This is a genomic window from Sedimentitalea nanhaiensis DSM 24252 (assembly GCF_000473225.1).
GTDB classification, from domain to species: Bacteria; Pseudomonadota; Alphaproteobacteria; order Rhodobacterales; family Rhodobacteraceae; genus Sedimentitalea; species Sedimentitalea nanhaiensis.
In genome coordinates this window covers 1,714,483-1,770,397 of the sequence record NZ_KI421509.1, presented here as the reverse complement: position 1 = coordinate 1,770,397, position 55,915 = coordinate 1,714,483, and the positions used below count along the sequence as shown (strand labels likewise).

Annotated in this window: 56 protein-coding genes and 4 pseudogenes (1 of these 60 cut by a window edge); 40 read left to right on the top strand and 20 right to left on the bottom strand. The window is 62.0% G+C overall.

Annotation, left to right across the window (positions count from 1 at the left end; genetic code table 11):
* Positions 1-222, top strand: partial view of a LysR family transcriptional regulator gene (locus tag NANH_RS25965; protein ID WP_074920825.1) — the 3' portion only. Its footprint begins 648 nt before the window's first position; the window shows 222 of its 870 coding nt (coding positions 649-870); its start codon lies off the left edge, out of view; the stop codon is at positions 220-222.
* On the opposite strand, the gene NANH_RS25960 is transcribed toward NANH_RS25965, so the two are convergent.
* From NANH_RS25960 to NANH_RS29270, 5 genes and pseudogenes are all read right to left on the bottom strand, one after another.
* Positions 219-674 (bottom strand): tyrosine-type recombinase/integrase, encoded by a 456-nt coding sequence (locus tag NANH_RS25960; RefSeq protein WP_051372344.1) that lies wholly within the window; start codon positions 672-674, stop codon positions 219-221. The two genes, NANH_RS25965 and NANH_RS25960, sit on opposite strands and share 4 nt — an antisense overlap.
* 215 nt (positions 675-889) lie before the next feature.
* Positions 890-1,416: pseudogene (locus NANH_RS25955) on the bottom strand (transposase); the annotation flags it as partial.
* A pseudogene (locus NANH_RS27890) lies at positions 1,382-1,696 on the bottom strand (integrase core domain-containing protein); the annotation flags it as partial. The pseudogenes NANH_RS25955 and NANH_RS27890, both read right to left, overlap by 35 nt.
* A 240-nt stretch (positions 1,697-1,936) precedes the next feature.
* Positions 1,937-2,899, bottom strand: a complete 963-nt coding sequence (locus NANH_RS25950; RefSeq protein ID WP_245601437.1) for a site-specific integrase — start codon at positions 2,897-2,899, stop codon at positions 1,937-1,939.
* Positions 2,896-3,099 (bottom strand): hypothetical protein, encoded by a 204-nt coding sequence (locus tag NANH_RS29270; RefSeq protein WP_245601436.1) that lies wholly within the window; start codon positions 3,097-3,099, stop codon positions 2,896-2,898. Before NANH_RS29270 ends, NANH_RS25950 begins: the two co-directional genes overlap by 4 nt.
* A gap of 108 nt (positions 3,100-3,207) precedes the next feature.
* On the opposite strand from NANH_RS29270, the gene dusA reads away from it, so the two are divergent.
* Positions 3,208-4,236, top strand: coding sequence for a tRNA dihydrouridine(20/20a) synthase DusA (gene dusA / locus NANH_RS0110365; protein WP_036049679.1), 1,029 nt, complete (start codon positions 3,208-3,210; stop codon positions 4,234-4,236).
* Positions 4,237-4,243: 7 nt separating this feature from the next.
* Positions 4,244-5,050, top strand: coding sequence for a phytanoyl-CoA dioxygenase family protein (locus NANH_RS0110360; protein WP_051372340.1), 807 nt, complete (start codon positions 4,244-4,246; stop codon positions 5,048-5,050).
* A 7-nt stretch (positions 5,051-5,057) separates the two neighbouring features.
* Here the strand turns inward: NANH_RS0110360 and NANH_RS0110355 are convergent, their stop codons facing one another.
* Genes NANH_RS0110355 through ccmI form a run of 3 tightly spaced genes read right to left on the bottom strand, consistent with a single transcriptional unit; the run spans position 5,058 to position 6,990 of the window.
* The gene (locus NANH_RS0110355; RefSeq protein ID WP_027261981.1) at positions 5,058-5,288 is read right to left on the bottom strand and encodes a DUF1289 domain-containing protein; all 231 of its coding nucleotides are present in this window, start codon (positions 5,286-5,288) and stop codon (positions 5,058-5,060) included.
* A complete protein-coding gene (ruvX, locus tag NANH_RS0110350; RefSeq protein WP_027261980.1) occupies positions 5,285-5,767 on the bottom strand; it encodes a Holliday junction resolvase RuvX in 483 nt (160 codons plus the stop codon). Before ruvX ends, NANH_RS0110355 begins: the two co-directional genes overlap by 4 nt.
* Entirely contained in the window at positions 5,764-6,990 is a 1,227-nt protein-coding gene (gene ccmI, locus NANH_RS0110345; protein ID WP_027261979.1) for a c-type cytochrome biogenesis protein CcmI, read from the bottom strand. The genes ruvX and ccmI overlap by 4 nt, the downstream gene beginning before the upstream one ends.
* Before the next feature lie 221 nt (positions 6,991-7,211).
* Between ccmI and NANH_RS0110335 the strand changes: the two genes are divergently transcribed.
* The 6 genes from NANH_RS0110335 (at position 7,212) to NANH_RS0110310 (ending at position 13,543) form a co-directional block, all read left to right on the top strand.
* Positions 7,212-8,456 (top strand): sarcosine oxidase subunit beta family protein, encoded by a 1,245-nt coding sequence (locus NANH_RS0110335; protein WP_027261978.1) that lies wholly within the window; start codon positions 7,212-7,214, stop codon positions 8,454-8,456.
* Between the two features lie 214 nt (positions 8,457-8,670).
* The gene (locus NANH_RS25945) at positions 8,671-8,943 is read left to right on the top strand and encodes a hypothetical protein (RefSeq protein WP_074920728.1); all 273 of its coding nucleotides are present in this window, start codon (positions 8,671-8,673) and stop codon (positions 8,941-8,943) included.
* Between the two features lie 168 nt (positions 8,944-9,111).
* Positions 9,112-9,441: a sarcosine oxidase subunit delta gene (locus NANH_RS0110325; protein WP_027261977.1), complete on the top strand. Its 330-nt coding sequence runs from the start codon at positions 9,112-9,114 to the stop codon at positions 9,439-9,441.
* Between the two features lie 52 nt (positions 9,442-9,493).
* Complete coding sequence (locus NANH_RS0110320; protein ID WP_027261976.1) at positions 9,494-12,505, top strand: sarcosine oxidase subunit alpha family protein; 3,012 nt, start codon at positions 9,494-9,496, stop codon at positions 12,503-12,505.
* Positions 12,498-13,064: a sarcosine oxidase subunit gamma gene (locus tag NANH_RS0110315; RefSeq protein ID WP_027261975.1), complete on the top strand. Its 567-nt coding sequence runs from the start codon at positions 12,498-12,500 to the stop codon at positions 13,062-13,064. Before NANH_RS0110320 ends, NANH_RS0110315 begins: the two co-directional genes overlap by 8 nt.
* A gap of 200 nt (positions 13,065-13,264) precedes the next feature.
* Positions 13,265-13,543: a hypothetical protein gene (locus NANH_RS0110310; RefSeq protein ID WP_139236561.1), complete on the top strand. Its 279-nt coding sequence runs from the start codon at positions 13,265-13,267 to the stop codon at positions 13,541-13,543.
* A gap of 61 nt (positions 13,544-13,604) precedes the next feature.
* On the opposite strand, the gene NANH_RS0110305 is transcribed toward NANH_RS0110310, so the two are convergent.
* Complete coding sequence (locus NANH_RS0110305; RefSeq protein ID WP_027261973.1) at positions 13,605-14,366, bottom strand: FkbM family methyltransferase; 762 nt, start codon at positions 14,364-14,366, stop codon at positions 13,605-13,607.
* A 103-nt stretch (positions 14,367-14,469) separates the two neighbouring features.
* On the opposite strand from NANH_RS0110305, the gene NANH_RS0110300 reads away from it, so the two are divergent.
* Both NANH_RS0110300 and rarD read left to right on the top strand, forming a co-directional pair.
* Positions 14,470-15,069, top strand: coding sequence for a superoxide dismutase (locus NANH_RS0110300; RefSeq protein ID WP_027261972.1), 600 nt, complete (start codon positions 14,470-14,472; stop codon positions 15,067-15,069).
* Between the two features lie 126 nt (positions 15,070-15,195).
* On the top strand, positions 15,196-16,146 hold the full coding sequence (rarD, locus tag NANH_RS0110295) for an EamA family transporter RarD (RefSeq protein ID WP_027261971.1): 951 nt from the start codon (positions 15,196-15,198) through the stop codon (positions 16,144-16,146).
* On the opposite strand, the gene NANH_RS0110290 is transcribed toward rarD, so the two are convergent.
* Complete coding sequence (locus tag NANH_RS0110290) at positions 16,053-16,604, bottom strand: LOG family protein (protein ID WP_027261970.1); 552 nt, start codon at positions 16,602-16,604, stop codon at positions 16,053-16,055. The genes rarD and NANH_RS0110290 overlap by 94 nt on opposite strands.
* 117 nt (positions 16,605-16,721) lie before the next feature.
* Between NANH_RS0110290 and NANH_RS0110285 the strand changes: the two genes are divergently transcribed.
* Entirely contained in the window at positions 16,722-18,134 is a 1,413-nt protein-coding gene (locus tag NANH_RS0110285) for a LysM peptidoglycan-binding domain-containing protein (protein WP_051372337.1), read from the top strand.
* Positions 18,135-18,197: 63 nt separating this feature from the next.
* Positions 18,198-20,006 (top strand): ABCB family ABC transporter ATP-binding protein/permease, encoded by a 1,809-nt coding sequence (locus NANH_RS0110280; protein ID WP_027261968.1) that lies wholly within the window; start codon positions 18,198-18,200, stop codon positions 20,004-20,006.
* Here the strand turns inward: NANH_RS0110280 and NANH_RS0110275 are convergent.
* The 3 genes from NANH_RS0110275 to NANH_RS0110265 all read right to left on the bottom strand — a co-directional run bounded on the left by NANH_RS0110275 (position 19,991) and on the right by NANH_RS0110265 (position 25,666).
* Entirely contained in the window at positions 19,991-20,545 is a 555-nt protein-coding gene (locus NANH_RS0110275; protein WP_027261967.1) for a hypothetical protein, read from the bottom strand. The genes NANH_RS0110280 and NANH_RS0110275 overlap by 16 nt on opposite strands.
* A gap of 67 nt (positions 20,546-20,612) precedes the next feature.
* The gene (locus NANH_RS0110270) at positions 20,613-24,437 is read right to left on the bottom strand and encodes an efflux RND transporter permease subunit (protein WP_027261966.1); all 3,825 of its coding nucleotides are present in this window, start codon (positions 24,435-24,437) and stop codon (positions 20,613-20,615) included.
* Entirely contained in the window at positions 24,434-25,666 is a 1,233-nt protein-coding gene (locus NANH_RS0110265) for an efflux RND transporter periplasmic adaptor subunit (protein ID WP_027261965.1), read from the bottom strand. The genes NANH_RS0110270 and NANH_RS0110265 overlap by 4 nt, the downstream gene beginning before the upstream one ends.
* Positions 25,667-25,953: 287 nt before the next feature.
* Between NANH_RS0110265 and NANH_RS0110260 the strand changes: the two genes are divergently transcribed.
* From NANH_RS0110260 to NANH_RS0110235, 6 genes are all read left to right on the top strand, one after another.
* Positions 25,954-26,628, top strand: a complete 675-nt coding sequence (locus tag NANH_RS0110260; RefSeq protein WP_027261964.1) for a hypothetical protein — start codon at positions 25,954-25,956, stop codon at positions 26,626-26,628.
* 62 nt (positions 26,629-26,690) lie between these two features.
* Positions 26,691-28,025: a PQQ-like beta-propeller repeat protein gene (locus NANH_RS0110255; protein WP_051372336.1), complete on the top strand. Its 1,335-nt coding sequence runs from the start codon at positions 26,691-26,693 to the stop codon at positions 28,023-28,025.
* A 50-nt stretch (positions 28,026-28,075) separates the two neighbouring features.
* Positions 28,076-29,551 carry a ribosome biogenesis GTPase Der gene (gene der, locus NANH_RS0110250; RefSeq protein WP_027261962.1) on the top strand — a complete coding sequence of 492 codons (1,476 nt, stop codon included), beginning with the start codon at positions 28,076-28,078 and terminating at the stop codon, positions 29,549-29,551.
* Between the two features lie 37 nt (positions 29,552-29,588).
* Positions 29,589-30,227, top strand: a complete 639-nt coding sequence (locus NANH_RS0110245) for a MarC family protein (RefSeq protein WP_027261961.1) — start codon at positions 29,589-29,591, stop codon at positions 30,225-30,227.
* 136 nt (positions 30,228-30,363) lie between these two features.
* Complete coding sequence (locus NANH_RS0110240) at positions 30,364-31,488, top strand: DUF2235 domain-containing protein (RefSeq protein ID WP_027261960.1); 1,125 nt, start codon at positions 30,364-30,366, stop codon at positions 31,486-31,488.
* Positions 31,489-31,622: 134 nt separating this feature from the next.
* Positions 31,623-32,612, top strand: a complete 990-nt coding sequence (locus NANH_RS0110235) for a fatty acid desaturase (RefSeq protein ID WP_027261959.1) — start codon at positions 31,623-31,625, stop codon at positions 32,610-32,612.
* A 112-nt stretch (positions 32,613-32,724) separates the two neighbouring features.
* On the opposite strand, the gene serS is transcribed toward NANH_RS0110235, so the two are convergent.
* Positions 32,725-34,017, bottom strand: coding sequence for a serine--tRNA ligase (gene serS, locus NANH_RS0110230; protein WP_027261958.1), 1,293 nt, complete (start codon positions 34,015-34,017; stop codon positions 32,725-32,727).
* A 151-nt stretch (positions 34,018-34,168) separates the two neighbouring features.
* Entirely contained in the window at positions 34,169-35,299 is a 1,131-nt protein-coding gene (locus NANH_RS27430; protein WP_161631367.1) for a pentapeptide repeat-containing protein, read from the bottom strand.
* A 246-nt stretch (positions 35,300-35,545) separates the two neighbouring features.
* Here NANH_RS27430 and yajC point away from each other — a divergent pair, with 246 nt between their 5' ends.
* From yajC to NANH_RS0110125, 19 genes and pseudogenes are all read left to right on the top strand, one after another.
* Positions 35,546-35,830 (top strand): preprotein translocase subunit YajC, encoded by a 285-nt coding sequence (gene yajC / locus NANH_RS0110220; protein WP_027261956.1) that lies wholly within the window; start codon positions 35,546-35,548, stop codon positions 35,828-35,830.
* A gap of 32 nt (positions 35,831-35,862) precedes the next feature.
* Positions 35,863-37,524, top strand: a complete 1,662-nt coding sequence (secD, locus tag NANH_RS0110215; RefSeq protein WP_027261955.1) for a protein translocase subunit SecD — start codon at positions 35,863-35,865, stop codon at positions 37,522-37,524.
* A 1-nt stretch (position 37,525) separates the two neighbouring features.
* The gene (secF, locus tag NANH_RS0110210; protein ID WP_027261954.1) at positions 37,526-38,494 is read left to right on the top strand and encodes a protein translocase subunit SecF; all 969 of its coding nucleotides are present in this window, start codon (positions 37,526-37,528) and stop codon (positions 38,492-38,494) included.
* Positions 38,487-39,239: a sulfite exporter TauE/SafE family protein gene (locus NANH_RS0110205; RefSeq protein WP_027261953.1), complete on the top strand. Its 753-nt coding sequence runs from the start codon at positions 38,487-38,489 to the stop codon at positions 39,237-39,239. The genes secF and NANH_RS0110205 overlap by 8 nt, the downstream gene beginning before the upstream one ends.
* Positions 39,240-39,252: 13 nt before the next feature.
* Positions 39,253-39,606 carry an Mth938-like domain-containing protein gene (locus NANH_RS0110200; RefSeq protein WP_027261952.1) on the top strand — a complete coding sequence of 118 codons (354 nt, stop codon included), beginning with the start codon at positions 39,253-39,255 and terminating at the stop codon, positions 39,604-39,606.
* A gap of 47 nt (positions 39,607-39,653) precedes the next feature.
* Positions 39,654-40,268, top strand: a complete 615-nt coding sequence (ccmA, locus tag NANH_RS0110195; protein ID WP_027261951.1) for a heme ABC exporter ATP-binding protein CcmA — start codon at positions 39,654-39,656, stop codon at positions 40,266-40,268.
* Complete coding sequence (gene ccmB / locus NANH_RS0110190) at positions 40,265-40,921, top strand: heme exporter protein CcmB (protein ID WP_027261950.1); 657 nt, start codon at positions 40,265-40,267, stop codon at positions 40,919-40,921. Before ccmA ends, ccmB begins: the two co-directional genes overlap by 4 nt.
* A gap of 45 nt (positions 40,922-40,966) precedes the next feature.
* Positions 40,967-41,740 carry a heme ABC transporter permease gene (locus NANH_RS0110185; protein ID WP_027261949.1) on the top strand — a complete coding sequence of 258 codons (774 nt, stop codon included), beginning with the start codon at positions 40,967-40,969 and terminating at the stop codon, positions 41,738-41,740.
* The gene (gene ccmD, locus NANH_RS0110180) at positions 41,737-41,895 is read left to right on the top strand and encodes a heme exporter protein CcmD (protein ID WP_027261948.1); all 159 of its coding nucleotides are present in this window, start codon (positions 41,737-41,739) and stop codon (positions 41,893-41,895) included. The genes NANH_RS0110185 and ccmD overlap by 4 nt, the downstream gene beginning before the upstream one ends.
* The gene (locus tag NANH_RS0110175) at positions 41,888-42,439 is read left to right on the top strand and encodes a DsbE family thiol:disulfide interchange protein (protein WP_027261947.1); all 552 of its coding nucleotides are present in this window, start codon (positions 41,888-41,890) and stop codon (positions 42,437-42,439) included. The genes ccmD and NANH_RS0110175 overlap by 8 nt, the downstream gene beginning before the upstream one ends.
* 227 nt (positions 42,440-42,666) lie before the next feature.
* Positions 42,667-42,870 (top strand): annotated as a pseudogene (locus tag NANH_RS25935) (ArsR family transcriptional regulator); the annotation flags it as partial.
* Between the two features lie 103 nt (positions 42,871-42,973).
* Positions 42,974-43,480 carry a hypothetical protein gene (locus NANH_RS29070; protein WP_175543433.1) on the top strand — a complete coding sequence of 169 codons (507 nt, stop codon included), beginning with the start codon at positions 42,974-42,976 and terminating at the stop codon, positions 43,478-43,480.
* Positions 43,481-43,538: 58 nt separating this feature from the next.
* Positions 43,539-44,153, top strand: a complete 615-nt coding sequence (locus tag NANH_RS0110160; protein ID WP_027261945.1) for a TetR/AcrR family transcriptional regulator — start codon at positions 43,539-43,541, stop codon at positions 44,151-44,153.
* Complete coding sequence (locus NANH_RS25930) at positions 44,150-45,304, top strand: efflux RND transporter periplasmic adaptor subunit (protein WP_036049668.1); 1,155 nt, start codon at positions 44,150-44,152, stop codon at positions 45,302-45,304. Before NANH_RS0110160 ends, NANH_RS25930 begins: the two co-directional genes overlap by 4 nt.
* Positions 45,301-46,437 (top strand): ABC transporter permease, encoded by a 1,137-nt coding sequence (locus NANH_RS0110150; RefSeq protein ID WP_027261944.1) that lies wholly within the window; start codon positions 45,301-45,303, stop codon positions 46,435-46,437. The genes NANH_RS25930 and NANH_RS0110150 overlap by 4 nt, the downstream gene beginning before the upstream one ends.
* A gap of 4 nt (positions 46,438-46,441) precedes the next feature.
* Entirely contained in the window at positions 46,442-47,149 is a 708-nt protein-coding gene (locus tag NANH_RS0110145; protein WP_027261943.1) for an ABC transporter ATP-binding protein, read from the top strand.
* Positions 47,146-47,553: a hypothetical protein gene (locus NANH_RS0110140; protein WP_027261942.1), complete on the top strand. Its 408-nt coding sequence runs from the start codon at positions 47,146-47,148 to the stop codon at positions 47,551-47,553. Before NANH_RS0110145 ends, NANH_RS0110140 begins: the two co-directional genes overlap by 4 nt.
* Before the next feature lie 127 nt (positions 47,554-47,680).
* Positions 47,681-48,811: pseudogene (locus NANH_RS0110130) on the top strand (IS3 family transposase).
* 792 nt (positions 48,812-49,603) lie between these two features.
* On the top strand, positions 49,604-50,266 hold the full coding sequence (locus NANH_RS0110125; RefSeq protein ID WP_027261940.1) for a hypothetical protein: 663 nt from the start codon (positions 49,604-49,606) through the stop codon (positions 50,264-50,266).
* A gap of 246 nt (positions 50,267-50,512) precedes the next feature.
* Here NANH_RS0110125 and NANH_RS28930 read toward each other — a convergent pair whose 3' ends face one another.
* Genes NANH_RS28930 through NANH_RS28480 form a run of 4 tightly spaced genes read right to left on the bottom strand, consistent with a single transcriptional unit; the run spans position 50,513 to position 52,373 of the window.
* Positions 50,513-50,686, bottom strand: a complete 174-nt coding sequence (locus NANH_RS28930) for a hypothetical protein (RefSeq protein ID WP_169730248.1) — start codon at positions 50,684-50,686, stop codon at positions 50,513-50,515.
* Complete coding sequence (locus NANH_RS0110115; protein WP_027261939.1) at positions 50,680-51,981, bottom strand: DUF6538 domain-containing protein; 1,302 nt, start codon at positions 51,979-51,981, stop codon at positions 50,680-50,682. The genes NANH_RS28930 and NANH_RS0110115 overlap by 7 nt, the downstream gene beginning before the upstream one ends.
* A 40-nt stretch (positions 51,982-52,021) precedes the next feature.
* A complete protein-coding gene (locus tag NANH_RS0110110; protein ID WP_027261938.1) occupies positions 52,022-52,213 on the bottom strand; it encodes a hypothetical protein in 192 nt (63 codons plus the stop codon).
* Positions 52,206-52,373 (bottom strand): hypothetical protein, encoded by a 168-nt coding sequence (locus tag NANH_RS28480; RefSeq protein ID WP_154665568.1) that lies wholly within the window; start codon positions 52,371-52,373, stop codon positions 52,206-52,208. Before NANH_RS28480 ends, NANH_RS0110110 begins: the two co-directional genes overlap by 8 nt.
* Before the next feature lie 230 nt (positions 52,374-52,603).
* On the opposite strand from NANH_RS28480, the gene NANH_RS27425 reads away from it, so the two are divergent.
* On the top strand, positions 52,604-53,191 hold the full coding sequence (locus NANH_RS27425) for a DUF805 domain-containing protein (RefSeq protein WP_051372334.1): 588 nt from the start codon (positions 52,604-52,606) through the stop codon (positions 53,189-53,191).
* A 592-nt stretch (positions 53,192-53,783) separates the two neighbouring features.
* Positions 53,784-54,335, top strand: coding sequence for a hypothetical protein (locus NANH_RS28925; RefSeq protein ID WP_139236698.1), 552 nt, complete (start codon positions 53,784-53,786; stop codon positions 54,333-54,335).
* Here NANH_RS28925 and NANH_RS0110090 read toward each other — a convergent pair.
* Entirely contained in the window at positions 54,328-55,761 is a 1,434-nt protein-coding gene (locus NANH_RS0110090; RefSeq protein WP_027261937.1) for a hypothetical protein, read from the bottom strand. The genes NANH_RS28925 and NANH_RS0110090 overlap by 8 nt on opposite strands.
* Positions 55,762-55,915 lie beyond the last annotated feature (154 nt).

The following is a 55,915-nucleotide window of genomic DNA, read 5'->3' as shown; positions in this document are numbered from 1 at the left end:
GGCGTCCGCGCGGCCGTGGCTGCCGGGATGGCAGTGGCGCTGCTGAAGGAGCGGGCGCAAGACGACACGCTGATTTCTCTGCCCGAGATGGCGCCGCCCCGATCGTCACATACAATTCTGGATGTCGCGAGTCATGCAAGCGGTGATGCCATGAACGCTCTCCGCAATGCCATCCAACTTAAGTGTTTGGGCTTGAAACGGTCTGAAGCGCTCTGGAATTAATCGGTGTCAATGGCGATCTGCAAGCCCGGCCAGTCTGCATACTTGTCACCAGTTTCGCGGATGTGGGTGTAGCGTTTCAGACTGACCCAGGAACTGTACCCACTGACGGCCGCAACGTGGGGAATATTCCCACCCATCTCGAACAGACGTAAGATGCCTTCATGGCGCAGGTCATGGAAGTGGAGATCTTCAATTCCAAGCAGCCTGCAGGCGCGGGTAAAGTTGGCTGTTATTACATCTGGAGAGTAAGGAAAAATCTCTGACCTGCGCCTAGGCATGCTATCTACGATCCGAATGGCCTCCATCGGAAGGTCGACCCATTTATCGTTACCATGCTTTTCACCCGGGTGCTTCATGTCACGAACCAGCACCCGATTGTAGTCTTTCTGAAAACCGCCCCATGTGAGCCTTGTGATCTCCGCTTGCCGACGTGTCGAGAAAAGCGCGAACATGATAACTTTGTGTATGGGCAGAGCTTGCGCCGTTCGATGAAGTGCGCGAGCAGGCGGCTGAGTTCATCCAGAGTAGGTCTGCGATTCCGCTGCGCTGAACGCGCTATACTCCCCATGCGGCGCGCCACCGTGATTGCGTTTTGTCCGTCGTCAGAGGTTTTGGGCCAGTTGGCGGCCTGAGCTAAGAGAGGTTCTGGCTCATCTTTTTGTTGCGATTATGCGGCGGATTTGCGGTGAAGCAAGCGTCGCGTTTCGATGGTCTTCCGTTTGATCCTTTCTCGTTGTTTCAGAATGGTCTGGCCGCGCCCGAAATAGACATCGGCCGGGGTGAGGTTTTGCAGGCTCTCGTGATAGCGCCGGTGGTTGTAATGATCGACAAAGGCATCGATCTGATGCCTGAGATCACCGGGCAGGTAGTAGTTTTCCAGCAAGATGCGGTTCTTCAAAGTCTGGTGCCATCGCTCGATCTTGCCCTGAGTTTGCGGGTGATACGGAGCGCCTCGAACATGATCCATCTGCCGGTCCTTCAGCCCGTCGGCCAACTCGCTGGAGATGTAACTGGACCCGTTGTCGCTGAGCAGCCGTGGCTTGTGCAGGACCGTCGCCCGATCACAACCCGAAGCCTGCAACGCGAGATCCAGCGTGTCGGTCACATCGCCCGACTTCTCGTCGTGCAGAGCTTCCAGGCGATGATGTAGCGGCTGTAATCATCGAGGATGGTCGACAGATAGAACCAGCCCCAGACACTGATCCAATCCCAGCCGGCTGATTGTCGTTCTTGACTTTAGCGCTGAGTGTGGTCGGCGCCAATTGTAAAGATGCGTCCAGAATGGCAAATCCGCAGCGCGTTCATCCGAGGTCTGGTAGGCGCGGACATATGCCCACTCTCTTAGAGCGGTCTGAATCAATCGCTCGGCCTTGCCTTTGGTTTTCAGAGTATAGGGCTTGGTTCGGATGTGTCTTATCCGGAACTCGGTGCATGTGGCTCGAAACGCATGGGATTTGTAGCAGCTGCCGTTATCCCGCGACCGTGTCCGCCGCCATGATCAGCGCCGAGTTGAGCGTCTTGAGCCTGAACTATGCCATGCATTGTCCTCGTGGCATGATTTGGCGCGATCCATGATGGGAAGAATCAATCCCCCGGAGCTTCTGGGACAATGGATTGCGTCGGACAAGCGCTGCCAAAGAGAAAATTCGAACGACTCGGCAGTGTCTTGCGTGCTCCCAAAACCAAGATACTCGAATAATGGACGCGGCAATACTCATGAGATTTGCCCTAGGCGTCGAACCGGCTTAGTCCTTATCCCGGTCGCAGAACCTGGCCGCGTCGGTCGTCTCTTGCGCTGCCTTGGGTCCGGCGTGGTGACTTCCGCAGTCCATGTCCAGGCCTCGAATTTGTCGCCCGTCTGGCGCAGATGGGTGTAGCGCTTGAGCGACGTCCAGGATCGGTGGCCGGAAACAGCGGCAGCATGCGGGACGTTGTAGCCGATCTCGAACAGGCGCGAGACGCCTTCGTGCCTCAGGTCGTGGAAGCGCAGATCCTCGATCCCCAGAAACTGCGTTGCCCGTGTAAAGGCCGCGCTGATCGCATCGGTGGAGTAGGGGAAGATCTGGCTCGCGTGTTTTGGCATTGCCTCGATGATCGCCAGCGCCGGATCGAGCAGGTCGCACCAGACGTCGTTGCCAATCTTCTCGCCAGGGTTCTTCATGTCGCGCACAAGAACTCGTTTACCTTCCTTGTCGAGGTCCGCCCATGTGATCCGCGTAATCTCGTCCTGCCGTCGCGTCGAAAAGATAGCAAAGGCGATGACGCGATGCATGGGGACGGAGGAGGGACGGCGGATCGAGCGGTCGAGGAAATGCGCCATCAACTGGTCGAGTTCGTCCAGCGTTGGCCGCCGGTCGCGGTGGCGGCTCTTCTGGGTCAAGCCCAGCTTCTTAGCGACGATCATCGCATTGCGCATCGCGCGCTCGTCCAGCGGAAAGTTCCAGGCCGGACCGGCGACGGTGAAGACCGCGCTGAGGTGAGACAGGTAGTTGGCCACGGTTTCCGGCGCGACACCCGTCTTCAGCTTCTCCTTGGCGAAGGCCACGATGTCGATCTCACCGCAGTGTTTGTCCGCGATGTCGAACTCCTTGATGCTTTTTAGCGCCTGCGCCTTCGTTCGCCCAATTTCCTTCGTGCTGTCTTCCACATACTTGTCGATCGCGTCACTTAGAGTCACATCACGGCGACGGCCAGTTTTTCGAGGGCTCCAGGCTTCGCCAGATCCTTTTCACGTTTTTCGATCCATGCCGCCGCAGTGGAGCGCAACTCAAAGGTTCGGTTTTCGCGTAACACGTTCTTTCCGCGCCGCCGAATGGCAATCTGAGAGAGCCAGGCCACGGAGCCGTCTTTCCGCTTGCGTTTGATGATGCTACCCATGGCGTTACAACATGAGGTTTCTGTTACAACATTTTCTGAAAACCATGACGGAAATGGGCGAAAATTACAACAAACTAGACAAGAATAAGACCGTACTGTAGGCGATAAGTGGCTGATAAAGATAAAAAATATAACGTTCTCAACGCGTCGCGATTGTCGGTGGCACCCATGATGGATTGGACCGACCGGCATTGCCGTTATCTGCACCGCCTGCTCAGCCGCCATGCTCTGCTTTATACCGAGATGGTAACGGCGCCGGCTTTGGTGCGGGGCGGGGCCGTACATTTGCTTGCGTATAATCCACAAGAGCATCCTGTGGCGTTGCAATTGGGCGGATCCGACCCTACCGAACTGGCGCAGGCGGCGCGGATGGGGGCCGGGGCGGGGTATGACGAGATCAACCTGAACGTCGGCTGCCCGTCCGACCGGGTGCAGTCGGGCACCTTTGGCGCGGTGCTGATGTTGCAGCCCGGTCTGGTGGCCGATTGTGTCGCCGCCATGCGCGATGCCGTGGATGTCGATGTGACGGTCAAATGCCGTATCGGGGTCGACGATCAGCAGGCCGAGGATACGCTGCCCGCGTTTCTGGACCGGATCGCGCAGGCCGGGTGCCGACGCTTCACGATCCATGCGCGCAAGGCCTGGTTGCAGGGGCTCAGCCCCAAGGAAAACCGGGATATTCCGCCACTGGATTATGATCTGGTACTGCGGATGAAGCAGCAGTTCCCAGAGCTGCATCTGTCGGTCAACGGCGGCATTACCTCGCTGGATCAGGCGCAGGGGTTTCTGGATGCGGGGCTGGACGGGGTGATGATCGGGCGGGCTGCCTATCACGACCCCGCCGCGATCTTGGCCGCCGCCGATCCGCTGATCTTTGGCACCGGCACCGCGCGGGATGCGGCCGATATTGTACACGAAATGATCCCCTATATCGCGGCGCATCTGCAGAACGGGGGCAAGCTGCATCAGGTCACACGCCATATGTTGGGGCTGTTTTCCGGGCGTCCGGGGGCGCGGGCGTGGCGGCGCATGCTGTCCGAAGGGACGCATCGGCCCGGAGCCGGTCCCGATCTGGTGCTGGCGGCGTTGGCCCAGGTGTCCCCGTCACCGCCTGCGCCCGCAGCGTGCGCGGGCTGAGCGTGCTATGGCGACCGTAGCCAGCACCGGCACTGCGTTTTCCGACCGGGGATGGGCGGTGTTTGACATTGATCCGGCGGTGCTGGACTGGGTCAGCCATGCGCTGCCCGCTGCACAGGCGGCGGTGCGGGACCCGAATCTGGCGCAGTGGATGCACTGCGAAGGCACATGGTTCGTCGGGGTCGATGCGCTGGCCAACGATTCCGTTGGCCGGGTCAATGGCTCGGGGCCGTTGAGCGGGGTGGCGGTGGATTTCCTGATCGACCGGATGGGGGCCTTGCCGCCCCTGCACCGCGCGCAGGTTTCGATCGTGTATCCGGGCTATCCGCGCCCTCGCTCGGGCGAAAGCGACGCGGCGTTCCGTTATCGTCTGCGCCGGGATGCGGCCCATGTGGACGGCGTGCTGGCCACCGGGGCAGACCGGCGGCGCAGGGTGATCGAACCGCATGCTTTTGTTCTTGGACTGCCGCTGAACGATGCCAGCGATGATGCCGCCCCGCTGGTGGTATGGGAGGGCAGCCATACGGTCATGCGCACGGCGTTTGCCCGCGCCATGGCGGCGCATGATCCGGCGATATGGGGACAGGTGGATGTGACCGAGGCCTATACCGGCGCGCGGCGACATGTGTTCGAAACCTGTCCGCGTGTTGCGCTGCCCGCCCGGCCGGGGCAGGCGATCCTGTTGCACCGGCACCTGCTGCACGGGGTGGCCTCCTGGGCATCAGGTGCCACGGCGGGGCCGGACGGACGGATGATCGCCTATTTCCGCCCGCAACTGTCCGGCGGCGTGCAATCCTGGGTGACCGGCGGCTGACGCGGATTCAGTGTTTCAACCGGGCGGCGCGCCCGCCGCGCCGTTTCGCCAGACGGGGCGCGCGATCGGGCAATTCCGCCATGACCGCAGCCCGCTCATCGGATGTCATTCGCGACCAGCGGGCGATCTCGTCGATGCTGCGCAGGCAGCCGGTGCACAGCCGCTCTACCGGATGCACAACGCAGATGTTCACGCAGGGCGAGTCGATCTCGTTGCGTTTCCACACCTTGTCACTCATCGCGCGGCCCCGTCCCTGATGTGGCGCATCCGGTCCAGCGCCCCCTGCAGGATATAGCTGGCGGCCACGTGATCAATCACCTCGGCGCGACGTTTTCGGGTCGTATCCGCCTCGAGCAGCGCCTTTTCGGCGGCGACGGTGGACAGGCGTTCGTCCCAGAACCCGATGGGCAGGTCGCTCAGGCGGTTCAGGTTGCGGGCAAAGGCGCGGGTCGATTGGCAGCGGGGGCCTTCGCTGCCATCCATGTTGCGCGGCAGACCCAGCAGGATGCCGCCCGCCTCCCGATCCGCGACCAGATGCAACAGCCGCTCGGCGTCCAGGGTGAATTTGCGCCGCCGGATGGTTTCAACCGGGGTCGCCGATGCGCCCAACCGGTCGGACACCGCCACGCCAATGGTTTTCTCGCCAAGGTCCAGCCCGATCAGGGCGCGCATCGGCGGGCAGGCGGCGGCGAAATCCTCGAACACATCACAGATCACTGCAGCACACCGGCCTGCCGGGCGGCGGCATCGATCACGCCCAGGGCGGCGTCATTCCCGGCAAACACCTGTTGCGCATTCCGGTGGATCGCGCGCGCCCGATCGGTGTCACCCAGAACGCCCAGGGCATTGATCAGCCGTGCCCATTCCGGCGGCGCGCCGCCTTCGGTCGCCAGCCGGTCCGACAGGCCCTGCACCATGCCCCGGATCATCTGGGTGCGGTCGGCCTCGTCCATTTCGCCTGCGGCGGCCACATCCGCGGCGGATGGGCCGGGGGCGGTTTGAGCCGCCGGCAATTCGAAATCCACCCCCGCCCGCATCGCCATTTCCACGATCTGCGCCCTCAGGGGCGGGGTCCAGGGCGCGTCGGCGGGGCTGTCGCGCAACAGGCTGTTCCAGATCCGGAACGCCAGGTCCGGCCGCCCGGTCTGGCCCATCATCAGCCCCCAATAGTAGCGCCCGGGGCCGTTTTCGGGATCGCGGGCCAATACCTCGCGCAGCGCGGCCTCGGCTGTGGGCGAGACATAGCCTCCTGCCGCCAGGACCAGCATGTCGACATAGTTGCCGTAATCCTCAGCGGTGGCCGCATCGCCCCTGAGCCGCAGCACCTGGGCCTGGGCGGCATGGGCGGCGGCAAAATTGCCGGTCGCGGCCTCGTGCCGGGCCAGCAGCGCCTGACCCTGGGCATCGTCCGGACGCGTGGCCACGGTTTCGCGCAGCCGCTCCAGCAGGGTCAGATACTCGGCACCCAGTTCGGCGGGCGGCTTGGCGGGGGGCAGGTTGGCCTCGGCCACGGCCTGATCGGGACGGTTGGCGCGCAGCTCGGTCGCGATCTCGATCCGCTGGCTCAGCCCCAGATCGCCATAGCCCGGCGCCCCCAGCGTGCGGTACAGCCACAGGCTGCCGCCCACCGTGATCGCACCGATCAGAATCGCCATTACCACCGTTATGCGGTGCGATTGACCGGACCGCGCCCGCCCCGCCTGCAGCTGTGAATCCGCCGTCAGGATCCGGCGCGATACCTCGGTCCGGATGCGGGTGGCATCGGCCTCGCCGATCACCCCACGCTCCAGATCGCGGTCCACGTCTTTCAGCTGATCGCGATAGACACGCAGGTCATAGGCCGCTGCCGGCTCGGCCTGCGGACGGCTGCGCAACAGCACCAGCCCCAGCGTTAACGCGATCACAAAACCCAATGCCGATGTGATTATCCAGAATATCATGCAGCCTCCTGCCTTTGGCCCTCATGTAGCCCTCCGGCGGTGCGGAAAAAAGGGTCAAAGCGGCGCAACCGACCCCAGCCGCGCGGCAAATGCGCCCCCTTGTCGCAAATTGTGTAGGAAATGCCGCGCAGAGTATCCTTTTTTGGGGCGGCGCTGCGCAGAAGCATTGGGTAAGCTGATGCTGTCCGAATCCATTTGCGCACCAGACCCGGGAGCCCTTGATGAAACGCTATTCCGCCTTTGCCATCGCCCGCGAAGCCCTGCGCAACCACACCGGTTGGGAACGGGCCTGGCGCTCGCCCGCGCCCAAGCGTCACTATGACGTGATCATCGTCGGGGCCGGCGGGCATGGGTTGGCGACGGCCTATTACCTGGGCAAGAATTTCGGCATCACCAACGTCGCGATTCTGGAAAAGGGCTGGCTGGGCGGTGGCAACACCGGGCGCAATACCACCATCATCCGCTCCAACTATCTCCAGGATCCCTCGGCGGCGATCTATGAAAAGGCCCGCAGCCTGTATGAAACCCTCAGCCAGGATCTGAACTATAACCTCATGTTCAGCCCGCGCGGGGTGATCATGCTGGCCCAGACCCAGCACGAGGTGCGCGGCTATCAGCGCACCGCGCACGCCAACGCGCTGCAAGGGGTTGCGACCGAGTTCATCACCCCGAGGCGGGTCAAGGAACTGGTGCCGATCATCAACCTGTCGGGGCCGCGCTATCCGGTGCTGGGCGGGCTGTGGCAGGAACGTGGCGGCACCGCACGCCATGACGCGGTGGCCTGGGGCTATGCGCGGGCCTGTTCGGACATGGGCATGGACATCATCCAGAAATGCGAAGTCACCGGTGTGCGCACCGAGGGCGGCAAGATCACCGGGGTCGAGACCGGCAAGGGGCCGATCGACTGTCAGAAACTCGGCGTCGTGGTGGCCGGGCATTCGGGCGTGCTGGCCGATATGGCGGGCTTCCGTCTGCCGATCGAATCCGTCGCCCTGCAGGCGCTGGTATCCGAGCCGATCAAACCCTGCATGGATGTGGTGGTGATGGCCAACACGGTGCATGGCTACATGAGCCAGTCCGACAAGGGCGAGATGGTGATCGGCGGCGGCACCGACGGGTCCAACAACTATACCCAGCGCGGCAGCTTTCACCACATCGAGGAAACCGTGCGCGCGCTGATCGAGACCTTTCCGATGGTGTCCCGCCTCAAGATGCTGCGGCAATGGGGTGGCATCGTCGATATCACCGGCGACCGCTCGCCGATCCTGTCCAAAACCCCGGTCGAGGGCATGTTCATCAACTGCGGCTGGGGCACCGGCGGGTTCAAGGCGATCCCCGGTTCCGGCTGGGGCATGGCCGAACTGATGGCCAAGGGCCACTCGCCGCTGACGCAGGCCTTTGGTCTGGAGCGGTTCCGCGAGGGGCGGTTCATCGACGAAAGCGTCGCCGCCGGGGTGGCGCACTGATGGCCGCCGCCAAAGCGATTACCGAGCAAGATACCGCGGATCCGGATTTTTTTTCAATCCGGATATTGGCGCGTAATTGTATGTTTTCAAATCATAAAGACGTGATCTGGAATGGTAGTTTCCGGCGTCGCGAAAAAAAATTTCGGAACCCGTTGGGTGAGGCATTTGTTTCTTCTACGTCACAGCACGGAAACGTGAAACGAGGAGTAACAAAATGCCGGACACCACGCACAGCACCACCCGCACACCGCATGACACTCACACCACGACCACATCTACATCCACCAGCGGCGGTTCTATGGGGCTGGCCTTTGTCGTCGGCATCCTTGTCGTGGTCGTCGCTGGCATGGCCTGGGTTCTGTTCGGGTCGGCCACGGGGACCGAAGACAGCGGCGACATCAACCTCACGATCGAGGGCGCGGCTGACGCCGTCAAGGACGCTGGAGCAGCCGTCGAAGGCGCGGCAAACGCCGTCACTGCGGACTGACGCACAACCTGCCTCTGTTACCTGGACCGGTGCCCGGAACGGCGCCGGTCTTTTTGCGCGTTGTCACGCCCCTCTGCGGGCGCGCGGAGCAGGCCGAACCGCGACCCGCCGCAAACTGACCGAGATTTCGCTGGCCAAGGCGGCCAGCCTGCCGCGAAAGGATAAGAGATGCTGACACTTCAATGCCCTTATTGTGGCGTCGCCGCCGATGAGACCGAACTCTCTGCCGGGGGCGAGGCGCATCTGAAACGTTTTGGTCCCGGATCGTCCGAAGAGGAATTTCACGACTATCTGTTCACCCGCGAGAACCCGCGCGGGGTGCATTTTGAGCGCTGGCGGCATTCCCATGGCTGCGGCAAGTGGTTCCATGCGGCGCGCGACACCCAGACACTCGAGGTGTTTGGCACCTACAAGGCCCAGACCACCGAGCCGCCCAAGGACATCCGCGACGCGATCACCGCCAAGCGCCCCGGCTGGACCTGGAGGGATGTCGCGTGATCCCGTCCCGTTCCGCCGCCCTTTCCGCCCTTTTACCAAATGAGGTCCGCGCATGAGCAAACGTCTGCCCACCCACGGACGGCTGATCGATCGCAGCAAGCGCATCGGCTTTACCTTCAACGGCAAGCCGCTGGCGGGCCATCCCGGCGACACGCTGGCCTCGGCCCTGCTGGCCAACGATCAGATGATGGTCGGCCGCTCGTTCAAATATCACCGCCCGCGCGGCGTTGTGGCTTCGGGCGCGGAAGAGCCCAACGCCCTGGTCAACATGGGGCAGGGTGCACAGTTCGAACCGAACCAGCGCGCCACCACCACCGAGCTGTTTGACGGGCTGGTGTCGCGCAGCCAGAACCACTGGCCCTCGCTCGAATTCGATCTCGGCGGTATCAACAAGCACCTGTCGCGGTTTCTGCCCGCCGGGTTCTACTACAAGATGTTCATGTATCCGCGCGCCTTCTGGAAGCACGTCTATGAACCGTTCATCCGCCAGTCCGCCGGTCTGGGCCAGGCCCCCAGGGACCGCGACGGCGATACGTACGAGCATTTCAACACCTTCACCGAAGTGCTGGTGATCGGTGGCGGCGTGGCCGGATTGCAGGCGGCCAGGACCGCGGCCCAGAGCGGCGCCAGGGTGCTGGTGATGGAACAGACCGCCGACTGGGGCGGTCGCGCGCCGGTGGATGGCGGCACGGTCGACGGTGCCCCGGTCGAGCGGTTCATTGAACAGACCCTGGCCGAGTTGCAGGCGATGGACAACGTCACGCTGCGCAGCCGCTGCATGGGGGCAGGGGTCTATGACCACGGCTATGTGCTGGGCTACGAGCGGCTGACCGATCATCTGCCGATGGCCGAGGGGCCGCGCCACCGCCTGTGGCGGGTGCGCGCCAAACAGGTGATCACCGCCACCGGGGCGATCGAACGGCCGCTGTCCTTTGCCGGCAACGATGTGCCTGGCGTGATGCTGGCCGCAGCCATGCGCGATTACGTGGTGAACTATGGCGTCGCGCCGGGCCAGCGCATCGTGATCGCCACCAACAACGACGATGCCTATCGCACCGCGATCTGTCTGAAAGAGGCGGGGCTGGACGTGCTGCGCATTCTGGATGCGCGCAACAGCGGCGGCGGCACTCTGATGAACCGGGCGCGCGCGCTGGGCATCCGCATCGACTGTGGCCGCGCCATCGCCAAGGTCGGCGGTGGCAAGCGGGTGAAAAAGGTGCAGATCTGTGCCCAGGACGGCGTCGGTGGCGCGCTCGAGGAAATCGCCTGTGATGCGGTGGCCATGTCGGGTGGCTGGTCGCCGGTGGTGCATCTGTGGTCCCATTGTGGCGGCAAGCTGATCTGGGACGCGGATCAGGCGCATTTCCGCCCCGATCCCGACCGCCCGCCCACCGGCGCGGATGGGGCCGGGTTTGTGACCGTGGCCGGATCCGCAAATGGCGAACTGTCGCTGGACGCGGCTCTGAAGGATGCCACCGAGGCCGGCAAATCCGCTGCCGTTGCGGCGGGGTTCAAACCCAGGCGCGGCAAAGCGCCCAATGCCACCGCAACGCCCGAAGCGGCCCTCGAACCGGTCTGGCTGATGCCGCGGGAGGCCCATGTGGGGCTGCGCAGCAAATCGTGGCTGGATTTTCAGAACGACGTCAAGGTATCGGACGTGCAACTGGCGGCGCGCGAAGGGTTCGAAAGCGTCGAGCATACCAAGCGCTACACCACACTGGGCATGGCCACCGATCAGGGTAAGCTGAGTAACATCAACGGGCTGGCGATCCTGTCCGATGCGCTGGGGCAACCGATCCCGGCCACCGGCACCACCACTTTTCGTCCTCCCTACACCCCGATCTCGATGGGTGCGATTGGCGGCGAGGCGCGTGGGGACGTGTTCCAGCCGATCCGCCGCACGCCGATGTATGACTGGCACGCGGCCCATGGGGCCGATTGGGAACCGGTCGGCCAGTGGCGCCGCCCCTATGCCTATGTGCAAAGCGGCGAAACCGTGCATGACGCGGTGATGCGCGAAGTCACCAACACCCGGCAGAACCTGGGGCTGCTGGATGCCTCGACGCTGGGCAAGCTCATCGTCAAGGGGCCGGACGCGGGCCGGTTCCTGGACATGCTCTACACCAACATGATGAGCACGCTGAAACCGGGCCGTTGCCGATACGGGCTGATGTGCAGCGAAAACGGGTTTCTGATCGACGATGGCGTGGTGGCGCGCATCGATGACGATACGTTCCTGTGCCACACCACCACCGGCGGGGCCGAACATATCCACGCCCATATGGAGGAATGGCTGCAAACCGAATGGTGGGACTGGCAGGTCTATGTCGCCAACGCGACCGAGCAATACGCCCAGATCGCCGTGGTCGGCCCCAACGCCCGCAAGGTGCTGGAAAAGCTGGGCGGCATGGATATCAGCCGCGACACCCTGCCGTTCATGGCCTGGGCCGACGGGCAGATCGGCGGATTCGACTGCCGGGTCTACCGGATCTCGTTCTCGGGCGAGCTGAGTTATGAAATCGCGGTTCCGGCATCGCAGGGGCTGGCCTTCTGGACAGCGCTGCACGCGGCGGGACAGGAGTTTGGCGTCATGCCCTATGGCACCGAATGTCTGCACATCCTGCGCGCCGAAAAGGGCTTTATCATGATCGGAGATGAAACCGATGGCACGGTGATCCCGCAGGATCTGGGGCTGGACTGGGCGATTTCCAAGAAGAAAGACGACTATCTTGGCAAGCGTGCGCAAGCACGCAGCCACATGACCGACCCGACCCGCTGGAAACTGGTGGGGCTTCAAACCGAGGATGGTTCGGTTCTGCCCGACGGGGCCTATGCGGTGGCCGAGGGGCGCAACGCCAACGGTCAGCGCAACACGCAGGGGCGCGTGACCTCGACCTATCATTCGCCGACGCTGGGCAAGGGTATCGCCATGGGGCTGGTGCTGGACGGGCCGGACCGCATGGGCGAGGTGCTCGAGTTTCCCGATACCGAAGGCAAGAGCCATAGCGCAAAAATCGTCGATCCGGTGTTTTTCGACAAGGACGGGGAGAAGCAGAATGTCTGAACCAGTCAGCGCCCTGAACAAGGCCGGCTTTGACGGTATCGCCCATGTGCAGGAGATCGGCCTGCAAGGTATGATCACCTTGCGCGGCAATCTTGCGGCCAAGGATCTCAAAGCCGCCGCCAGCGCGGTCGCGGGTGTGGCCATGCCCGGCGTGAACGAGGCCAATTGCGAAGGCGAAAGGGGCCTTTGCTGGATGTCGCCGGACGAGCTTCTGGTGCTGTGCCCCTATGACGTGGTGCAGGCCAACACCGCCCAGTTGCAACAGGCGCTGACGGGCACCCATGCGCTGGCGGTGAATGTGTCGGACGCCCGCGCGGTATTTCGGGTTTCCGGCCCGGTGGCGCGCGAGGTGATGGCCAAACTCTGCCCGGTCGACCTGTCGCCCGCCGCGTTCAGCCCCGGCATGTTCCGCCGCACCCGCATGGCGCAGGTGCCCGCCGCCTTCTGGATGGTGGACGAGCAGACCTTCCAGATCGTCTGTTTCCGCTCGGTGGCGCAATATGTCTTCGACCTGCTCAGCGTCGCGGCGCAGCCGGGAAGTGCGGTGAACTTGTTCTGATCCTGCCCTCCGGTTGCGCCGTTCACCGTCCCGAGCGCGCCTGCCTTCGGTTTTTTGGAGTAACGGTTGTGTTTCGGTGTCTGTGCTTCGCGGTGACTTCAATCTGCGCGTCTGCACTCGCGGCCGAGTCCGTTCGCTATGATTGTGAATACAAAAACCGGGGCAGGGGCGGCTGGGTTTTCAAGCAAGCGATCTACCAAGTGGATGCCACGCGCCGGATTGTGTCGATTCTCGACCCCGGCGTCATTCATGGGAATGACGGCAAGCCCTTGGCCGTGCCGCTCGAGATCCGCAAAAATGGGGTCTACATCTTTCGCTGGACCATAAGGCTGTCCACAAACGGCAGTTACGATGTTGCGGCTATGTACCGCGTGCGGCTGGAGCCCAAAACGCTGCGTGTGTCTCAATCGGTCAACGTCAATGACGATATGGACCATATCGGCGCCGGTCGCTGTACGGTGACGAAAAAGGCCAAATAGGCGGCGCGCAAGATCCGCGTTAACTGTCAAGACACGCGGTGGATCGGAGCGCCTTGTATCGTCATCCGGAAAACAGAAAACTCGGGAACCGGGTCAGGGCACGACCTGCGGTCAGCGCCTCAAATCCCGCAGTTCCCTTGTCGTCGCGCACGTCCGTATAGAACGACAGTTGGTCGCGCAGGGCGTTCATGCGCTGCGCACGCTCGGATTCGGGCAGAAACGGCGCGTGGGTAGACAGCAACAGTGCCGGGCGGTGTTGTTGCAGCCAGGGCAGCAGGGTCGGCAAGACGTCGAACTCTGCCCCTTCGATATCCATCTTGACCAGCGACACGCCTGACAAATCCACGGCATTCGCGAACTGATCGAACCGCAGGGTCAGCACGTCCGATCCCGCCAGGCCGCCGGGGTTCAGCAGGCTGGTGGTGCTGTCACCCTTTTCGCCGCGCATCCCGGCCATGCGTGCCACCCCGATTTCCTGGGACAGGGCGGCGGCAAAGGCGCTGACATTGTCCAGACGGTTCAGCTCGATATTCCAGGCCAGCGCGCGAAACGCCTCTGGGTCGGGCTCAAAACACCAGACATGCCGCGCCTTGCGCGCACCATACAGCACCGTCGGGCCGATCCAGGCTCCGATGTCCAGATAATCGCGCCCCTTGTCCAGATGCGCGGCCAGCATTGCCAGCGTCTCGGGCTCCCACTTGCCGGCGCTGGCCTTGCGCCAGAACTTGCTGTGATAGGGATCCAGCCGGAATCGTTCGTCCGCCAGCCGCCCGTCGTAAAACCCGCGCGCACGATACATCATTTTCCGCAGCATGGTCAGCATCGGACCCTCCGGGGTTGCATTGAATTGCCGTCCGGCCCTTGACCTGTGTCCGTCCGCGCCGCATGTAGCGCATAGGACATTTCATTACAGCGGGGGGCCGACCATGGCTTTTGAACTACCTGATCTTCCTTATGCACATGACGCGCTGGCAGCCAAGGGCATGTCAAAGGAAACGCTCGAATATCACCACGACCTGCACCACAAGGCCTATGTCGACAACGGCAACAAGCTGATTGCCGGAACCGAGTGGGACGGCAAATCGCTGGAAGACATCATCACCGGCACCTACGATCCCAAATCCGTGGCGCAGAATGGTATTTTCAACAACATCAGCCAGCTGTGGAACCACAACCAGTTCTGGGAAATGATGGGTCCGAATGGCGACGCGATGCCGGGCGAGCTGGAAAAGGCGCTGACCGAAAGCTTTGGCAGCGTTGACAAGTTCAAGGAAGATTTCAGCGCCGCCGGTGCCGGTCAGTTCGGCTCGGGCTGGGCCTGGCTGGTCAAGACCGCCGATGGCTCGCTGGCGGTGACCAAAACCGAAAACGGCGTCAACCCGCTGTGCTTTGGTCAGACCGCGCTGCTGGGGTGCGATGTGTGGGAACATTCCTATTACATCGACTTCCGCAACAAGCGCCCGGCCTACCTGACCAACTTCCTCGACAATCTGGTGAACTGGGAAAACGTCGCCAGCCGGATGTAAACCGGACTGGCAGTCGAATGTTTCCGGACAGCCCCGTGCGTTGCGCGGGGCTGTCTGCGTCTGCGGCCATCCGCTTGACCGCCCCGTCGCTGCGTGCCACGGCTGGGCGCGGGCAAGGAGAGGCAGATGACCCAGGGGCAACACGGCATCCTTGCGATGATCGGCGCGGCGGTGATCTGGGGCACCTCGCCGCTGTATTACAAGATGCTTGCGCATATTCCGCCGCTCGAGGTGCTGGCTCACCGCACCTTCTGGTCGCTGGTGTTCTTTGCCGGGGTTCTGGCGGTGCAGGGGCGGCTGGGTGAAATGCGCGCGGCGCTGGCAGACCGCCGCCGACTCGCGCTGATCGTGCTGGCCGCGCTGTTGGTGTCGACCAACTGGTTCCTGTTCATCTTTGCCACCCAGATCGGGCGCAACACCGAAACCAGCCTGGGCTATTATATCTTTCCGCTGCTGGCGGTGCTGATCGGCCGCTTTGCCTTTGGCGAGCGGCTGGATCGCCTGCAGTGGCTGGCGGTCGGGCTGGCGACGCTGGCTGTGGCGTTGCTGACCTGGGGGCTGGGCGTCGTGCCCTGGATCTCGCTGACCCTGGCGGTGACATTTGGCCTGTATGGTGCAATCAAGAAATTCCTGCCGCTGGGGCCGGTGGTATCGGTCACCTGCGAGGTTCTGGTGATCCTGCCGCTGTCCGCCGGGGTGCTGCTGTGGGTTCATGCACAGGGACAGGGCAGCTTTGGGCTGTCCCTGACCGACAGCGTTCTGCTGATCGCCTCCGGGCCGATCACGGCCCTGCCGCTGATCCTGTTTGCCATGGCCGCACGGCGGGTGTCGATGTCCACCGTCGGGCTGTTGCAATATATCAACCCGACGCTGCAATTTCTCTGCGCGGTGATGCTGTTTACCGAACCGTTCACCATCTGGCACCAGATCGCCTTTCCGCTCATCTGGACGGCGCTGGCGCTCTATTCGCTGGCCACCCTGCGTCAGGACAGGGCGGCGCGCAGGGCCTCTATCGCCGTGGCCGGTGTCTCGACCCAGGTGACAAATTCACCCAGCGAGGCATCGGCAAAACCCTGATCGATCACATGGTCGATCAGCGCCTTCAGCGGGGACCAGTACCCATCGCTGTTGAGCACCAGGATCGGCTTGTCATGCAGGCCCAGCTGCCGCCACGTCAGCGCCTCGAACAGCTCGTCCAGCGATCCGGCGCCGCCGGGCAGCACCACCACCGCATCGGCATTCATGATCATCACCTTCTTGCGCTCGTGCATGGTTTCGGTGACCACATAGCGGGTCAGGTCGGTCTTGCCGACCTCACGATCCACCAGGTGCCGCGGGATCACGCCAAAGGTATCGCCATCCGCCCCCTGGGCGGCGCGCGCGACCTCGCCCATCAACCCGACATCGCCAGCCCCGTAAACCAGCCGCCAGCCCTGCCGGGCGATCTCCCAACCCAGCGCGCGGGCGTCTTCGGCATAGACCGGGTTGGCCCCGGCGCGGGAACCGCAATAGACGCAGATGGATTTGACGGTCATGGGCGGACTCTTTTCATTGGCAGAGGTTGAAAAACTGTTGTTTTGACCCGTGATAGCGGGATTGCTAGGCTGTCTCAACCGCGCGGACCCGATCCGGGCCGCCAATTGGGGGAAATAATGGCATCACAGGCTGGCGGCAGCGCGCCGGAATTGGCGAGATGGGCATGGATCGGTGTCGCCATTGCGGCAGGTGTGGGGGGGCTGTATTATTTCGGCCTGCTGATGCCGACCGCTTCGGGTCCGCCCTCCGCATCCGCCCCGGCCGAGATCGCACCCGCGCCGGTCACCGAACCCGTGGCGGCACCGACACCGACCGCGCAATCCCCCGAGCCCGCGCTGGCCGCGCCAACCTTTGATGTGGTGCGAATCGAACCCGACGGCAACACCGTCATCGCCGGAACCGCCCCGGCGGGCAGTCAGGTCACGATCCTGCTGGAAGGGGCGGAACAGAGCCGGGTGCAATCCGGAGAAGATGGCAAATTCGTCAGCCTGCTGACCCTGCCCATGGCTGATACCCCGCGGGTGCTCAGCCTGACGGCGCAGTTGCAGGATCGCAGCGCCGCCTCCGCCGAGGACGTGATCCTGACCCCGGTGCCCGGCCCGGCCCAATCCGCGCCGCAGGATCCGACCACCGGCACCGCAGGCGGCACAGCCGCATCGTCAGAGGAAGTTGCGGCCCTTGATGTCGCCGCGCCTGCCCCGACCGAAACACTCGCGCCCGTGCCCGATACCGGACCCGCCTCAGCCGCCGGACCCACCGTGCCGCAGATCGGGCAGGCCCCCGCGTTCCCGACCGCTGCCGATGGTGACGGGGCACCAGCCGCCACCGCGGCCGCAGCCGTCGCAGAGCGACCCGCCGGGGCTGCCCCGACCCGGATCGACACCCCGACGCCCGAGCCGCAAATCGCCACCGTGCCGGGCCAGCCGGCGCGCACGGCCACCGCCGCAGCCGACACCGATGCGCCACAACTTGCACCGCCCACCTCCGTTGCGGTGCTGCGCTCCGGGGCCGAGGGGGTCGAGCTGTTGCACCCCGCGACACCGGCACAACCCGCCGGGCCGGCGCAGATCGCGCTGGACACGATCAGCTATTCCGGCACCGGCGCGGTCAAGCTGCGCGGCAATGCAACCGGCGGCTCGGTGGTGCGGATCTATCTGGACAACGAACCGCTGGCCGACCTCAGAACCAACGACGCGGGCCGCTGGCGCGGGCAATTGCCGGATGTCGATCCGGGCATCTATACCCTGCGCCTGGACGAACTGGACGATCAGGGCCAGGTGATCAGCCGCCTTGAAACCCCGTTTCAGCGCGCGGCGCCCGACGCCCTGCGCCCGCCCGCCCCCGACGATTCTGCCGAGGTGCCGCTGATCCGGGCGGTCACGGTACAGACCGGCGATACCCTGTGGGCGATCTCGCGCGCGAAATACGGCGACGGGGTGCTGTATGTAAAGGTGTTCGAGGCCAACCGCGACAGCATCCGCGACCCCGATCTGATCTATCCCGGTCAGGTCTTTGCCCTGCCGGACTGAACCCCGCCTCTGGTCAAGCGCGCGCGTCGCGCCTATGTGTTGGGCTTCGAACCGGAAAGACACATGACAGCCACAGAGACCGCCAGCACGGCCGAAGACCGACGGTCCGGCCTGCGCACCATCCGCCGCGTCGCCCCCTATCTCTGGCCCGACGACAAACCCTGGGTCAAACGCCGCGTCCTCTGGGCGATGGCGATGCTGGTTCTGGCCAAGCTGATCGCGGTCGGTACTCCGATCCTGTACAAGGGCGCGGTCGACGGGCTGGCCAAGGACGCGGTGCCGATGCTGGCCCTTGGCGCGGTCGGGCTGACCGTGGCCTACGGCGTGGCGCGGTTGATGACCGTCGGCTTTCAACAGTTGCGCGATGCGGTGTTCGCACCGGTCGGCCAGCGCGCCCTGCGGCAACTGGCACTGGAAACATTCGCCCATATCCACCGCCTGTCGATGCGCTATCACATCGGCCGCAAGACCGGCGGGCTGTCGCGTATCATCGAACGCGGGGTCAAGGGCGTCGATTTCCTGCTGCGGTTCATGTTGTTCTCGATCGGGCCACTGATCCTGGAGCTGGCGCTGGTCGGGATCATCCTGACGGTGATGTTCGACATCTGGTATCTGGTGATCGTCGCCATCACCATCGCGCTCTATGTCTGGTTCACCTTTGCCGTCACCGAATGGCGGGTCAAGCTGCGCCGCGAGATGAACGATCAGGACACCGACGCCAACCAAAAGGCCATCGACAGCCTGCTGAATTATGAAACCGTCAAATATTTCGGTGCCGAAAGCCGCGAGGCGGCCCGCTATGACGCGGCGATGAAAGGCTACGAGACGGCAGCGCTGAAAACCTCGTATTCGCTGGCGTTTCTCAACTTTGGCCAGTCTTTCCTGATCACCTGCGGTCTGGTCGGCGTGATGGTGCTGGCGGCGCTGGGGGTACAGGACGGTACGCTCACCGTGGGCGATTTTGTGATGGTCAACGCCTATATGATCCAGATCACCGTGCCGCTGAATTTTCTCGGTACGGTCTATCGTGAAATCCGCCAGGCGCTGGTGGACATGGGCGAGATGTTCGATCTGCTGGAACAGCCGGCCGAGGTCACCGACAGGCCCGGCGCGCCGGATCTTGCGGTCAATGGCGGCACCCTCATTCTGGACAACCTGCGCTTTGGCTATGAGCCGGCACGCGAAATCCTCAAGGGGGTGAACCTGACGGTTCCGGCGGGTAAATCGGTCGCCATCGTCGGGGCCACCGGGTCGGGTAAATCCACCATCGGGCGGCTGTTGTTCCGGTTTTACGACGTCACCGGCGGGGCGCTGAAAATCGACGGGCAGGACATTCGCGATGTGACCCAGGACAGCCTGCACGCGGCCATCGGCGTGGTGCCGCAGGACACGGTGCTGTTCAACGACACCATCCTCTACAACATCGCCTATGGCCGCGACGGGGCCACCCAGCAGCAGATCGAACAGGCCGCGCGCGATGCGCAGATCCATGACTTCATCGTCAGCCTGCCCGATGGCTATGACACCACCGTGGGCGAGCGGGGTCTGAAATTGTCGGGCGGCGAGAAACAGCGTGTCGGCATCGCCCGCACCCTGCTCAAGGATCCGCCGATCCTGCTGCTGGACGAAGCCACCAGCGCGCTGGATTCAGACACCGAACGCGAGATCCAGGGCGCGCTGGCCCGCGCCAGCGAGGGCCGCACGGTCATCACCATCGCACACCGGCTGTCCACCATCGCGGATGCGGACCAGATTGTCGTGCTGCACGAGGGCGAGATCGTCGAGCGGGGCACCCACGACGCGCTGCTGGCGCAGAACGGGCGCTATGCCAACCTGTGGAACCGCCAGCAGGCAGATCAAGAGGCCGCCTGAGGCACGTGTGTATCGGCGCTGATCCGGTTCAGCCCGAAAACCGCGCTCATCTCGTCCAGAATGGTGTTCAGCAGCCGCTTGTACTCTCCCTGGACACGTTGGGCCTCGATGGTGTCGCGGGCATTCAAATACTGAATCAGCAACCCGCCCAACGCGTCCAGTTTCGGATAAAACCGCTCGGTCAGCACATGACGCCGCGTGGACAGCCGTTCAAACACCTCGGTCAGGGGCACGATTTCGGTGCCGCGCATCAGCCCTTCAACGTCTGTGCCATGGCGGTACCGTCTTACGTCGCTGGCAATGCGGTCCAGGCGCGACAGCAGATCGTTAAGGGTCTCGTAGCGTTCGATCAACACCATTTCCTCAAATCGCGAACGGCGTTCCAGCCCAAGAGTCAGCGCCTTGGCATGGCGATCGAATTCCAGGTTGATGGCTTTCTCGGTGGTCTTTTTCAAAACGAACACCGCAGCTGCGATCAGCGCCGCAGCGAATATCAACGCAGGCGAATAGCTTTGGAATAGTTCAAGTATATCGGTCATCACCGTTTTCCGCCGCAATTGTCTGCGCCAGTCTCTCAAATCAGACAGGCGATGGCAATCGCAGCGGCTATTCGGCGGCTTTCAGAGGCGAATCCGGGTGGTCCGGGTGCGACTCCTCGGGGGCGGTGGTTTTTGCCGTGGTCTCCGTATCCCGCACCGGGGGAGACAGGTCCTCCCAGATGATTTCGTCCACCGTCATGCGTCGTGCCGCGGCCTCCAGCCGCATGTCGCGTGCTGTCTGGGTATCGCGCCCGCCGGTGACACGCACCAGCAGATGCCCGATCCAGGCGGCATAGGTGCCGGCCCAAACCCGCAACGCCAGCATCGAAGGCGTCACGATCAGCGTCAGCACGGTGGCAATACCCAGCCCGAACACCACCGCCGTGGCCAGCTGTTTCCACCACAGCGATGTCGGGCTGTCGATGGAATAGCCGCCCCCGATGAAATCCAGACTCAGGCCGAACATCATCGGTGCCAGACCGGCCATGGTGGTGATCGTGGTCAGCAGCACCGGCCGGATACGGGCCTCGGCGGTGCGGATGATCGCCTCGATCCGGGGCATGTACTGGCTGAATTCCTGATAGGTGTCGATCAGCACGATATTGTTGTTCACCACGATCCCGGCCAGCGCCACGATCCCGGTGCCGGTCATGATGATCGAAAACGGCTGTTGCATCACCATCATGCCGATCAACACACCGGTGGTGGACAGCACCACCGCCAGCAGCACCAGAACCGAATTGTAAAAGCTGTTGAACTGCGTGAGCAGGATGATGAACATCAACCCCAGCGCGCCCATGAATGCGTTCTGCAAGAACGCGCCGGATTCTGCCTGCTCCTCCTGATCGCCGGTCCATTCCCAGGCGATGCTGGCGGGCAGCGGGTTGGTGTCCAGCCATTCGGTGATCTCCGCGATCCGCTCGTTGGCGTTGATCGGCACCAGCCGGGCGCCGCCGACGTCCAGCGCCGTGCGCAGGTCTTCGATATTGACACCATCGCCCAGCAGCGACACGATCTCCTGAGTGCCGCCGTTGGGGGTCTGGAGGGTTGCGCCGCCCGCGAGCTCGCCCTCGGGCAACGCGCGCAGAACCCCCATGCGGATGTCGTTTCCGGTATCGGCATCGCTGCGCACCACCTTGGACAGGCCGGTGGCGACATCCGCCTTGACGTCATAGTAGCGCTGTTGATCAACGCGGCTGATCTTGGCCAGTTTCTCGACCGGCTTGCGGCTGATGAAATTGCTGAGCGGGATCAACCCGTCCGGTGTGCGCACCTTCATCGAATCCAGCGTGCTCAGCACCCTGTCGTTCTCGGGCAGGCGCACCCGGATCTCGATTTCCTCGTCGCTGCTGTCCACCCGCATCGTGTCCAGCAGGATGCCGCGCGTCACCAGCTGCACCATGCCGCCCACCGTCGCCACGTCGGCACCATAGCGCCCGGCCTTCTCTACATCCACGTCGATCTGCCAGTCGATTCCGGGCAGCGGCAGGCTGTCCTCGATCTGGGTCAGCCCGGGCAGGGCCTCGAAACGGTCCCGCGCCAGATGGGCGGCCGCGGTCAGATCGTCCCAATCGTCGCCCTTCAGCCGCAGATGCACCGGCTTGCCCGAGGCCGGACCCTGCGCCAGGGCCAGGATCTCGGCCTCAAAACCCGGCAGCTTTGCCAGTTCGGCGTTCAACTGCTCGATGACGAAGTCGCCGTCATATTCGGGGGCGGTGACATGGCGGGTGAACCGGTCGTTCAGGAACGGCTGGTCGACCTGGGGGCGGTCCTCCCAGGGGATGATCTCGAACTGGACCTGACCGACGGTATCGGGCGGCGACTGGTTTCCGCTGGCATCGGTGTTCAGCCCGCCGTCCCCGGCAAATGAAAACACGTTGATCACCGCCGGATGGGCGCGGATCACGTCTTCGACCTGGCCCACCATGGCATCGATTTCCGCCAGCGAGAGATTGCCGCGCGCGCGCACATAGACGGTGGCCTGTTCCGGCTCGGATTCGACAAAGAACTCGACCCCGCGCGAATTGGCCGGAAACAATACGGCGGCGACATAGAACACGCCCGCGAACACCGTCGCGACGGCCACGATCGGCATCACCGGATTGCCGGCGATGAACTTGATGAAATGGCCGAACGGCGTGTGCCGGTGGCTGGTGTCGATTGCGCGCGGCGCACGTTGAATGCTGGCCGCCCCCAGCGTGACCGACGCCGCAAAGGCGCCGAACAGGAACAGCATTCCGCCAAACGGCGACCCCGCCACCCCCGGCGTGCCCGCAGGCAACAGATAGGCCGGGTTCAGCACCTGCATCGCCCCCAGAAACATCAGGTACAGGGCAGGCGGCACCAGGGCCGCCCGTGCCACCCAGGGCAGGCGGCGGCGCAATGCGTCCGACAGGTTGCCGAACAGGCGGCTCATCCGCCCGGTGACGCCGCCCATCACCGGCAGGTACACCAGCGCCACGATCAGGCTGGCCGAGAGCACAAAGATCAGCGTCACCGGCAGCATGCCCATGAACTCGCCCGGCACGCCGGGCCAGAACAGCATCGGCAGGAACGCGCACAGGGTGGTGGCGGTCGAACTGACGATGGGCCAGAACATCCGCTGCGCCGCTTCGACATAGGCGTGCATCGGGCCGACGCCCTCCTTGATGCGCTTGTCGGCATATTCCACCACCACGATGGCACCATCCACCAGCATGCCGACGGCCAGGATCAGACCGAACATCACGATGTTGGAAATCGTCACCCCCATCACCGCCAGAAAGGCGAAACACAACAGGAACGAGGTCGGAATCGCAAACCCGACCAACAGCGCCGCCCGGCTGCCAAGTGCCGCCAGCACCACGATCATCACCAGCGCCACGGCGGTCAGCACCGACCCTTCGAGCTGGCTGACCATCGACCCCACAACCCGGCTCTGGTCGTTGCTGGTGCCGACCTTGACGGCGGCCTGCAGTTCCGGCGGCCACTTGGCCTTGCTCGCGGCCAGCGTTTCCTTGACCAGCGCCACGGTGTCGATCAGGTTATAGCCCTTGCGCTTGACGACCTGCAACGCCACCGTCGCTTCGCCGTTGAACCGGGCGGTGCCGGTGCGATCCTCGAAGGTGAAATTGATCTCGGCCAATTCGCCCAGCGTCACCACCCGGTCGCCATTGGTCTTGACCGGCAGGTTGTAGACATCGCGCGGTTCATCGAAACTGGACGGGATCTTGACGCTGAACTTGCCCTGCGCCGTCTCGATCTCGCCCGCCGCGATCAGCTGGTTGTTGTTCTGCACCACATTGATCAGTTCCAGCGCGGTGATGTTATAGGCCTCCAGCCGCAGCGGGTCGATCACCACCTCCAGCATTTCGTCGCGATTGCCCGCGATCCCGGCCTCCAGCACCGCATCCAGCGCTTCCAGATCGTCCTGCAGATCCTTGGCGATGCGCGCCATGGTGCGTTCGGGCACCGCGCCGGTCAGGTTGACGATGACGATGGGGAATTCGGAAAAGTTGATTTCCGTGATGCTGTACTGTTCGGCCCCTTCGGGAAAATCGCCCTGCGCGGTGTTCATCGCATCGCGCACATCGGCCATGATCGCGGTCTTGTCCCAGCCGAAATCGAACTCCAGCGCCACCCCGGCATAGTTTTCCGCCGCCGTGCTGGACATGGTTTTCAGCCCGTCCAGATCGGCCAGCTCGGTCTCCATCACCTTGACCAGCAGGCTTTCACTGTCCTCGGCCGAAATGCCCGGAAACTGCACCGACACGAACAGGGCCGGGATCTCGATATCGGGCTCGCCCTCTTTGGGCAGGCTCACATAGGCAAAGCCGCCGATGATCAGCGACAGTGCGATAAAGGCCAAGACCATCCGGGCCCGTTCAGAGGCCCAGGCGACGATGCCAGTCATTTCGCGGCCTCCCGATAGGTCGGTTTGACCCGGACACCCTCGGTGACAAAATCCTGCCCCACCACGATCACGTCGGCACTGTCCGACAGCCCGCTGACCCAGATGCCGTCCACGTCGTCGCGCAGCAGCTCGACGGGGCGGAACGCGACGATTTCATCCTCGCCGACGATGCGCACCCCAAGCTGGCCGTCATTGTTCAGCGTCAGCGCCGATTGCGGCAACCGGTGCGCCATCGCACCGTCCGCCGCGATGGCGATCTCGGCGGTCTGCCCGTCGCGAATCGTCAGGTCAGGATTCGGCACGCTGATTTCCACCTCGAATGTGCGGGTCGCGGAATCGGCCGAGCGGCTGATGAACATGACCTGCCCCTGCACCCGGCTGCCATTGGTCAACTCGGCTCCGGCCGGCGCGCCGATCCTGACCCGGTTCACGTCGGTCTCGGGCACGTATCCGACCAGCTTGATCGGATCCAGTTGAATGATCGTGGCGCACAGGCTGCCCGGCTGCATCAGGCTGCCCAGTTCGGCGGTATCGGATTCCAGCAAACCTTCGAACGGAGCGCGGATTTCCAGTCGCTCGATCTCGCGGCTGGCGGCGGCAACGGCGGCTGCGGCCGCCTCGATGCCGGATTTCGAGGTTTCAAGCCCCGATGTCGCGGTGGCGATCCCGGCTTCGGCAGAGCGCATCGCCGCCTGGGCCGAGGCCAGCCGCGTATCCGACGCATAACCGCCTTCGGACAACTTTTGCGCCGCGTTGAAATTGATCTTGGCCTCGGCCAACAGCGCCTGCGCCTCGGCCAGCCGTGCCTTGGTTTCAGGCACCCGGCTCTTGGCCTCGCTCAGCCGCGCCTGCGCCTCGGCCAACGCCGATTCGCGTGTGCCCGGATCCAGCTTGCACAGCAGATCCCCGGTCTGCACATATGTGCCCTTGCGCAGCGGCTCGGAAATCACGTTGGCCGAGGTCTCGGCCCGGACTTCGACCTGGCGCAGCGCCTTGGTCTGGCCGCGCAGGATCACCGCGCTGTCGATCTGCTGCGCTTGGCTGCGCAGCACCACAACACCGATCGCCGGCGCGGCGCTGGTGGCCGCCGCGTCCCCGGTATCGGTCTGTTCCAGCGGTTCGGCACCGGCATCCCCGCGTGCAAAACTGAACAGTGCCTCTCGCTGGAATACGATACCATACAGCGCAAGCATTACCAGAATTGCGGTAAGAACGGGGATCAATCGCATCAAGGCCTCTTAAATCTTAAAATCGTCGCATTTCTGAAGGTCGGGTCCCAACAACGGTCGTACCGGGACCGAACACGTGCCGCATATATGCAGTTTTCGACCCGGCTCCATACTGAACCAACCAGTTCAGTTTATTTTTTTTCAGGCCCCGGTGCAAGCGCACAGGCAAATGCCTGGGGTCGGCCACTTGGCTTGCCCGAACTTGCACGGTAAGAGGGGGCAAATCGACCCGCGCCCTGTATTCCGGGGCCGCAGTCGCGAATGGCCAGATCTCGGGAGCAGTACGGATGAGCGACACAGACAGTTTCATCGACGAAGTGACCGAAGAGGTCCGTCGCGACCGGCTGTTCCTGATGTTCAGGCGCTATGGATGGATCGCCGTCGTGCTGATCGTTCTGATCGTCGGCGGCGCGTCCTACAACGAATACCGCAAGGCCCAGGCCAGGGCCGAAGCGGAGCAGCTGGGCGACAGCATCATCGCCGCTCTGGCGTCCAACCGGGCAGAGGCGCGCGCGGTGGCCCTGCAAGAGGTCACGGCGCAGACGCCCGGCGGTGAGGCCTTGCTGCGCTTCATGACCGCCGCCAGCCAGGCCGAGGCGGGCCAAACCGAGGCCGCCGTCAGCGAATTGAATGCCATTGCCACCTCCGATGGCGACCTGCCGGAAATCTATCGTCAGATCGCCAGCTTCAAGGCGCTGACATTGCAGGCCGGCATCCTGTCGCCCGACGAGCGGCGTTTGCAGTTCGAAGCGCTGGCCCAGCCCGGCGCGCCGCTGCATCTGCTGGCGCAAGAGCAATTGGCCCTGATCGACATCGAACAGGGCAATGTCGATGCGGCGCTGGAGCGGCTGCAGGCGATCCTGCAAGACGCCGAAAGCAGCGCGGACTTGCAACAGCGGGTCTCTCAGGTGATTGTGGCGCTCGGCGGCACCCCCGAACCGACCCCGCGCTCGCAGGGATAAGCGACCGGCCCGCAGTGGCAGGAACAGACCGGCAGGAACAGGAAGACAGGCAGACACTCATGATGGCAGCGTTTCATTCCTCGCGCATGGGGCTGGCCCTGCTGGCCGCCACCGCCCTGTTTCTGAGCGCCTGCGCCGAGAAAGAGGTCATTCTTCCCGGCCCGCGAGAAGACATCCGACCGCTGCTCGCAGATGCCCCGGCCACGGCGCGGACCGTCACAAACAGCAGCCGCGCGATCCGCCTGCCCGCGCAAAGCGCCAATGCGGCATGGGCACAACCGTTTGGCACCCAGGCCTACCGCACCGCCCATCCGGCCCTGCGCGCCGCGCCGCAGCGGGTCTGGTCCGCCTCCATCGGATCCGGCAACAGCCGCCGCCAGCGCATCACCGCCTCGCCGGTGGTGGCGGGCGGGCTGATCTATACGCTGGACAGCGGCGCGCGGGTTTCGGCCGTCGCGCCGGGCGGCGGCCTGGTCTGGAGCACCGACCTGACCCCGGCAACCGACCGCGAGGGACAGGCCACCGGCGGCGGCATGTCCTATGACAACGGCACCCTCTATGTTTCGTCCGGATTCGGCCTGATTACGGCGCTGGACGCCAGAACCGGGGGCAAGCGCTGGTCGCAAAAGCTGGATTCCACCGGCAGCGGTGCGCCGACCGTGCGCGACGGGCTGGTGTATCTGGTGGCCGGAGACAACATCGGCTGGGCCCTGCGCACCGACAATGGCCGCATCGCCTGGCAGATCGAGGCCACGCCCAGCATTACCAACGTATTGGGCGCGCCGGCTCCGATCGTGGTCAACGATTACGTGGTGTTCTCCTATGGCTCCGGCGATGTCGTCGGTGCGTTCCGGCGTGGCGGGCTGCGGCGCTGGACCGCAACGGTGGCCGGACAGCGCGTAGGTCGCGCCATCGCGCGTATCGGCGACGTCACCGGCGGGCCCGTGGCGGTTGGGGACCGCATCTATGTCGGCAACCATTCGGGCCGCATCGCCGCCTTTGACGCCGACAGCGGCGAGCGGCTCTGGACCGCCCGCGAAGGCGCGCTCAGCCCGGTCTGGCCCGCGGGCGACAGCATCTTCTCGGTCACCGACCGCAACAAGCTGGTGCGCATCGACACCCGCGACGGCGCGGTGATCTGGGCGGTGGATCTGCCCAACTTTATCAAGGACAAGCCGCGCAGACGCGCCGCGGTCTATGCCAATTATGGCCCGATCCTGGCCGGTGGCCGCGTCATTGTCGCCTCCAGCGATGGCCAGCTGCGGTTCTTCGCGCCGGAAAATGGGGCACTGACCGCAAGCGTTGCGATTCCCGGTGGCGCCTCCAGTTCGCCGGTGGTGGCCGGTCAGACGCTGTATGTCATGGGCGGCGATGGTGAACTGCACGCTTTCCGTTGACGCGCGAATGCGCTACATGGCGCATCTGATCCGGATCGAAAGCTGCCAGAATGTCCTTCACGCTCGCCATCGTGGGACGCCCCAACGTGGGCAAGTCCACATTGTTCAATCGCCTCGTCGGCAAACGCCTGGCGCTGGTCGACGACACCCCCGGTGTCACCCGTGACTTGCGCGAAGGCGCGGCGCGTCTGGCCGATCTGCGGTTCACCGTGATCGATACCGCCGGGCTGGAGGACGCCACCGACGACAGCCTGCAGGGCCGGATGCGGCGTCTGACGGAACGCGCCGTGGATATGGCCGATGTCTGCCTGTTCATGCTCGACGCCCGCGCCGGGGTTACTGCCAACGATCAGATGTTCGCCGAAATCCTGCGCAAGCGCAGCGCTCATGTGATTCTGGCCGCCAACAAGGCCGAAGGATCCGCCGCCGATGCCGGTGTGCTCGAAGCCTATGGCCTGGGGCTGGGCGAACCGATCCGCATGTCGGCGGAACATAACGAAGGCCTGAACGACCTTTATACCCAGCTGATGCCGCTGGCCGACCAGTTCGAACTGCGCGCCCAGACCGACGCCCCGGACACCGACGTCGATCTGGACGAAGACGACGATCAGGAACCCTCGCACGTGCCAACCAGCGCCAAACCGCTGCAGGTTGCGGTCGTGGGCCGCCCCAACGCGGGCAAATCCACCCTGATCAACCGTATCCTTGGCGAAGAGCGGCTGCTGACCGGTCCCGAGGCGGGAATCACCCGTGATTCGATCTCGTTGCAGATCGACTGGGCCGGGCCGGACGGGGTCGGTGTGCCGATGCGCATCTTTGACACCGCCGGGATGCGCCGCAAGGCCAAGGTGCAGGAGAAACTGGAAAAGCTCTCGGTTGGTGACGGGTTGCGCGCGGTCAAGTTCGCCGAGGTGGTGGTGGTGCTGCTGGACGCGGCGATTCCGTTTGAACAACAGGATCTGCGCATCGCCGATCTGGCCGAACGCGAAGGCCGCGCCGTGGTCATCGCCGTGAACAAATGGGATATCGAAGAGGACAAGCAGGAAAAGCTGCGCGATCTGCGCGAATCGTTCGAACGCCTGTTGCCGCAGCTGCGCGGCGCGCCTCTGGTCACCGTCAGCGCCAAGACGGGCAGGGGGCTGGACCGCCTGCACACGGCCATCATGCGCGCGCACGAAGTCTGGAACCGCCGGGTGCCCACCGCCGCGCTGAACCGCTGGCTGACCGGGATGCTGGAACAGCACCCGCCCCCTGCGCCGCAGGGCAAGCGGATCAAGCTGCGCTATATGACCCAGGCCAAGACCCGCCCGCCGGGTTTCGTGGTGATGTGCAGCCACCCGGACAAGATGCCTGCCAGCTATACGCGCTATCTGGTCAACGGGTTGCGCACCGATTTCGACATGCCCGGCACCCCGATCCGCCTGTATCTGCGCAGTCAGAACGACGCCAACCCCTATAAGGGGCGTAAAAAGGCCGGCCCCAGCAAGCTGCGCAAGCACACCGACGGGCGACGCACCGACCGATAGCCAACACCAGACCGAGAGCCACGAAAGGACCACAGAGATGGACATGCAGACGACTCTTCGTGAGTTCATCACCCTGTTTGTGGTCATCGACCCGATCGGCTCGATCCCGGTGTTCCTGTTTGCTGCCGCAGGCGTGTCGCCGCATATGCACCGCGCCTTTGCGGTGCGCGCCATCGTGGTCGCCGCCGCGGTTCTGATGGTGTTTCTGGTCGGTGGCCAGTTCCTGCTCGAAGCCCTGGGGCTGCGGCTGGGCACGTTCCAGATCGCGGGCGGCATCGTGTTGTTCCTGTTTGCCCTCAACATGATCTTTGGCGAATCCAAACCGGCCTCCGAAATCGAAGAGGCGGGGTCCGAGGATCTCTCCGGCGCGGTTTTCCCGCTGGCGATCCCGTCGATCGCCTCGCCCGGTGCGATGCTGGCGGTGGTGATCCTGACCGACAATCACGGCAACTCGGTCGCCGAACAGGCGGTGACGGCGGTGCTGCTCTTGGCGGTGCTGGGCATCACCTTGCTGGCGCTGCTGTTGGCCGGAGGGATCCAGCGCGTGATCGGCGCGACCGGGGCCAGCGTCGTCAGCCGGGTGATGGGCATGGTGCTGGCCACGGTTGCGGTCGATGCGGTTCTGGTCGGGTTGGAAATGATGGGCGTTCTGCAACTCAGCCCCGTTCCGGTCTGACCGGAGCCCGCCTGATCCAACCCGGACCCGCCTGATTTGAATCCGCATCCCGGCGCTATCGCCATGGGTGTTCGGCTTCATTGCCGGATACGTCGATCCGTGCTATTTTTCACGGCATTTCATAAGGGCATTTTACATGAAACGGATCGCTGTATTCTGCGATGGCACCTGGAATTCTCCTGATGCGCGGGACCGCACCCATGTGGTCGCGCTGTACAATGCGGTCGATCAACAGGCCGGGGTTCAGATCGCGCATTACTTTCCGGGGGTCGGTGTGGCGCGCAACACCGGCGGTTTTTTCGCCAACGCGTTCAACCGGATCGGGGGCGGTGCTTTTGGCTGGGGCCTGGATCACAACATCAAACAGGCCTACGCCTATATCTGCAAAACCTATGAACCCGGCGACGAAATCCTGATCTTCGGCTTTTCGCGTGGCGCCTATACCGCGCGTTCTCTGGCCGGGATGATCCGCAAATGCGGCATCCTGCAGGACTACACCGGTCCTGCGCTCGGGGATGCGTTCAAACTCTACAAAAGCTCCGGGGCCGACAACCACCCCGACGCGCCGCAGGTTCAGGCCGCGCGCAAAAAGATGTCTCCGCGTTTCGCCACCTCAAAGGCCGAACAGGCTGCCCGCAACGACAACAGCGCTCTGGTGCGGATTTCATATCTCGGGGTTTGGGATACGGTCGGCTCGCTTGGTATTCCGGCCCAGCTGCTGGGAGGCATTGCCCAACTCTGGAACCGCAAATATCAGTTTCACGATACCGATCTGTCCAGCATGGTGCAAAGTGCGCGCCAGGCCTTGGCGCTGGATGAACGCCGCGCCTTCTTTGCGCCCTCGCCTTGGGACAACCTGGATGACTCCGACGCCGGTCCCGGTCTGAACCGGGGCGACACCGGCCCGGAGCGCCCGTTTCAGCAACAGTGGTTCATTGGCGATCACGGCATCACCGGCGGCACCGGGGCCAGCGATTGCCTGTCGGCGATCACTCTGGACTGGATCGCCCAGGGCGCAAAACGCGCCGGTCTGACCCTGCGCTCTGACGTGGTGTTGCTGGATGCGGCACCTGATCCTTGCGACGATGTGCCGGTGCTGCGCGATCCATCGCCGATCTACGGCATCGCCCGCGATCTGCTGGTCTGGCGCGCGGGACCGCAGAAAAAGGCCGACCTGTCCTTTACCGTGCAACAGCGGCTGGATGCGGTGCCCGGCTATCGCCCCGAAAGCCTGAAGCGATTGTTTCCCGATCTGTTCTGACAGCGGCGGATTGCCGCCGGACGCAGATGGAACCGACAAACGATTGAAACCCGACCGGAATTTTGGCAGAATCCTTGCAAAGAGGCTCGTCATCGGATCCGGCGGGGTGCGCCGGTTCGGATTCAGGGGATGTTATGAACCTTCGCGAACACACCCGCCACTATTGCGGCAAGGACAACCGCCGCGCCGCGCTCAGCTTCCTTGGCACATTTGCGGTCTATTTCACCTCGCTCTGGCTGGCGATCACCCAATCGGGCAACTGGCCGGTGATGGTCCCCGCCATGGTCGTGCACGCGTTTTCCGCCGTGCGGCTTTACGTGCTGCAACATGACACCGGGCACCATTCGCTGTTTGAAACCCGTACCCAGAACGAACTGGCGGGCCATGCCCTGTCGCCCTTTACCTTTGCCCCGTTCGAGGTGATGAAACAGAACCACAACCTGCACCATGCGGGGGTGGGCAATCTGGAACATCGCGATACCGGCGAGATCCACACCATGACCCTGCGCGAATGGAACGCCGCCGGGTTCTGGAAACGGCTGCAATACCGGCTGTATCGCAACCCGTTCATCCTGGTGCCGCTGGGGGCGCTGTTCACCTATTTCATCCGCTACCGCTGGCCCAAGAACACCCTGCGCTTTGGCTGGAAGGGCGTCGTGCTGCACAATATCTCGGTGCTGGCCTGGGTCGGGCTGATCTATGCGCTGTCTGGCTGGCAGGGTCTTGGCATCTATTTCATCGCCTCGATGCTGGGCGGCATGCTGGGCGTGTTCCTGGTCTACCTGCAACACAATTTCGAAGACACCTACTGGGACCGCCGCCCGGATCTCGACCCGCAACTGGCCGCGCTTCAGGGCAGCTCGTGTCTGGATTTCGGTTGGTGGTTCGATACTGCGGTGGCCTGCATCACCCTGCACGACATCCACCACCTGAACGCGCGTATCCCGTCCTATCGGTTGCGCGCCTGCCACTACAGCCTGCCCGAGGACTGCGCGCCGCGCCGGATCAAATTCCCCGAGGCCGTGGCCGCGCTGAACCTGAAACTCTGGGACGAAGACGCTAACCGTCTGGTGCCGTTCCCCAAATCCGCGCGGCGCGCTGGCCAAACCGCCACCGCGCGCTAGGGCGCTTCGCGTTTTTCCCGAAACTCACGCATCGCGTAGCGCGCTAAAATCTCTGATTTCAGGCCGCGTTGGCTGAGACAGGTTAGACGCAAAGCGCCATATGCCGCCTCGATCAGGCCAGCCGACCGTCCGCGGTCAGCGTCAGTCGCCCGCCCAGATAGGGCGCCAGAACCTCGGGCAGGGTCACCGAGCCGTCGGCCTGCTGGCCGTTTTCCAGCACCGCGATCAGGCACCGCCCCACCGCCAGCCCGGACCCGTTCAGCGTATGCACAAACGCCGGCTTGCCACCGCCTTCGGGACGGAACCGGGCGTTCATCCGCCGGGCCTGAAAATCGCCGGTGGTCGAGACGCTGGAAATCTCGCGATAGGCATCCTGCCCCGGCAACCAGGCTTCGATGTCATAGGTCCGCCGCGCCCCGAACCCCATGTCGCCGGTGCACAGGATCACCGTGCGGTACGGCACGCCCAACTGTTCCAGCAATCCTTCCGCACAGCGCAACATGCGCTTTTGCTCGGCGTCGCTGTCGTCGGGATGCGTCACCGACACCATCTCGACCTTCTCGAACTGGTGCTGACGCAACATCCCCGAGGTATCCTTGCCCGCGCTGCCCGCCTCGCTGCGAAAACACAGCGTATGCGCCGTCATCCGGATCGGCAGCGCGCCCGCCTCCAGAATATCGCCCGCCACCGAATAGGTCAGCGGCACCTCGGAGGTGGGCACCAGCCACCAGCCATTGGTAGTCTGATAGCTGTCCTCGCCGAACTTGGGCAGTTTATCGGTGCCATACATCGCCTCGTCGCGCACCAGAACCGGCGTCTGAACCTCGGTCAGCCCGTTCTTGTCCACATGGGTGTCGATCATGAACTGCGCCAGCGCGCGGTGAATGCGTGCCACGGCGCCGCGCAGTACCACAAACCGGCTGCCGCTGATCTTGGCGGCGATCTCGAAATCCATCGCACCGGCGACACCGCCGATCTCGAAATGCTCTTTCGGGGTGAAATCGAACGCGCGCGGCGAGCCCCAGCGGTTGACCTCGACGTTTTCGGTCTCATCCGCCCCCTCCGGCACATCCTCGGCCGGCAGGTTGGCGATGCGTGCCAGCATGTCGCTCAGCTGTGCGTCCAGGTCCTTGGCCTCGGCGGCCAGTGCGGCTACCTCGGCCTTTTTCTCGGCCACCAGCGCGCGCAGCCGCTCGAATTCGGCCTCATCGCCGCGCGCCTTGGCCGCGCCGACCTCTTTGGAGGCCTTGTTCTGCTCGGCCTGCGCCGTCTCGCTGGCCTGAATCCTGGCCCGCCGCTCGCCGTCCAGCGCCAGCAAGCTATCCGACACCGGTTCATCGCCGCGCCGCGCCAGGGCGGCATCAAAGGCGTGCGGATTGTCGCGGATGGTACGAATGTCATGCATGGGCTCGGTCCTCGGCACTGAGTCGGTTTTGTCGCCTTATGCCTCAACAATCCCGGCAACGGTAGAGTCCCCTTTCAACCGCCCCGATCGAAATGCCCAGCCCGTGGGAACCACGGGCAGCCCCCGTCCGGCACTCGGGTGGGGACCGCCCTCACCACGTAGACGGGTCGTCGGGATCGAACCCGATCTCCTTCTGCCACGCGCGCCAAGCTAAATATGCACTGTGCCAACTATCCATTGCGGGGAAATTCAGTTCACTGCGAATTCTTTCCCGAAGCTCGCCCGGCTCCAGGTCCATTTCTACTGTGGTCTCCCAAACATGAAGGTCGGACCACGAAGCCTCGATCACTGAACTATCGAGGAATACAGGTCTTTCTTTCAGGCCTATGATGATTGGCATCGTCAACCGTGTTTCGCTGAATGCCGCGCCGCGCAAGCGTGCATTTAATAGTTGTTTTTCTTCACCCGGCTTGAAGTCAAAACGGACCTTCCAAAATCTGGCTCCTTCAAGGCGCGTTTTGCGCATATCGGCAGGTTGTAAGTCACATTCATACAGAAGCGCATTTCGAAGTTTTGTTTTTCGCAGAATCGTTCCGATCAAATGGCTCTTGTGCAGTAGCGCCCCATCAAAACATAATCCCGATAAATCGAACCCCGCCAGATTCGCCCCCCGCAAGTCGATCACCACCTTATCGGTCTCCACGCCCGGGATCATTTTCATCCGCCCGATGGTCTGCGCCGCCGCCTCCATATCGGCGCGGGGGTGTTCCTCGTTGTCTGGTGTGATCCCTTTGGACAGATGCCGCAGGTAGACGCAGAGCAGGCGGGCAATTCTGGGGGCTTCTGACGGGCGTTCCTCGGCCAGCCCCTCCAGCCGGTCGATGGCGGCGACGCGGCGCACTATGTCGTCCTCGATGAAATCCCGCTCGGTCGCGTCCTGCAACCGGTTCTTGCGCTTGATCTCGCGGCGCGCATGCAGATCGTCCGCCGCCGCCTTCAGCTTGTCATTGAACAGCGCCTGTTCCGCCACATCTGCCTGTTTCTGGGCGACCACGGCGCGCCAGATCAGAAACGGAATGCCGGCAATCGCAGCCAGAACAAGCCCCGCGTTGCGCAGGGCTACTGCGTCGGGGTCATCGCTCCATGACGCTTTGACAAACTCGATCACGGTGCCGATCAAGAGCAAAAGGAATAGCGCCGACGCAGTGGTTGCGACCAACCCGCCCAGCCATCGCGCATTGGAAAAATCCGGTTTGTGACGCAGGCCCAGCCAGTCGAGCAAATCGGGTTTGTCGTGTTTCAACAGGATCTCCGCCCTTGACCAATCCCTCACACAATGCAGCGCAATCGGGGCACTGCCAAGCGGCGCACGGGCCGCACGCGGGTATGAAGGCGGTATGTACAGGGTATGTACGCCCGTCATACGCCGCTTTTGCGCATCGCCCCGCCTTGCAAAGCCCCGGTTCTGCGCATAGGTATCGCCGAAATCGCGGGCAGGGGTCCGCAGTTCAGACAAAAGGAACATCCCATGGACGTTGGCGCGCTCGGCCAGTTTCTCCCGCTCATCCTGATCTTCGCGATCATGTACTTCCTGCTGATCCGCCCGCAGCAGAAAAAGGTCAAACAGCATCAGGCCATGGTCGAGGCCCTGCGCCGTGGCGATCAGGTGATCACCCAGGGTGGCATCATCGGCAAGGTGGTCAAGGTCAAGGATGACAACGAAGTCGAGGTCGAAGTGGCCGATGGCATCAAGGTGCGCGTGGTCAAGTCGACCATCGCCACCGTCCTCAGCAAAACCGAACCGGCCACCTGACCCACCTTTCAACCCACTGACAAGGCTGGGAAATGCTGCAATTCGAACTCTGGAAGAAGGTGCTGATCTGGCTGACCTGCGCGGTCGGGCTGTGGCTGGCGCTGCCAAACGCGTTCTACTCTCGGGTCGAGCAGCATAACGATGCGCTCGCCGCAATCGAGGTCGGCGGCGAGACCCCGGCCCTGGCCGAACAGGTTGCCGAATGGCCCAACTGGATGCCTTCGGCGCTGGTCAACCTGGGGCTGGATCTGCGCGGCGGCGCGCATCTGCTGGCCGAGGTCGAGGTCGCGGATGTCTATGCCAGCCGGATGGAGGCCATGTGGCCGGAAATCCGCGACGCATTGCGCCCCGAGCGTGCCGAGATTGGCACAATCCGTCTGCAACCCTCCGATCCGCAAGAGATTCATGTCAGGATCAGCCAACCCGAGGGCATGGCCCGCGCATTGCAAGTGGTGCGCGATCTGGCGCGTCCGATCCAGACCCTGACCGGCGTCGGCTCGACCGATATCGAAGTGCGCGGTGAGGGCGACACGCTGATTGTCAGCCTGTCCGAAGCCGAGAAACTGGCCAGCGACGATCGCACCGTGAGCCAGTCGCTGGAAATCATCCGCCGCCGTATCGACGAGGTCGGCACCCGCGAACCGACGATCCAACGTCAGGGCAAGGACCGCATTCTGATCCAGGTGCCCGGCATCGGCAGCGCCTCGGAACTCAAAGAGATCATCGGCACCACCGCACAGCTCACCTTTAACCCTGTGGTCGGGCGCGGCTCCGATGCCAATGCCAACCCCGGTGTCGGCAATAAACTGGTGCCCGCGCTGGAAGATGAAGGCGTCTATTACACGCTGGAATCCGCCCCTGTCGTGACGGGCGAAGAACTGGTCGATGCCCAACCCGCATTCGACCAGAACGGCCGTCCGGCGGTGAATTTCCGCTTTAACACCTCTGGCGCGCGCAAATTCGGCGACTATACGGCCGAAAACATTGGCAGCCCCTTTGCCATCGTGCTGGATGACGAGGTGATCAGCGCCCCGGTGATCCAAAGCCACATTCCCGGCGGCTCGGGCATTATCACCGGTAATTTCACCGTCGAGGAAAGCACCAACCTGGCGGTTCTGCTGCGTGCCGGTGCGCTGCCTGCCCGGCTGGAATTCCTGGAAGAGCGCACCATCGGCCCGGAGCTGGGGCAGGATAGCATCGAGGCCGGGCGCATTGCCACGATGGTCGCCTTCGTCGCGGTTCTGGTCTTTATGGCGCTCAGTTATGGGCTGTTCGGCATCTTTGCCAATATCGCCCTGATCCTGAATGTCGCGTTGATCTTTGGCCTGCTGTCGCTGATCGGCGCCACGCTGACCTTGCCGGGCATTGCCGGGATCGTTCTGACGGTGGGGATGGCGGTTGATGCCAACGTGCTGGTGTTCGAGCGGATCCGCGAAGAGCTGAAAACCTCGCGCGGGCCGGCACGGGCTATCGAACTGGGGTATGAAAAGGCGCTGAGCGCTATTCTGGACGCCAATATCACCACCTTCATCACCGCGGTCATCCTGTTTGCCATCGGCTCCGGGCCTGTGCGCGGGTTTGCCATCACCCTGGGGCTGGGGATTCTGACCTCGGTCTTCACGGCGATCTATGTCACGCGGTTGATCATTGTCATGTGGTACGACCGCCGCCGCCCCAAAACCATCGAGGTCTGATATGCGACTGAAACTTGTCCGGCAAAACACCTCGGTCGACTTCTTCAAGAACTGGAAACGATGGTTGGGCCTTTCGACCTTCCTGATGCTGTTGGCATTTGGCTCGTTCATGGTTCGCGGGCTGAATTATGGTATAGATTTCCGTGGCGGCACGACGATCCGCACGGAAAGCGTACAGCCGATCGATGTGGGTGCCTATCGGGCGGCCTTGGCGCAGCTGGAACTGGGCGATGTGGTGATCAGCGAGGTTTTCGATCCGGCCTTTGGCGATGATCAGAACGTCGCGATGATCCGCATTCAGGCGCAGGCCGATGAAGAGGCTGTGACCGCCGACAAGATCGCGTTGGTCGAGGCTGCATTGAAGGCCGTGGCACCGGAAATCAAATTTGTCTCGGTCGAATCTGTGGGGCCAAAAGTGTCGGGCGAGCTGATTCAGACGGCAGTGCTGGCCGTGGTGTTGGCGATTGCGGCGGTGCTGGTCTATATCTGGCTGCGGTTCGAATGGCAGTTCGCGCTGGCCGCGGTCGTGGCGCTGGTGCATGACGTGATCCTGACCATTGGCATCTTTTCCGAACTTCAGATCAAGTTTGACCTCGCCATCATTGCGGCCTTGCTCACCATCGTCGGCTATTCCCTTAACGATACCGTGGTCGTTTTCGACCGGGTGCGGGAAAACCTGCGCAAATACAAGAAAAAGTCGCTGCCCGAGGTGTTGAACCTGTCGATCAACGAAACCCTCAGCCGAACGTTCATGACGTCGTTCACGACCTTGCTGGCGTTGATTTCGTTGTTTGTGCTGGGTGGGGATGTGATCCGGGGCTTTGTCTTTGCGATGATCTGGGGCGTGATCGTGGGCACCTATTCATCGATCTTCGTGGCCTCCAGCATCCTGCTGTATCTGGGTGTCAAACGCGATTGGTCCAAGCCCAGCAATACGTCGGGCAATCAGTTCGCGAACGTGGATGCCTGACGTCCTGTCCGAGGCACTGGCGCTGCCGGGTCTGGGATGGATGTTGCTGACGGTGATCGTGGCCGGGTTGGTGCGCGGATTTTCCGGGTTCGGCAGTGCCATGATCATCATGCCGGTGGCCAGTACGGTATTCAGCCCGGTGGGCGCGATCATCTTTCTGACAACGGTCGAGCTGTTCGGCCCTCTGCCTAACCTGCGCTCGGCGCTGCACAACGGTACCCGCCCGGATGTGGCGCGGCTGGCACTGGGGGCGGTGTTTGCAATGCCGCTTGGAGTGTTTGCCCTTGCGCATATGTCGCCACAAATTTTCAGCTGGGCGGTCTCGGTCGTGGTGCTGGGCCTTTTGGTGGTGCTGATGCTGGGCTGGCGCTATCATGGCAGCCTGACGCCCCCGATGGTTCTTGGAACCGGTGCGTTGGGTGGGTTTCTCAGCGGATCCATCGGTGTCGCGGGGCCACCGGTCATCATGCTTTATATGGCAAGCACATTACCGATTTCTGCGATTCGGGCCAACTTTCTGTTGTATCTTCTGATGATCGACGGGCTGATGCTGGGCCTGTTCTGGGTCCTTGGGTTGTTTCAGCTTGAGCCAGCCATTGCGGGGCTTGTGCTGACCGTGCCATATATGATGGCCAACCGAATGGGCGCGGCCCTGTTCAATCCGCAATCCGAGCGGGTGTTTCGCGCCGTAGCCTATTCGATCATTGCCGCCTCGGCCCTGTTGGGTCTGCCAGTGTGGAGTTGAAGGAACCAACGGGATGCGTCTGACCGAAATCACCTATTCCGATGCAACCCCGGTCGAAGGCTACGGACCGGGGTTCTTCCGCATCGGCGGACAGATCCACAAAGGCGCGGTGTTGACCGGCCCAAGTGGAACCAAACCCTGGGGCGGCTATCAGGACAGCGCCGCATTGGTGGCGCTGGCGGGTCGGGTGGATGTCCTGTTTGTCGGCACAGGGGCCGAGATCGCCCATATCCCCAAGACATTGCGCGCTGAGATCGAAGACGCGGGCATGGGGGTGGAAGTCATGAATTCGCCTTCGGCATGCCGCACCTACAACGTGCTTCTGTCCGAGGGCCGCCGCGTCGCATTGGCGTTGTTGCCGGTTTAGGTTGCTTTGATCTTTTTCGCCGCCCGGCAATCGGATATGCGAGCCGCATGACCCTGACTGTCACAGATTTGTCCATCGCACGGGGCGGCATTCCGGTGTTGCAGGGGCTGGGCTTTGATCTGCGCCCAGGCACGGCGCTGGTGGTGCGTGGCCCCAATGGCATTGGCAAGACAACGCTGCTGCGCACGCTGGCGGGGCTGCAGCCACCGCTGTCCGGGCACATCACGGGGGCCGAGGACACCATCGCCTATGCCGGTCATTCCGATGGTATCAAGCCAACGCTGACCGTAACCGAAAACCTGACGTTCTGGGCCAGTGTGTTCGGCACTGCGGAAATCCGACCGGCACTGGAGGCGTTCGAGCTGAACGATCTGGCGACGCGCCACGCAGGCAACCTGTCGGCGGGGCAAAAACGGCGTCTGGGGCTGTCGCGCCTGCTGGTTACCGGGCGGCCGATCTGGGTGCTGGATGAACCCACCGTGTCGTTGGATGTCTCCGCGGTCGCCATGTTCGCCACTGCGGTGCGTGCGCACCTCAGCCAAGGTGGCTGCGCGCTGATTGCCACCCATATCGACCTGGGATTGGATGCCGCCGTGCTGGATGTGGGTCCGTTTCGCGCCAAACCCCGCCCGGTCACGGATTTCGACGGAGATTTCCTGTGATTGCCTTGCTGCTGCGCGATCTGAAGCTGGCCTTTCGCGCTGGCGGCGGTTTTGGCCTTGGCCTGGCGTTTTTTCTGATCGTTACCGTCATGGTCCCGTTCAGCGTCGGGCCGCAATCGGCTCTGCTGTCCACCATTGCGCCCGGTGTGCTGTGGCTGGGCGCGCTGCTGGCCTGCCTGCTGTCTCTGGATCGTCTGCTGGCGCTGGATTGGGAGGACGGCTCGCTGGATCTGCTGGCCACCGCGCCGCTGCCGCTGGAGGCGGTCGTCACGATCAAGGCGCTGGCGCATTGGATCACAACGGGGTTGCCGCTTGTTCTGGCCGCGCCGGTGCTGGGCGTGTTGCTGAACCTTCCGGTCGCCGGATTTTCCTGGCTGGTGGTTTCACTGCTGGTTGGCACCCCGGCACTGTCGGTGATCGGCACTTTTGGTGCCGCGCTGACGGTGGGGCTGAAACGTGGCGGGTTGTTGTTGTCCCTTTTGGTCTTGCCGCTTTATGTCCCCACGCTGATCTTTGGCGCCGAGGCCGCGCGGCGCGGCGCTGTCGGCATGGATACCGGGACACCGATGTTGATGCTGGCCGGGATCACCGCCGCAACAGTAGCTCTTTTACCCTTTGCCAGCGCCGCAGTGCTGCGGGTCAATCTGCGTTGACCTTTGTCAATTGAGATAGCCCCCGACTCGGACTAGATAGGCCGCATGACATTCTCCACCAAAGCCAACGCCCTCTGGGAATATGCCAATCCAAAGAAGTTCCTGGCAACCACGGAACGGGTGCTGCCGTTTTTCTGGGCCTCCGCCGCTGCCTGTCTGGCAGTGGGGCTGATCTGGGGCTTCTTCTTTACCCCGGATGATTATCGGCAGGGGGCGACCGTCAAGATCATCTATCTGCATGTGCCCGCGGCGTTACTGGCGATCAATGCCTGGTTTATGATGCTGCTGACCTCGCTGATCTGGCTGATCCGCCGCCATCATGTCAGCGCGCTGGCGGCGCGGGCTGCGGCCCCTGTGGGCGTGGTGATGACGCTGATCGCACTGGCGACCGGGGCCATCTGGGGGCAGCCGATGTGGGGTACATGGTGGGCCTGGGATCCGCGTCTGACCTCGTTTCTGATCCTGTTTCTGTTCTATCTCGGCTACATCGCGCTGTGGGAAGCGATTGAAAACCCCGACACGGCTGCCGATCTGACGTCGGTCCTGTGTCTGGTCGGCTCGGTTTTTGCCATCCTGTCGCGCTATGCGGTGAATTTCTGGAACCAGGGGCTGCATCAGGGCGCATCGGTGATGCGGATCGAGGCGGTCACCGGTGGCGATACACAGGAAAAGGTCAGCAACGTGTTCTTTTACCCCTTGCTTGTTTGCATTGTGGGTTTTGTCCTTCTGTTCGTGGCGTTGGTGTTGTATCGCACCGGCACCGAGATCCGGGCAAGACGGATCCGGGCCTTGTTGGCACGCGAAAGGGTAGGGGCATGATGCCGGAGCTCGGGAAATACGCCGACACGGTGCTGTCGGCCTATGTTGCTTCCATCGCGCTGCTGGGGCTGCTGGTTGTGGTCAGCCTGTGGCGCGGACGCCGGGTGCGGGCCGAAATGAAGGAAATTGAAGAGAGAGCGGCACGCAATGGCTAGGTTTTCACCCTTGATGATCGCACCTCCGATCATCTTTGCCGCATTTGTAGTTTTGGCGGGGGTGGGCATGTTCCGTCCCGACAAGGATACTTTGCCCTCGCAATTCATCGGCCAGCTCGCGCCGCCGCTGCCGGAAGCGGCCCTTGCAGGTTATCCCGGTATCGACTCAGAGGATTTGACAAGCGGCGAAGTCACGGTGATCAATTATTGGGCCAGCTGGTGTCCCCCCTGCCGGGCCGAGCATCCCAACCTTTTGCGGCTGCGCGAGCAGGGTATTCGCCTTTACGGTGTCAATTTCAAGGACAAGGAAAGTCAGGCTCGCGCCTATTTGGCAGACGAAGGCAATCCATTCCTCGGAATCGGTTTCGACCCCAATGGCCGCAACTCGATCGATTGGGGCGTGACCGCGCCGCCAGAGACTTTTATCATCGCTGGAGACGGGACCGTGTTGTACAAGTTCGTCGGTCCGTTGGTGGGCAGTGATTTTGAGCAGAGGTTCATGCCGCAACTGGAAAAGGCGCTTGCCGACCACGAGCGGGATTGATCCGCAAACAGAACCATCGAATCGATCTTTCATGCTGCCTAATCTTCGGAAGTCATTCGAGGACGACCGCTCTCTCTCCCTAATCCGTAGCGTGCAAGGGGCGAAGGCGCCTGCACTCGAATTCATTTGTGGAGCGGCGGACCCAATCGGTCGCGGCACTCGCCTTGGCCCGGTCGGCGCGCGTTGACGCGATGCCAATGCCGAAGGTCAGCTAAGAGCATTGCGTCTGCGAATTGATGCAGGCACTTGGCGCAACGCAAAGCCGGATGTTCCGGCACATGCGAGTTCTCAGGCACGCCGGTCTGGTGACCGATCGGCGCTATGCGCAATGGATGCGTTCTCCGCGCCCCCCTGAGATTGCGCGCGAGATCGCCGCGGTGCTCAATGCGGCATTGGCACTCACGGCAGAACAGGAAAGCGAAGTCGCATGACAACCGAAGCCCATGATTCGCACATACGGCCGGGTGCGTTCGACTGTCTCCGGTCTCGGGCGTTATCGCAGCAGGCGTGTTTTGGTGGCTGTGATACGGCCAGTTGATCCCGTTCTCGGAATGGGTAACGTCGCTCATTCCAGTGGCGCACGACAGTCACACCGGCAATGCCATTGCCTTTTTTGCCTATGACGTTCCGAAGGTGCTGATGTTGCTGACGCCGATCGTCTTCGTTTCGGCGGGCGTTCCTTCGGGTGCGAGCTTCTCATTTCTGATCGCCGGTCCGATGGTCGGACCGGTCGGCCTGGGCCTGTTGTTCGGGCTTGCCGGTTGGAGGAGTGCCGCGATCTGCCTCGTTTCGGTTTTTCCATTGCGATCTTCATCGCAGTCGTGGCCACCGGGTTGGCGGGGTCGACCTTGCCGCAATCGGACTTCGCTGGTGTGGTGGACCTTTCCGGTTCTGACGTCAGGCCGGAACCGCTGCGCGCACTGCCGCCGACCTTCTGGTCTGCACATAGAGGCGGAGAAAGGGGGCGTTCTGCCGTTTTTGAGTCCGGCACTGGCGATGATCTGGGCAAACGAAGCCGTGATCTCCTGGCGTTTTACTTGACAGGGTGGGTTGCCCATATTAGTAAGTTATTAATCACTAACATATGTGGCAATATCACATGTTGAGTCGCAAGCCTGCAGACGAGCGCAAGGCCGAGATCGCAGCCGCCGTGCTGCGCCTTGCGGATGAATTGGGTCCGGATCGCCTGACGACGCAAGCCGTTGCCGATGCGGTCGGCCTGACGCAGCCGGCCATTTTTCGGCATTTTCGAACCAAACAGGATCTGTGGTTAGCTGTGACCGCGTTGATCTCTGAGCGCCTGAAGGCGACCTGGGCTGAAGCGCTGGCGTCGTCGGACGATCCGGGGCCTCGGATCGAAGCGTTGATCCTCGGGCAGTTGCGCCAGATCGAGGCCATGCCGGCAATCCCGTCGATCCTGTTTTCGCGCGAGTTGCAGGTGGAAAACGACGACCTGCGCCGATCCGTTCTTGCCCTGATGACCCAGTTGGTCGCGATGTTGACCCGCGAGCTGGCCGAGGGTCAGAAAGCGGGTCTGTTCGACCCCGGCTTGCCCCCCGAAGACGGAGCGCTGTTGCTGGTATCGCTGGTGCAGGGGCTGGCGATGCGATGGACATTGGGCCAGCGAGGGTTTGCTCTTGTGACTGAAGGGCGCCGCCTGCTTGACGCGCAAATACGGTTGATCCGTCTTCCCAATCCGGAGAGCTTACGATGAAGCATCGCATTGTCTTGGCCGCTGTTCTTGCCGTGGCTGGTGTTAGCTTTGGCTGGTTTTTCCTGATGGAGCGCCCGATCCGTGTTTCTATCGCATCTGTTGCACATGATGTCCCGATTCGCATTTACGGATTGGGCACGGTCGAGGCCAGGATCGTTTCGGACGTCGGTTTCGAGCTTGGTGCGGCCCTGTCCGCGCTTGATGTCGACAGCGGAGATGCGGTTTCCAAGGGACAGGTTCTGGCCCGCCTTCATCCGGCGCAACAGCAGGCGCGGGTTGCGCGGGCCGAGGCTGGCGTTGCTGCCGCAAAGGCCACGTTGGCAAAGGCAGAAGCGAGCGTGACTCGTGCCCGCGCCATTCTGGCGCAGCGGGAGGCGACCAATACGCGGCGGAAGGAACTTGCGGGCCGCAATGCCGTTTCGGCCGAAGCTGCTGAAGAGGCGCAACGTGATGTCGATGTCGCCGCAGCCGATCTGGCCGTCGCGGCAAGCGAAGCCGAGGTGGCGAGGTCCATGCACAAAGATGCCGAGGCAGCCCTGCAATTCGAGCGTGTGCTGCTTAACCAACACGTTCTGCGGGCACCCTTTGATGCGGTGATCGTCGAGCGCCATGTCGAAACCGGAACCGTTGTCCGCGCGGGTGAGCGAATATTTACCCTGATGGACCCGGCGACGGTCTGGACGCTGGCCTATGTCGACGAAGAGCGCGCCGGGGCACTGTCGATCGGGCAAACCGCCGAAGTGCGGTTGCGATCTCTGCCTCATCAAGTGTTCAGCGGAAAGATCGTACGGATCGGGATCGAAAGCGACCGGGTGAACGAGGAGCGCCGGGTCTGGATTGCCTGCGAACAATGCCCGGTGCAGGTTTTTCTGGGCGAGCAGGCAGAGGTGCGGATCACGGTGGCCGAACTGACCAAAGCCCTGCTGGTTCCGGAGATCGCCATAACCGGGTTTGACGGGCATGAAGGACGCATCTGGATTGCGCAGGACGGACGTGCAGCGCGGGTGTCGGCGGTATTCGGTTACCGGACCGAAGATGCACGCGTCGAACTGGTCAGCGATCTGCCCGATGGCGCGCGCGTCATTTCCACCCCGGCCAAGGGCTTGGCCGAGGGTCGTTTGGTGCGCGTGTCAGGGGGGAATGGGCCATGAATCTTGCCTACCGCGATGTGCGCCACAACCTGTTCCGCTTCGTACTGACCTGTCTGGGGCTGAGTCTGCTGATGGCGGTCGTTCTGGCGATGATCGGCATCTACAACGGGTTGGTTTCTGACGCGCTGAATATCGTCAAGGCGCCGCAGGTCGACCTGTGGGTCGTTGAATCCGGCACCCAGGGGCCTTTTGCCGAAGCGTCGAAACTTCCCGGCGGTACCCGCGATGCGGTGGCGAGGCTGCATGGCGTGGTCGCAGCCGGCAGCATCACCTATCAGACCGTCGAAGCACCTTTTCGCGGCGATACGCTGCGGCTTTATCTTATCGGCTACGAGCCAGGCCGCCCCGGCGGTCCAGATGTGGTCTCGCAGGGGCGCGGAATTGAACAATCGCATTTCGAGATCGTGGCCGATGTCAAATCCGGCCTGTCCATCGGCGACGTGATCCGGTTGGGGCGCAACCCATTCACGGTTGTTGGACTGGTCGAAGATACGACGAACTCGGGCGGAGATCCTGCGGCGTTCATAACACTGCGTGACGCCCAGGTGCTGCAAACTCAGCTGGCACCTGCGGCGCAGCGCGTTCAGGAGGCGCGAGGTGCCGGGCTGCTGGAAAGCCAGGATAGCGTCGCAGCCGTGATCGCGCGGCTGAAGCCGAACGCTGACCCACAGGCCGTGGCGCAGACGGTGCAGCAGTGGAAGCATCTGACGGCCCTGACACAGGCCGATCAGGAATCAATATTGCTGCTCTCTGTCGTGGATCGCGCCAAGCGGCAGATCGGCCTGTTTCTCGGCATCCTGCTGACCGTTTCGGCAGTGGTGATTGCGCTGATCATCTACACCATGACCATGGAAAAGCTGAAGCAGATTGCCACACTAAAGCTGATCGGCGCGCCTGATCGCACCATCATCGGCTTGATCGTGCAGCAATCATTGGCCCTGGGTGCGGTCGGATGGAGCTTTGGTTTGATCCTGATCCTGCTGGTCAAGGACTATTTCCCACGCCGGGTGGTGCTGGAGCCGATCAACGCCGCCGCCCTGGCCGGGATCATTCTGGTTGTCTGCATCGCCGCCAGCGGACTTGGCGTGCGCGCGGCGCTCAAGGTCGATCCGGCCACTGCGATCGGGGGATAGGGCGATGTCCGTGGACCCGCGCCGGGTGATTGTCGATGTGGCCAATGTCTCCAAACATTTCGGCGAAGGCGATGCCCGTGTCGATGCCCTGAAGGATATCGATCTTGCGGTGCATGCAGGCGAAGTGGTGGCGCTGCTCGGCCCGTCCGGATCGGGAAAAACGACGCTTCTGAACGTCATTGGCTGCATTATCGATCCGAGCGCTGGCAAGGTCACGTTGGACGATGAACTGGTCTATGACAACCGCTGGCTTCGCAGCGACCTGCGCAAGCTGAGGCTGGACAAGATCGGGTTCATTTTTCAATTCCACAATCTGTTGCCGTTTCTCGATGCCAAGGATAATGTGGCGCTTGTCCTGAAACTGGCCGGGAAATCCGCAACCGAAGCGCAACGGCGCGCCCTTGAATTGCTGGACTACCTGGAGGTTGGTCACCGCAAGGATTCGATGCCGGCACTTCTGTCGGGCGGCGAGGCGCAGCGGGTCGCCATCGCCCGCGCTCTGGCCAATAGCCCGCGTATCATTCTGGCCGACGAACCAACAGCCGCGCTCGACAGCAAGCGGGCGGGGATCGTGATGGATCTGCTGCGCAAACTTGCCGCCGAACAGGATGCTTGTATCATTGCGGTGACGCATGACGAAAAGATCTATGACCGGTTCGACAAACTGTTCCATCTGCGCGATGGGCGGCTTGACGGGGGAGATATGGCATGACCGAGGCAAACTCTGGCAGCAATACCCTGAAGATCGCGGCGGCTGTGGCCATCGTGTTTGGGGTGCTGACCGTCTTTTCGGGTGGGCGTGCCTTGTTCGGCGGGGCCGAGGCCCGTGCGGCGGTGGGCGATGCCGTGCCCTTCGTGCTATGGTTCAACTTCCTGGCCGGGTTCGCCTATGTCGTGGCCGGCGTCGGGCTGTTTCTGCGGCACCGTCCAGCGGTATGGATCTCGTTGGGCATCTTCGGCTGTACCGTTTTGGTTTTCCTGGGCTTTGGCATGCATGTTCTGCAAGGCGGTACCTATGAAGCCCGTACCGTCGGCGAGATGACCCTGCGTACAGGCGTCTGGGCGGTTATTTCGGTTTTGGCCTGGCGGCAATTCGGATCAACGTCTGAACGATGAGCAGCCCCGGTCCGATGCCGGGTGCTTTCTGCCAGCGTGCGCACGAACCGTGCGGTAAGCAGTTTGGACCTGTCACGGAATTGTTCCGCTCCTTTGACTTGGTATTTTGCCACAAAGGAGAGACATCATGGTAGTGAAACCAACCCCGGAATTCCGCGCCGAGGCAGTGGCGGCTAGCGTTGACGAGCGGTTTGCCGCGTAGGCAGGTTGCAGCAGATTTTGGCGTCGGCTTCTCGACGTTGAGCCGCTGGATCCAGCAGGATCGGCGCAATCCCGAGAAGCCAGCCGCCCAATCCGATCTCGAGCGCGAGGTCGCCGAGCTGCGGAAAGAGAACCGTATGCTCCGGGAGGAGAGGGACGTGCTAAAAAAGGCCACCCAGTTCTTTGCGGAGCGAAGCAAATGAGGTTCGCTTTCATCGCAAAGCACGCCGAAATGTCGCCCGTCCAATGGCTGTGCCAGATCATGGATGTCAGCCCGCCGGGGTATGGGGCCTTCCGAAGCCGTCCCCTCAGCCAGAGCCAACGCAAGGACATGGTTGTGCCGGCTCATATCCGTGAACAGTTCGCCCTGTCTCTCGGCAGCTATGGCCGGCCACGCATGACCGAGGAATTGGAAGAGTTGGGCCTGCCAGTCGGCCACCGCCGCATCGGACGCTTGATGCGTGATAACGGCATTGCGGTTAGAAGGAACAGGACGTTCAAGGCGACCACGGACAGCGACCACAGCTTCAACATCGCACCGAACCTGCTGAACCGGGACTTCTCGGCAGCCCGTCCGAACCGGAAATGGGCGGGCGACATCAGTTATGTCTGGACCCAAGAAGGCTGGCTGTATCTGGCGGTCATCCTTGATCTGCATTCCCGGCGGGTCATCGGCTGGGCCGTCAGCAATCGCATGAAGCGGGACCTGGAGATCCGGGCGTTGAACATGGCCATTGCGTTCCGTGCGCCGCCCAGGGGCTGCATCCATCACACGGACCGCGGCAGCCAATACTGTTCCCACGACTACCAGAAGATCCTGCGTCAGCATGGCTTCGAGGTATCGATGAGTGGAAAAGGCAATTGTTACGACAACGCTGCCGTCGAAACCTTCTTCAAGACCATCAAGGCCGAGCTGATCTGGCGACGGTCGTGGGAAACAAGGCGGCAAGCCGCGATCGCGATCTTCGAATACATCAACGGCTTCTACAATCCGCGTCGACGGCACTCAGCATTGGGTTGGAAAAGCCCGGTCGCCTTCGAACGGAACGTGGCTTAAACGAGCACTTGGGACAGCACAAAAGCGCGACACGTCCAGTGGACGTCGATCGGGCGGGAGTGCCAAGGGTCCTCTATGTCTCCCATTGTCCACCTATCTTCTTATTCTAGGTCGGGAAGGAAGGATAACACCGGGTCCTCTTCCCTTCCGCTTTCTATTCATTACTTATACCTATTCCCCTAGCCTTAGAACCCCAAGAACTAGGGAAGAGAGGGATCTCCGGCTAGTCCCGAGACATCCACTCAAGCAAGGCTAACGCGGCCCCTAGGCTCGTCTCTGTATGCAAACCAACTGGGGCACTAAACGGGGGCATTTCCCCGCCAGCGGGTGGGTCGGGTGCTTGGTCTGTTGATCGGAAGATCACTGGCTGGGGTGGTAGGAGACCTTGCCCCCCGATGAACCCCAAGAGTTTTTCCCGCCAGTGGCACCGGTGGGGGCAGAAACTGGGGCGGTTTTCGATCCGATAGCGAGCCTCCCTGAGCCCCTGGACTAGTCATTGGAGCGGCTAGCTGGCTGGTGGGGCGCTGGTGTGCTGGTGTGCCCGACACCCCGCCGCAGTACCTCACACGCTGGACTGCTTGGTTCTGGTGGTGACGGACTAGTTGGCCCGCTTCTTTCGGTAGCCGAACCCTGCCGCCGCAGCTAGGTCCGGTAACCCGGTAAGTAGCAGCACTCCGCCAGCCGGTAGCGGTACGGTCTGAGTTCGAGAATCTATTTTCGAGTCAGTTTCTCAGTTTGCTTGACACGTTCGTGAGTTTTTGAAAGCGTGCCAAGATACGCTGTTTCACAAAAATGGATTTCGAAATGTTTCGCTTATTGATGATAACCGGACTTCTGTTTGGAATGCATTCCACTCAGGCCGAAGCCAAAACCATCAGCTACGAATTTGATGTGGTGGGATCATCGTTTTCCGTCGGCACCTTGTATGAGAGTTCGCGATTTGGAGGCGATGGGACGCTCCGGGAAATAAGCCACGCCGACCCCTTCTACCAAGAGATCATGGCGGCAGGCGCTCATAGATGGTCCAACCTGATGGGTCAGACCGGGCATGTCGCAATGCGTTTGCAGGGCGATGAATTAGAACTCCAAACCGTCGATTGTCATAGCGGATTTCTGTGTTCTGATCTTAACCGGATGTCTGCTTTCGTAGGTTCGACGGCATTTGATTTGACTGGCTTTAGACTCATGTCTGTCTTTGGCCTTGGAGAATGGTATCTGCGCGGCGATCCGGTGACGGGTGAAGGCAGCCTGTCGCTCGTCGACGGTGCGAGTGGCGGTGGATTCTATTTGAACAACAATTTGTATGAATATGGTATGACAACTGCTGGTTTCAATCTGAGAAATCTCACCATCACCGAAATCGCCCCCGTTCCTCTGCCTGCCGCTGCACCGCTTCTGGCGATAGGGCTATTGACACTGGGTATTGGGGCGCGGCGACGCTCACGCATCACCTAATCCAGCCTGCCTAAACTTTCCACATGTTACATCAGTAACCCGCCCGGGGTGATAGTATTTTCAGGTAGTTGGCTTCAAACGGTTCGCTAGATTTCTCTGACCTCGCGCACCAAGTCGTTGATCCCTCGCCTCTCCCAACCCATTGGGGGCGGCTTGCGACCCGTGCCACCAGCGGTGAGCAACTCGCAATGAAAAAAAGTAAAGTGGAAGCCCCGGCAAACCCGCTAGGGCCCGCCGAGGTTAGGATCATGGTATCTTCCGGGTCACGACGTAGTCAGCCAGCCACTGCCAGTAGGCATCAGCGTTGGCGAACCCCTGCGCTTGAGCGGCCAGATCTTCAGCCGCTCGGCGAGATAACCCGCCATCGAATTCAGCGATAGCGGCCCTCTCTTCGAACGCGTCGATGTCGGGGATCAGCATGGCAGACGGATCTGGTCAACGATGCCGCGCTTCTGCTCGTCGCTTATGCCTGCCGAGTAGATCCCGTAGGTCAACCCATTTTCTGACCGCGCCGACTGGTGCCCGACCACAGAAGCCGTGAAGTGTTCCGGGACGCCTGTTCGCTCGCACTGGGTCACGAACCACTTTCGGGTCGAATGAAACACCAGCCCTGGACGCTCGATCGCCAGACGTTTTCGAAGCGCCGCAAACCCCTTGGTGACCTGCGCCACGGTTCGACCCGGAAACAGCGGGCCAGCCGATGGCAACCCCCGGAGTGTCTCATCCAGAGCCGGGTGGACCGGAACCAGCCGCTCCGCTGCTTCCGTCTTCAGCAGTCGAAGCTCATTGGGTCTGACATGAACGAAGCACCCGAGATTGCCCTTAGCCACGAGGTCTTCCCGCAGGAGCCCAACCGCTTCCCCAGCCCGCATCCCTGAAAGCAGGCAGGTCAGCAGAACCGGGTATAGCTCGTCCTTGGCCCCGAGCAGTCTCGATACTTCCTCGTCGGTTAGCACCGCATAGGGCTTGGGCCGGACCTTCTGGTCGAACAGAACGGACTTGAAGGGGTTCCGCTCCAGGTGACCCTCGTAAACGCAGGTCTCAAGCCAGTGGTTCACCTGCGACCAGATGCGCCGCTGGGTGCGCACAGAGATCGTGGTGGTGCAGCCCTCGGAGTAGGCGACCAGTTGATCAAGGCTGAGGCCCCGCGTCTTTTCCGACTTGCCGATGACCGGGGACAGCCGCGCCACCAACCCAAGGAACTCCCGTCCATCAGCGCGCGTCAGGCTGCAGAGCGTCCGGTCGCCGTACTTGCTCGTGAACAGCCCCACCGAATACCGGACAGACTTGAAGCCACCGGGACGCAACTCATTGCTTCTGCGGTTCAGGTACACCCTGCTCTGATCCACAACCAATACCTTTCGGCGGGTCACCAGTGGATTGAATTCAGGGCGCTCCAGGACAGTGCCAGAGCGCTCCAGAGTGGCCCGCAGGTGGTCAAGGGCGGTAGTTGCATCACCTGACCATCCTGAGCGGTGGAGGGCGCTCTCCGAGTCAGAGAACGCCGCTTCAGCGCCAGCCCGAACATCGACCACCAGCGTCTCATAGCGGGCGTTGATCTCAGCGGCACGCACTCGGGCGGTGTTTGCGTCGCGGGTCTTCAGGCTTTGCTTCAGGGCAGCGGACCCGAGTGCCACGGCCACGTCCTTGGGGTAGTTGCGACGGTAGAGCCACGTATGGCCTTTCAGGTACGCATATCGAATCTGAGCAGACATAAGTCTTCTCCTTTCAGTTCTGGGATGTATGGGATTGCCGTCAAGCGGGGTCGGCGACGCGGAGGATCAACTCGATCGGGGGTTCGCCGTAGTGACCCGCCAAAGGCCCGGTCAGGGCGATGCCGGTCACGCAGTCTTCATGCACTTCATCGACCCGGAAACGATGCTCCGGCACCTCGTCAAAGGCCCGGATCACCACGATGGCACCGGGGTCGAGGATCAGATCAGTCATGGTCCGCCCTCCACGCTGACACGACTGCAAGCACCACCAGCGCCGAGACGACGGGGTGTGAGCGAGCGACGACCCAGATCACCGTGCTCAGAACGGCTTTGGGTGGTGGGGTCAAAAGAAAACCCCCGGCGATGACGCCGAGGGTGGATAGGTACTTCATGGTTAAACTCCTGTATTTGCTTCTATTTTAGATACAGGAGGGGGTTCGGTTTTCGGGGTGACTGCAGGCGGCTATTCTCAAATGCCCAAAGCTATGTTTAACTTGACCTCGGTGGGCCTTAGCGGGTTTGCACTTGGTTTTATTCTTGCCGCTTCGAAATTACGCGGTACTCCTTGCTCAATAACTCGGCATAATCCGGGCGCTAAGTTAAACAATAGAATGAGTTGAAAATGGACCGTTTCCTCCTTTTTGTCATCGTGCTAACCTGCTCTTGCATCCTCGCGGTAGTGTGGTTTTCAATCCACCCACCGGTACCGATCTGGCTGGTGTTGGCACTTGTCGGTGCTGCAGGTCTGGGCTTTATCCGCAGCGTTGAATTGGGGCTCAAACGCGCCCACTCTGCGCTCGTCGATCCTAAGACTCAAAAGAAGATTCAGGAGACAGCCAAGCAGGCAGCGACCGCTAACGAATTCGCTCAGGTCGGGAGCAAAGCGGCCATTTCCGCCCTACTTCCCCGGCTGCAGTACCTTTTTAGCTTCTCTGGTCGCGCATCTCGCATGGAGTACTTTATCTGTCAGGTGGGCGTCGGGATAGCTCTGTTCCTGGGCTTCTTGTTGCTAAGCGAACTTGGGGTTCTGCCGCTGTTGGTTATCCTTAGCAGCGTCGCAATACTGCTTGCTTTTGGAGTTCGACGGACCAGAGATACTGGCGTCAACCAATGGTGGTTCCTACTGATCCTTGTGCCACCAGTCAATTTGGCAGCGACGGTCTTCTTGCTTCTCGTCCCGACCGACGAGTTCAAAGGCAAGGGGATCTAATTCCGAACACCACCCTCAGCCCCAGCTAGCGGCTCTGGTCGCTCACGAGGCTCGCTATCGGATCGAAAACCGCCCCAGTTTCTGCCCCCACCGGTGCCACTGGCGGGAAAAACTCTTGGGGTTCATCGGGGGGCAAGGTCTCCTACCACCCCAGCCAGTGATCTTCCGATCAACAGACCAAGCACCCGACCCACCCGCTGGCGGGGAAATGCCCCCGTTTAGTGCCCCAGTTGGTTTGCATACAGAGACGAGCCTAGGGGCCGCGTTAGCCTTGCTTGAGTGGATGTCTCGGGACTAGCCGGAGATCCCTCTCTTCCCTAGTTCTTGGGGTTCTAAGGCTAGGGGAATAGGTATAAGTAATGAATAGAAAGCGGAGGGAAGAGACCCCAGTGTTATCCTTCCTTCCTGACCTAGAATAAGAAGATAGGTGGACTATGGGAGACATAGAGAACCCTTGGCACTCCCGCCCGATCGACGTCCACAGGTGGTCCGACCATCCCGAGGTGGCGCAACTGTGCGATCGGATCTGGGACGAGTACCTGCCCACCGACCAGACGTCGGGGCCGAAGCAACCAAAAAGGATTTGATAGAAATGGCGACCCGACCGGACTTCCGGAAAAATCCGAAAGACGCATCTAGAGAAATGGACGGCTGGTTGGGCAGAACTCATCATGGGTATCGTGACCTAAACCAGAGCATCAAAGCCGCATTGATGTATTTCACAGTGGCTTGGAGTATCTTTGAATACAAGGCGTTGGGCACTCACGCGAGCCTGGATACCATCGAGAAATTCGTGTCTACAAAGGCGCTGAACGGGACCAGCCTCGGTGATTTCGAAGAGGCTCATGAGTACTTTAGAAACAGGTACATCACGGGTGGTAAGGCGAACGCGTCATTTAGCCATTTGGTTGGGAAAGACACTGAGGTCGCGACCAGAATCCAAGACGTTCTGCTCGGCCATACCAGTGAACCAAGCGACAAGCTCATAGCGCTTCTTCTCATCGTGTATCGGCTTCGGAACAACATGCTCCACGGCGTAAAGTGGAAATGGGGCGTCGACGATCAACATGAAAACTTCGAACACGCGACGTCCATCATAATGACCACGCTCGACATTTTCCTTCCCGACGAAACCACTAATTGAGTTCGAATGGCTCAACCTCGACCCCGGCTCGTGCTTCATGATAAGCTAGCCGCCGAAGATACCCGTCTGACCGCGCTGTCTGTCGCCAAACGATATAGTCCCGAACGAAATCTGCGGTGGGGTCTTGCTGTTCATCTAGCCCGTAGAATTGGTTCGCTATAGGCAAAGCTCGCCCAGCGACCGCTTCGGATGCTTCAGCCATCACCCGCTTCAGTTCTCCGACCCGCGTGTAATCGACTATGCAACTGTCATGCACGGAAAGAACAGGAACATCCTGCTCCGTGAAGTGCCGATGAACCCGTTCGATGATCTTGGCATCAAGGTTCATCAACCGAATTCCCTGATCGGCGAATAGATAGCCCTCAAGATGTGGAACGTTCTTGAGGAATGCTGCCAGCAACACTTCAAGCTGTTCGTTCGTCAGCGTTTTCCCGACGTGTCCGTTTGGAAAACCATCCCTACATGCTCGGAAGGCCGCATCCCTCGAACCTGCGTTAATGGCAGTCAGGACCAGCCGCTTGATTAGCTTCCTTTGCAGCGCAGCAGGAACACCACCCAACAATCCGTCGGTCACATCGTAGGGATCGTCAGTCAACTCAACTCCGTCTTCAAGGCTGAGCAGCGAAACATGCAGGCTACGAAAATCGACCTCTACCGCCGGGGTGTCATTGATGAAGATCTTCGACCGCCAGTCGCTATTGATCTGTTGCCACCAGCCGCCGTGGAAACGCCCATTCAGGTTCCAGTCCGATCGGCTGAAGATACGCCGCGTCAGTCGATGATGGTGATCGGTCGAAACATCGTCGATCTTGGGTTCATCGAGAACCGGTATATCAATGAAAGCGCCTGCTATGACCTCATTGTAGCGTCGTAGTTCTTCCCGCATCCTGATGATCTCGTCGCTGTCTTCATATTCTACCAGCGCTCCGTCTTCTGCATCCCGAAGAACAATGATCTCTTCGTTCTCTGCCCGACCGATGTCATCACGCTGGAACGTCACCTCAGCGAACCACCCCTGTAATACCTCTGAAGCCCGAATTCTCGTTGTTCTGTTGCCCCGGACATAAGGGCCCGAGTAACTGCCACGAGCTAGATCCAGCAGGTCAGCAGCCGCTAATACTCGGATGATGGGGACGATCTTCCTTGAGATATGAATAGCGTTGTATCGGGAATTCGTATCCCAGTAGTTTGAAGACATCGAAACGCCGATGCACAGTTCCGGGTCTTCAAGCCAAGCAACATACAGATCCAAGATCAATACGCGCAGTTGATGGCGGAAGGCTGTCCTGGGCTTCGGCCCCGACGTCTGGTCGGTGGGCAGGTACTCGTCCCAGATCCGATCGCACAGTTGCGCCACCTCGGGATGGTCGGACCACCTGTGGACGTCGATCGGGCGGGAGTGCCAAGGGTTCTCTATGTCTCCCATAGTCCACCTATCTTCTTATTCTAGGTCAGGAAGGAAGGATAACACTGGGGTCTCTTCCCTCCGCTTTCTATTCATTACTTATACCTATTCCCCTAGCCTTAGAACCCCAAGAACTAGGGAAGAGAGGGATCTCCGGCTAGTCCCGAGACATCCA

Bases quoted from the DNA above. Each gene is read 5' to 3' on its own strand.
- ccmD (WP_027261948.1), top strand. From the start codon at position 41,737: ATGATGCCGGAGCTCGGGAAATACGCCGACACGGTGCTGTCGGCCTAT.
- serS (WP_027261958.1), bottom strand. From the start codon at position 34,017: ATGCATGACATTCGTACCATCCGCGACAATCCGCACGCCTTTGATGCC.
- rarD (WP_027261971.1), top strand. From the start codon at position 15,196: ATGACCCAGGGGCAACACGGCATCCTTGCGATGATCGGCGCGGCGGTG.
- NANH_RS0110110 (WP_027261938.1), bottom strand. From the start codon at position 52,213: ATGACTGATCTGATCCTCGACCCCGGTGCCATCGTGGTGATCCGGGCC.
- NANH_RS25945 (WP_074920728.1), top strand. From the start codon at position 8,671: ATGCCGGACACCACGCACAGCACCACCCGCACACCGCATGACACTCAC.
- yajC (WP_027261956.1), top strand. From the start codon at position 35,546: ATGGACGTTGGCGCGCTCGGCCAGTTTCTCCCGCTCATCCTGATCTTC.
- NANH_RS0110280 (WP_027261968.1), top strand. From the start codon at position 18,198: ATGACAGCCACAGAGACCGCCAGCACGGCCGAAGACCGACGGTCCGGC.
- der (WP_027261962.1), top strand. From the start codon at position 28,076: ATGTCCTTCACGCTCGCCATCGTGGGACGCCCCAACGTGGGCAAGTCC.
- NANH_RS0110185 (WP_027261949.1), top strand. From the start codon at position 40,967: ATGACATTCTCCACCAAAGCCAACGCCCTCTGGGAATATGCCAATCCA.
- secD (WP_027261955.1), top strand. From the start codon at position 35,863: ATGCTGCAATTCGAACTCTGGAAGAAGGTGCTGATCTGGCTGACCTGC.
- NANH_RS0110275 (WP_027261967.1), bottom strand. From the start codon at position 20,545: ATGACCGATATACTTGAACTATTCCAAAGCTATTCGCCTGCGTTGATA.
- NANH_RS0110300 (WP_027261972.1), top strand. From the start codon at position 14,470: ATGGCTTTTGAACTACCTGATCTTCCTTATGCACATGACGCGCTGGCA.
- NANH_RS0110115 (WP_027261939.1), bottom strand. From the start codon at position 51,981: ATGTCTGCTCAGATTCGATATGCGTACCTGAAAGGCCATACGTGGCTC.
- NANH_RS27425 (WP_051372334.1), top strand. From the start codon at position 52,604: ATGGACCGTTTCCTCCTTTTTGTCATCGTGCTAACCTGCTCTTGCATC.
- NANH_RS0110200 (WP_027261952.1), top strand. From the start codon at position 39,253: ATGCGTCTGACCGAAATCACCTATTCCGATGCAACCCCGGTCGAAGGC.
- NANH_RS0110265 (WP_027261965.1), bottom strand. From the start codon at position 25,666: ATGCGATTGATCCCCGTTCTTACCGCAATTCTGGTAATGCTTGCGCTG.
- NANH_RS0110325 (WP_027261977.1), top strand. From the start codon at position 9,112: ATGCTGACACTTCAATGCCCTTATTGTGGCGTCGCCGCCGATGAGACC.
- NANH_RS0110335 (WP_027261978.1), top strand. From the start codon at position 7,212: ATGAAACGCTATTCCGCCTTTGCCATCGCCCGCGAAGCCCTGCGCAAC.
- NANH_RS0110140 (WP_027261942.1), top strand. From the start codon at position 47,146: ATGACCGAGGCAAACTCTGGCAGCAATACCCTGAAGATCGCGGCGGCT.
- NANH_RS0110160 (WP_027261945.1), top strand. From the start codon at position 43,539: ATGTTGAGTCGCAAGCCTGCAGACGAGCGCAAGGCCGAGATCGCAGCC.
- secF (WP_027261954.1), top strand. From the start codon at position 37,526: ATGCGACTGAAACTTGTCCGGCAAAACACCTCGGTCGACTTCTTCAAG.
- NANH_RS0110150 (WP_027261944.1), top strand. From the start codon at position 45,301: ATGAATCTTGCCTACCGCGATGTGCGCCACAACCTGTTCCGCTTCGTA.
- NANH_RS25930 (WP_036049668.1), top strand. From the start codon at position 44,150: ATGAAGCATCGCATTGTCTTGGCCGCTGTTCTTGCCGTGGCTGGTGTT.
- NANH_RS0110175 (WP_027261947.1), top strand. From the start codon at position 41,888: ATGGCTAGGTTTTCACCCTTGATGATCGCACCTCCGATCATCTTTGCC.
- NANH_RS0110360 (WP_051372340.1), top strand. From the start codon at position 4,244: ATGGCGACCGTAGCCAGCACCGGCACTGCGTTTTCCGACCGGGGATGG.
- NANH_RS0110305 (WP_027261973.1), bottom strand. From the start codon at position 14,366: ATGCTGACCATGCTGCGGAAAATGATGTATCGTGCGCGCGGGTTTTAC.
- NANH_RS0110205 (WP_027261953.1), top strand. From the start codon at position 38,487: ATGCCTGACGTCCTGTCCGAGGCACTGGCGCTGCCGGGTCTGGGATGG.
- NANH_RS0110290 (WP_027261970.1), bottom strand. From the start codon at position 16,604: ATGACCGTCAAATCCATCTGCGTCTATTGCGGTTCCCGCGCCGGGGCC.
- NANH_RS0110355 (WP_027261981.1), bottom strand. From the start codon at position 5,288: ATGAGTGACAAGGTGTGGAAACGCAACGAGATCGACTCGCCCTGCGTG.
- NANH_RS28480 (WP_154665568.1), bottom strand. From the start codon at position 52,373: ATGAAGTACCTATCCACCCTCGGCGTCATCGCCGGGGGTTTTCTTTTG.
- NANH_RS0110320 (WP_027261976.1), top strand. From the start codon at position 9,494: ATGAGCAAACGTCTGCCCACCCACGGACGGCTGATCGATCGCAGCAAG.
- NANH_RS0110260 (WP_027261964.1), top strand. From the start codon at position 25,954: ATGAGCGACACAGACAGTTTCATCGACGAAGTGACCGAAGAGGTCCGT.
- ccmA (WP_027261951.1), top strand. From the start codon at position 39,654: ATGACCCTGACTGTCACAGATTTGTCCATCGCACGGGGCGGCATTCCG.
- NANH_RS0110125 (WP_027261940.1), top strand. From the start codon at position 49,604: ATGGATTTCGAAATGTTTCGCTTATTGATGATAACCGGACTTCTGTTT.
- NANH_RS29270 (WP_245601436.1), bottom strand. From the start codon at position 3,099: ATGGGTAGCATCATCAAACGCAAGCGGAAAGACGGCTCCGTGGCCTGG.
- NANH_RS0110245 (WP_027261961.1), top strand. From the start codon at position 29,589: ATGGACATGCAGACGACTCTTCGTGAGTTCATCACCCTGTTTGTGGTC.
- NANH_RS0110255 (WP_051372336.1), top strand. From the start codon at position 26,691: ATGGCAGCGTTTCATTCCTCGCGCATGGGGCTGGCCCTGCTGGCCGCC.
- NANH_RS28930 (WP_169730248.1), bottom strand. From the start codon at position 50,686: ATGCTGATCCCCGACATCGACGCGTTCGAAGAGAGGGCCGCTATCGCT.
- NANH_RS0110235 (WP_027261959.1), top strand. From the start codon at position 31,623: ATGAACCTTCGCGAACACACCCGCCACTATTGCGGCAAGGACAACCGC.
- NANH_RS25960 (WP_051372344.1), bottom strand. From the start codon at position 674: ATGTTCGCGCTTTTCTCGACACGTCGGCAAGCGGAGATCACAAGGCTC.
- NANH_RS0110145 (WP_027261943.1), top strand. From the start codon at position 46,442: ATGTCCGTGGACCCGCGCCGGGTGATTGTCGATGTGGCCAATGTCTCC.
- ccmI (WP_027261979.1), bottom strand. From the start codon at position 6,990: ATGATATTCTGGATAATCACATCGGCATTGGGTTTTGTGATCGCGTTA.
- NANH_RS0110240 (WP_027261960.1), top strand. From the start codon at position 30,364: ATGAAACGGATCGCTGTATTCTGCGATGGCACCTGGAATTCTCCTGAT.
- NANH_RS0110270 (WP_027261966.1), bottom strand. From the start codon at position 24,437: ATGACTGGCATCGTCGCCTGGGCCTCTGAACGGGCCCGGATGGTCTTG.
- NANH_RS0110285 (WP_051372337.1), top strand. From the start codon at position 16,722: ATGGCATCACAGGCTGGCGGCAGCGCGCCGGAATTGGCGAGATGGGCA.
- NANH_RS0110090 (WP_027261937.1), bottom strand. From the start codon at position 55,761: ATGGGAGACATAGAGAACCCTTGGCACTCCCGCCCGATCGACGTCCAC.
- NANH_RS28925 (WP_139236698.1), top strand. From the start codon at position 53,784: ATGGCGACCCGACCGGACTTCCGGAAAAATCCGAAAGACGCATCTAGA.
- NANH_RS0110315 (WP_027261975.1), top strand. From the start codon at position 12,498: ATGTCTGAACCAGTCAGCGCCCTGAACAAGGCCGGCTTTGACGGTATC.